Source organism: Salinivibrio sp. MA440 (assembly GCF_001996265.1).
GTDB lineage: Bacteria > Pseudomonadota > Gammaproteobacteria > Enterobacterales > Vibrionaceae > Salinivibrio > Salinivibrio costicola.
The window spans coordinates 1-42,655 of sequence record NZ_MUFI01000031.1; the positions used below are offsets into that span (position 1 = coordinate 1).

Genomic DNA, 42,655 nt, shown 5'->3' on the forward strand with positions numbered 1-42,655 from the left:
CATTAATCAGTCGAGACTCTGTAAAAAACCTAACCTAATGGTTTATCGCGTTTTTTTATGTAAAGCCACGCCCCTATGACGGTCGTGGCTTTTTTGATTTCCTATGGATAAGAGCTTTTACTTTAAATTATCAGTTACATACTTATTGAACCAATATCACATTTTGTATGCGTAGAGAGGGCGACATCTGTGTCCAATTATTATATCCTGGACGACGTTTGAACAAGGCAAACCATCGCGAAAGCATGGGACGCAAAGCCTCCGGCCTAATGATTCTGGCGTCACTGTCAGGGATTCAATGGTAGCGGGGCTGCCAGCGCTGTTGTTTTTATTGCTGAATCAAGTGTCAGCAAACGAACGGATCAAATCGAATATTTGATGCTTCGTTGACAATCTTGTCTGTTTGCCTTGTTAGACTGCGACTTTATTTTTAGGCATTCACATTCATCGAGATTGTTATTAAATGGATAAACCTGCTTTAAAAGACGCGATGCGTTTATTTGCCGAGTTTGGCAATATCAAATCCCGATCCATGTTCGGCGGATTTGGACTTTTTTGTGAAGACACCATGTTCGCCCTAGTGGTCAATAACACCCTCCACCTTCGTGCCGGTATAGAAAACGAGGCCTTACTCAAACAGCAAGGCTTAACGCCATATGTGTACAAAAAACGTGGATTCCCGGTCGTCACCAAATATTTTGCTATTCCTAGCGCTTGGTGGGACGATCCAGAGCGATTATTGGCCGAAGCGAAAACTGCTCTCGACGTTGCTATCCAGGATCGTTCTATGAAATCGGCAGCGACACCGTCAAGGCTCAAAGATCTCCCGAATCTACGATTGGCCACCGAACGAATGCTTAAAAAGGCAGGCATAGACTCGCCAGAAACATTGCAAAAGCACGGTGCCGTCGGCGCTTATAAAGCACTGAGATCTGCTCATGAAACACAATTGAGTCTCGAGCTTTTGTGGTCGTTAGAAGGGGCGATTACCGGTAAACACTGGTCGGTAGTGCCACCCCAACGCCGTCAAGAATTATTACAACACTTAGAAAAATAACCTCTCACAGTCACCTCTGTATGACTTACTAATTTTCCTGTGAGCAATGTTTGCGTTCAACACCGCCTTCTGGCGGTGTCGCTTTATTCTATTAACTCGTTGACATGTCTCTATGCCCTTCCTTTTGCGTCATCATCTTATCGAGTGCGCTTTTCTTTCCGTCGACTCTAGTTCGTGGAGATTAATCGGCGTTTTTTTGATTTAATTGGCGATTTTTCGTTTAACTGAAAGTTTTTAGCGATCGATACGGTCTTGTCAGAGGTAAGATCGACAGCACAGTTCGCTGATGCAACCGATAAATCAGCCAGTTAGTTGCCAACCGTCCACAAAAGTACTCTAAAGTAATAGCTGGCCCTCTTTAATTTAGCGACGAGACCTAATATGTCAGTAAAAAAACTTCTTGTTGGCCTAATGATTGCCGCCATCGTCGCGCTCTGGTTTAGTTTCGACCTTGGCCAATGGCTCACGCTCGACAATGCGAAAGCGCAACAGGCGATACTCAACGATTACATCGTTCAGCATTTTACCCAAGCCAGCCTATTTTTCTTGCTTGGCTATATTGTGATGACTGCCCTATCACTCCCCGGTGCCGCGGTAGCGAGCTTATTGGGCGCCGCATTGTTTGGATTTTGGTGGGGGCTGATTCTGGTCTCTTTCGCCAGCTCTATTGGTGCCACCCTCGCCTTCTTGGTCAGTCGTTTTTTACTCCAAGACTGGGTACAAAATCGCTTCGGTCAAAAATTAGATGCCATTAACCGTGGCATTGAAAAAGATGGCCGCTTTTATCTGCTCACGCTACGCCTCATTCCCATTTTTCCCTTTTTCTTAATTAATCTAGTGATGGGGTTAACGCCCTTAAAAACGCGCACCTTCTACTGGGTCAGCCAGCTAGGCATGCTACCGGGGACAGCTGTGTACGTGAATGCAGGGACTCAACTCGCCCAAATCGACTCACTTGGTGATGTGGTGTCGCCTTCGGTGCTTGGATCGCTCGCATTACTCGGCCTGTTCCCGCTGCTAGCAAAATGGATCATGGCGTGGGTCACGCGTCGTAAACGCTATCAAGGTTGGCGCAAGCCCCATCAGTTTGATCGCAATATGGTGGTAATTGGTGCCGGTGCAGGCGGACTGGTATCGAGTTATATCGCGGCAGTGGTGAAAGCAAAAGTCACGCTAGTTGAAAAAGGTTCGATGGGAGGTGATTGTCTAAACACCGGGTGTGTTCCCTCTAAAGCGCTGATACGCGCGGCGAAAACCATGCGAGAAATCGGCAAGGCCAAGGCGTTTGGCATTCATACCCAAGCGCCAGTCGTTGATTTTCCAGCGGTGATGGCGCGGGTAAAACAGGTGATTACCCACATTGAGCCCCATGATTCGGTCGAGCGTTACACCAAGCTCGGCGTGGAGTGCGTGCAAGGCGAAGCACACATCGTCTCGCCATGGGAAGTCGAGGTGAATGGCGAACGCCTCACTACCCGCAACATCGTGATAGCCACAGGCGCACGCCCCATGCTCCCTCCCATTCCCGGTTTGGCTGAGGTAACACATTACACCTCGGATACGATTTGGTCACTGACTGAACTGCCACCACGGTTGTTGGTGTTAGGCGGTGGTCCCATTGGCGCAGAACTGGCACAAAGTTTTGCGTGTTTAGGCAGCCAAGTGACGCTGGCTGAAATGGCGGATCAATTATTAAGCCGTGAAGATAAAGACGCTGCGCAACTGGTTGAAAGCGCGCTAGAACGTGACGGTGTCACGGTTTTAACACAGCACAAGGTCAAAGCATTTGAACAGCGTGGCAATGAGCAAATCGCCTTACTCGACGGCCCTGACGGTGAGAAAACCGTCACATTTGATGCGGTGCTGGTCGCGTTAGGACGCAGCGCCAACACCAAAGGCTTTGGTCTCGAAAAGCTCGATATTCCAGTGACCGAGCGTGGCACCATTCAGGTCAATGACTATTTACAAACTAATTACCCCAATATCTATGCAGTGGGTGATGTGGCAGGTCCCTTTCAGTTGACCCATGCCAGTGCCCATCAAGCGTGGTATGCCGCGGTCAATGCGTTATTTGGCCAATTTAAGCGTTTTAAAGCGGATTACTCGGTGATGCCAGCGGCAACATACACGTCCCCAGAAGTTGCACGTGTTGGGCTTAATGAAAAAGAAGCCAAAGCCAACCAACAAGACGTCGAAGTGACCTATTACGGCATTGATGATCTGGATCGCGCCATCGCTGATGGCAATGATCATGGCTTTATTAAAGTGCTGACACCAAAGGGAAAAGACACCATACTGGGGGTGACGATAGTGGGAGAACATGCCGGCGATTTATTGGCCGAGTTCACCTTAGCGATGCGCCATGGCTTGGGGCTGAACAAAATACTCGGCACCGTGCACCCTTATCCCACCATGAGTGAAGCGGTTAAATATACGGCGGGTATGTGGAAACAGGCGCATGCACCGGAGAAACTCCTACAGTGGGTCGAAAAATATCAACGCTGGATGCGTCACTAATCAATAAGGAAGCGCAATGAAACAATGGATAGCGGCCCTAACGCTCGCAATCACTAGTGGCTATGCCTTGGCCACTCCCGCTGAACAGGATTGGGCACAAGTCGAACAAGACGCGAACGGGCAGACCGTATATTTCAATGCCTGGGGCGGCAATCAGCAAATCAATGCTTATCTTCGTTGGGCTGGGCGTGAACTCAAACGTGAATACGGTGTGACCCTCAAACACGTTAAAGTGGCTGATATTGCAGAAACAGTGAATCGTTTATTGGCTGAAAAAACGGCGGGAAAAGATACCGGCGGCAGTGTCGATATGGTCTGGATTAATGGCGAGAACTTTAAATCGATGAAGGAAAACGGGCTACTTGAAGGCCCCTTTGTCGAGGCGCTGCCTAACTGGCAAATCGTTGATAAAACCTTGCCCGTGACAGAGGACTTTACTGAACCCACCAAAGGCTTGGAAGCACCATGGGGGGTCGGGCAACTGGTGTTTATTCACGATAAAAAAACACTCGCCAATCCTCCAAGCTCTTTTGCTGAATTGTTACAGCTCGCAAAAGCTAATCCGGGTCGGATCAGTTATCCGAAACCGCCCGAATTTCATGGCACCAGCTTTTTAAAAGCGGCATTGCTTGAGCTGACAAACAATCAACAGGCGTTGTATCAGCCCGTCGACGATGCAGACTTTGAGACCATAACTGCACCGCTATGGGACTACCTTGATGCACTGCACCCAGTCGCTTGGCGTAATGGGGAGCAATTTCCCTCAGGCAGCGCACACACCATGCAGCTTGTCGATGACGGTGCGCTGTTAATCGGGATCGCTTTTAATCCCAATGCGGCAAAATCCGCCATCGCCTCAGGGACGTTAGCGCCAACGGCACGCGCCTTTGCTTTTGAGCAGGGGGCTTTATCTAATATCCATTTTCTGGCGATCCCCTACAATGCCAATGCAAAAGCCGGCGCCAAGATAGCGATCAACTTTTTGATGGGTGAGAAGGCGCAATTGCGCAAAGCTCAGACTGATATTTGGGGCGATCCACCGGTGGTTAAACTGCCTGACACCGCTAAAACGCGCCGTTTTCAGTCCCAGCCAGAGCCGCATCCCAGTTGGCAAACCGCTCTCGAAAGCGCTTGGCTTAAACGTTACGGACAATAAAAGAGACCGTCATGGCACGTTTGTTGTTTGCCATCACGCTGGCGGTGTGCTGCCTGCCCTTACTTCCTGGGCTGGGAGGCCTGTTAACCAGTGCATTTGCGTTTTTACCTGCTTTGGGGCTGGCTGAAGCCAGTCTCTCGGGTTGGCGTGAACTCATTGCCTGGCCAGGCTTATCTCACTCACTCTGGCTCACACTGCTCTCTGGGCTAGCAAGTAGCTTATTGGCAGTGATGTTGAGCTTCGCTATTTTGCAAGCCACGTGGCAGACGCCCTTTTGGCAACGCATCGCGCGTAGCTTACCCGGTTTACTGGCCCTGCCCCATGTTGCATTTGCTATTGGACTGGTATTGTTTTTGTCCCCTTCAGGGTGGCTATTTCGCCTGTCTAGCCCATTGACCGGAGACATGCCACCGACTTGGTCACTAATACAGGATCCGTATGTGCTGGGCTTAACCCTAGCCCTCACCCTGAAAGAAACGCCGTTTTTGCTTTTAATGAGCCTTTCTGTGCTAAGCCAAATTGATGTGCATCGCTTAACGATGGTCTCTGCCAGCCTCGGCTATGATCGCACCAGTACCTGGATCAAAGTGATTTTTCCACTTTGGTTCGCCAAAATGCGTTTTCCTATTTTTGCCGTGGTGGCCTATAGCCTCTCGGTCGTCGACGTAGCGATGATTTTAGGTCCTAACACGCCACCAACCTTTGCTGTGTTAGTTTGGCAGTGGTTTAACGACCCTGATCTTTCATTACTCCCCCGAGCGTCGGCAGGGGCTTTGGTCCTGTTTTTACTGTGTGCCTTGGTACTCATTGGTTATCGATTTTTCGAATGGTTGATTTGTGAGCGCTTTAATCGTTGGCAATTCACAGGAACACGTCGTGCTTGGTTACCAGGGAGACACCTCTGGTGGCCCGTCGTGATTGTTCCCTTGTTGGTAATCCCGGCTTTGTTCATTTGGTCGTTCGCCTTACGCTGGTCATTTCCCGATTGGCTCCCCAGCCGTTATGGGCTGCGCTTTTGGAATCAAGAGCTTGCTTACGTTGGGGCGTTAATTGGGAATAGTGTTTTACTGGCGTTGATCAGTGCGACAGTCGCCGTCATATTTGCCATGGGCTGCCTTGAGCGCGCGGTTTCTCCTCGTCAGGGAGCACTGCCTAAAGCCGTGATTGCCATTCCTCTTTTGGTACCTCAACTGTCTATTTTGTTTGGGATCCAAGTGGCTGTGTATAGTTTACCGGGACAATGGCATGTACCCGCGACTATTTGGGCGCATATCTTTTTTGCTTTTCCTTATGTTTATTTAGCATTAGATGGCCCGTGGCAACAGTTTGATCAACGGCTTATCCAAACGGCTCGCAGTTTAGGCGTCAGTGCGATGGCTGCGTGGCTGCGTATCAAACTTCCCTTGCTGTTACCGGCGATTATTCTCGCCTGGGCAGTGGGCGCTAGTGTGAGCTTAGCCCAATATCTTCCTACGCAATTATTGGGGGCGGGTCGGATCAATACCCTAACAACCGAGGCAGTGAGCTTATCCAGTGGGTTGGATCGACGAATTAGCGGCCTATACGGCCTGATGCAAGCGCTGATCCCTTTACTGGTTTTCGTCCTGGCAACGTTTCTCAGTCGTGTCATGCAACGGCGACTGACACCTCATCAATCGGTTGCAACGCAACCAGGAGCAAATAATCATGACGCTGTGTGTCAATCAACTCAGCATAAACGCGCCTGATCAGTGTTTATTACACGATGTCTCTTTCAGCGTATCGCCTGGCGAGATCCTCACCGTGATGGGGCCGAGTGGCTGCGGAAAATCCAGTCTATTGAGCGTATTGGCGGGACACATCCAACCGCCAATGCATTACAGCGGCCAACTGACCTTAAATGGTGAGCCTTTTGATCAATTACCGCCGGAGCAGCGCCGTATCGGGATTTTATTTCAAGATGATTTACTCTTCCCGCATCTCAACGTCTGGCAGAACTTGGCCTTTGCACTGCCCTCATCGATGAATAAAAAAGACAAATACAACCATACCCTGGCAGCACTCGACGCAATCCACCTCGCTGCACTGGCTAACTATGCACCGTCGCAACTATCGGGAGGACAACGTGCGCGTATCAGTGTACTACGCGCGTTACTCGCTAAGCCCGATGCGATTTTGTTGGATGAACCGTTCAGTAAGCTTGATAAGCCGCTACGCCGTGATTTTCGCGCCTTTGTGTTTGGACAAATTGAACAAAGGCAAATCCCGGCGGTGATTGTGACCCACGATAGCGAAGATATTGCGCATCCTGATCATCGCCTAGACTGGCCAAGCCCAGAAACGCCCTTCACACCACAGGAGTACCCAGCAAATGCTTGATCGTTATGCGATTGCCGTGATCCGCTGGCCATTGAAACAAGCGGCGGTCCAACTCAGTCGGTGGGGAGCCAAACCTGACACGGTGACCTTGAGCGGGTTTTTTATTGGCTTACTGGCGCTGCCCGCTCTGGCGCTTCAAGCCTATGGGCTTGCGCTTAGCTTTATTGTGATTAATCGGCTTTTCGATGGCCTTGACGGTGCGATCGCGCGCGAGCAGGGCCTCAGTGATGCGGGAGGCTTTTTGGACATCACACTTGATTTTATTTTCTACGCATCCATTCCGTTGGGCTTTGCGCTCGCGGACCCAGCCAATAATGCGATAGCGGCAAGCTTTTTACTTTTTTGTTTTATGGGCACCGGGGCCAGCTTTTTAGCCTTTGCGACAATGGCAAGCAAGCATCAAATCGACAACCCCGTGTACGCAAACAAATCCTTGTATTACATCGGGGGGATCACCGAAGGCACAGAGACCATTGCCAGCTTTGTCTTGATGTGTCTTTTCCCGTCTTACATGGCGTGGATTGCTTGGGTATTTGGCATCGCGTGCTTGGTCACCGCTTCCAGTCGCGTCTGGGCTGGATACCATACGCTACGTGACATTGAAGGACGCTAGCAACGCTATCTCATGCGCGCTCACGTTATAGCCACTGCTGCTGTAATTGCTCTTTATCACCCAAATAATCGAGCAGCCAGCTTATCGGTGGCGATTCTTTATCTGAACGCCAAGCAATACAACATGGGCTGCTTAAAAGCGGATCCGCAAGCGTTAGCTCCACCAGCTCACCTCGAGCGATAGCCTCTTCGGCCATGTGAGAAGGCATCACACCAATGCCCAGACCGGCCTTAAAACATTGCATAGCACTGTGCCAATTCGGCACCGTTAGACGACGCTGGTTGTCCAATAGCCAAGTGGTACGGCGCGGCAAACGGCGCGAGGTATCCTCTAAACAAATGGCGGGATACGCTGCGAGCTGATCGTTGTCTAGCGGTTGTTCGCACTGCATGAGTGGGTGCGATGGACTGACAACAAACCGCCAACGCAAGGTGCCCATTTCTCGATAACGAAACGCACCACTGACGGGGACGGCGGCGGTCGCACCAATCGCGATATCTGCTCGATCATCGGCAAGTGCATCCCATACGCCATTGAACACTTCCATGGTCAGTAACAGTTCCACATCAGGAAACGCATCATAGAAGTCGCGCACGAGTGTGTTGACACTGTCTTCACGCACCACATTGTCGAGTGCAAGTGAGACACTTTGCGCCCATCCATTCGCAACCCGTTGTGTTTGTTGACGAATATTAGCCATCGCTTTCAGCATTTCGCGTGATTGCTCAACAAAGTATTCCCCAGCAGGCGTCAGCTTTACTTGGCGATGAAGACGTTCGAACAGTACCACCGCCAATTTGTCCTCTATTTGCCGCACTGTATAGCTCACCGCACTGGGTACTTTATGGAGCTCTGCGGCCGCGCCTGAAAAGCTGCCTCGGCGCGCGACCACCTCAATCACCTGAAAATCTTGGTAAGAAAACATTCACATCAAATTTTTTGAAAGGTATGTTCAAATCATACCGTTTCACAGCATGGATTGTTAGTCATAAACTGCTCGTTACATTAATCTTTGTATCAAGAGATAAAAAATGAACAAACAAGTGCCATTTATCACGCTATTTTGGCTTGCAGGGCTCAGTATGCTGGGTTTCTTAGCCACCGACATGTATTTGCCCGCTTTTGAGGCCATGCAAATCGATTTTGCGACATCGTCGGCGAATATCGGTTTAACCTTGAGTATCTTTTTGCTTGGTATGGCCTGTGGTCAACTCGTTTATGGCCCCCTTTCCGACCGCATTGGCCGTAAACCTGCACTGTTAATTGGCTTAAGTCTCTATAGCGTTGCGACCGTGGTATGTCTGTTTGCAGATAATATTTATCTGTTACTCGGTGCGCGCCTTGTTCAAGCGTTGGGCGCATGCAGCGCGATTGTGATTTGGCAAGCGGTGGTGATTGATCGCTACGAAGGCAAGTTGGGGCAAAAAATGTTCGCGACCATTATGCCGCTCGTTGCGCTATCGCCGGCATTAGCGCCTCTACTGGGCGCCTATTTACTTCAACATTTTGATTGGCGCAGTATTTTTGTGGTTTTATTTGCCCTAGGGATCGTTTTTATTGCACTGACTCTACGAGAGAAAGAAAGCTTAACTAAGCCAGCACAAGATACTAAAATTATTGATAAACTGAAGACTGATTATCAGCAAGTTTTTAAATCAAAAAAGTTCATCGGAAATATGCTTATCTTTGCTGGTTGCTCGGCCGCTTTCTTTGCCTATTTGACTGGATCGCCGTTTATCATGTCAGCGATGGGCTACACAGAATCCGATATTGGCCTGAGCTATATTCCACAAACAATCGCGTTTGTTGTCGGCGGGTATGCCTGTCGTTATGCACTGAATAAACTCAAAGATCACAGCATCCTTCCTTGGTTACTGAAACTGTTTGTCGCCAGTGTGGTGGTGATCTTTTTAATTAGCTGGCGCACTGATGTCACTAATATTTGGGCAATCTTGGGGCCATTCTGCTTTTTGGCAGCGGCCAATGGTGCCATTTATCCACTCGTGGTAAACCGAGCCTTAGAAGATTTTAAATCATGTAGCGCGACAGCGGCGGGCCTGCTCAACTTCTTACAGATGATTATCTGCTTTGTCGCGAGCGCCTTGGTCTCTGCGTTTGCCGCCTCAGGATTGTTCGCGGTCACGACCGTGATGCTATCAACCTGCGCGGTGGTGATTATCGGCTTTGGTTTAGTCTGGCATGCCAACCGTCAAGCGCAGACGCTAGCAACGGCATAAATGACTCGCTCGCTTCTCACAACGTAAAAAGGCGCCATAAAGCGCCTTTTTCTTTTTGAGTTTCGCTCACACAGATGCTGCAATCAACTGAGCCAGTGTTCGTTCAAACGTTTGCATCACAATGTATGTTTAGTCCAATACTAAGAGTATGTTTAGTCCAACACTAAGCTGCCATTGTCATCAAACTGCCAAGCCTCTCCATAGGCAACTTCCCACAAATAGTTGTCAGGGTCAGCAAAGTAACCACTATAGCCGCCCCAAAAAACATCTTGAGCAGGTTTGACAATTCGACCGCCGCATTCTTTAGACAGCGCAAGCACCTCATCGACCTCTTCTTTTGAACGCGTGTTATGCGCAAGCGTGATCCCACTGAAACCAGCGTCACTAACAGGCATACCGGGCTTTATGTCATCGGCTAAAGCGTCGATTGCATATAACGCTAAACGCGTTCCCGCTGTACTAAAAAACACTATCCCTTCTTCGGGGTGATTATGGGTTGGAAACCCTAGTTGGCGATAAAATTCATACGAACGTGATAAATCGGCAACCCCCAATGTAATGATGCTAATCCTTGCTTCCATACTTCCTCCGTGGTGTTGATTCTAGCTTACATCTTTGGGTGACTACGCGGTGTTAAGTTGCACATGGTTTGCTATACTTTTCAATGTGATTCCTGCCGCTGATAAGCGTGATTGGATCGCCATTAACGCCACATTGTATTCATGACTGTTTTTAAAATCTGCGATCCTTTGCCGATCCGTAAACATCAAACGGATCATCACACTTTGCGGAAAACGTTGATAATTCACCTCATGCGTTAGCCATTCAAAACCATCGACGTGTTTCATGGTCAGCTCACACACCTCAGTCAGTGCTTCGCGGATAGCATTGTCGTATTTTTTATCGGTTTTTCGCATGATTATCTCTTTTTGGTCTTCAGAAGATTGTTTGTCGCCATCAGATTACCCAGTTTAATCACTCGAAACTGGCTGCTTAGGATCAGTGCGGGAGTGATCAACAAAAATCAGTTCTTCCGTGGCAAAGCCTCGCTGTTTGGCTTCAGAGATAAAACGTTCTTTGACAGACTCAGGTACGGTCGGCGTGCGAGAGAGCAGCCAAAGATAGTCATGATCAGGGCCTGAAATAAAGGCATACTGGTAGTCATCACCTAACTCAAACACTACATAAGAACCATAGAAAGGCCCAAAGAACGAAACCTTCAGATACGCCGTCTTATCATTTTCAACGAAGTACGCCTTACCCTCTGCTTCTTGCCATTTGCCCTCTTCGCGACTAAAGCCTCGGTTGATTACTTTGACGCCACCGTCTTCACGCAACGAGTAAGTTGCCGTCACATCGGATAAGCCGCGCTCAAACGAGTGATCAAGTCTTGCCACTTCGTGCCATGTTCCCAAATAACGGTTGAGGTCAAAATTGGTTACCGGCGTCACATCTTTAGGCATACCAAGGCAGCCGGTTAATATCGTCGATAACAGAAACACGAATCCTAATCTTAATCTCATCACTCACTCCTTGCCGGATGGCACGAATCTAGTGCACCGCCAAACTGGCCATGGCGGTGGCCCTATCTTTAAATTGCATTTTTCTCACACAGCATTGACCCAGCTGCGCATAATGCGCTTGGATATGTGTCACGAGCTGAACAAGCGGCATGGTCTGCCCGCTTGGCTGCCAGTGCTGACCACCGTCTTGACTCAACCAGCAAACGCCTTGGCTATCCACCAGCCGATCATCTTCTGTGATCACGTTTTCGCGCAGCGCCTTAAGCGACGCAGGATCGGAGGCAAACGAGAGTTCATCATCCCCTTGCCAAATCAGTAGCGCAGGATAGTTGATATACGTGATCATGACTTGGGCTTAAATATATCAAGTTTGAGTGCCACTGACTTCCCTAACCAACCCACATGATCGGTATGATCAATGTAATCATCGCCCGTCACGCCATGCAAAAAGACGGTTAAATCGCCCCGATGCGCTTCAAGCCATGTCATCACCTCATCGAACGCGGCGTTGTCAAAGGCGATCTGAAAACTCCACTTTAGGTGTGGACCGACGCATTTGCGATGAAAACGGCCAAGGTCGATAGGCAGTGACGATACAGCGACCGCTTGATAGATAACATCCGCCTGCGCTTCGGTGTCGGCTTCGTAGTAGACATGGGCGTGGTAAGCCTGGTGAACATTGGCAAAAGAGTGATTAGAAGACATAAGCATCATTTGATTGAATACAATGGAATTGAGAATAGTTTACGTGAAACCAAGAGAAAGAAATAGTGACGAACGGTGTGGCTATTCAATCATGGCGCTAATCAACGCTGCCTAACTAAACGATAATAAGAAAAAGCGGCCGAGGCCGCTTTTGTTTGGTAACAACCTTTACGATAGCGCATGGGTTAATTCAACACACCGTTTGAGTTATCGACACTATCCAAGCTGGCGTCTCCACCAAAATCAACCGCTTGGCGAATCATTTCAGCGTGCACGGCTTGTTCTGCAAGCTCCGCCGTTTTCGGGAAGATAAAGGTGCTATGGCTCGCGTTATCACCGGCAAAGTCAACAAAGTTCTGGCCATCTTGCGCAGCGGAGGAGCTGGCATTGATGGTTGGTAGGCCAAGTTTCGCGGCTAATGGCTCAGAGCCAGCGAAATTATCAACAATGCCCGGTATCGTATAGGCGACGTCGTTCGGTACCGTGTCATCCCCATTGACTTGTTGCATATAAATCGGCGTAGTGCTTCCATCAATATAGGTTGCATTCGTATAGGGATCGACGGTATCGAGTAGCGTCTGTGCGGCATAATTAAATTGCTGTACCACACCATTCACTTCCGCTTGTGCGCTCTCTGAGCCGTTTGCCTCAAAAGTTTTGTAGCAGATAACATTATTTTCTGCGCTATTATCGAGCGTACAATTGTTACCGGCAAAGGTCTGATAAGCGGCACTGCCTTTAAAAGCAACACTGTGCTTAATCAAAGGACCAAACGAGTCCGACCCGAGAAGCAAGTTAGCAATTTGTCCCCCAGAGTTCGCCACGCTTAGCGCAGAGAAGTCATAATATGGGCCGACTCCTGTATCTGCGTTGTCACGGTTGGCCGCCGCAAACCCGGTGGTGCCAACAATGCCGCCTAGCGAGTGACCTAATAAGCGTGGTGCCGAGGTCGTGAAAGACGATATCGTCGCTAATGGCGTCCCCGCGAATCCTCCCATCAATTGGGTACGGGTCAAGCCAGCGCGCACGCCCATCACATCCAGCGCACTCTGGCGCACATTGTCACGCGCTACGGCCAGGTTATTCAGATTTAAGTACGCTGTCACATCGACATTAGCAGAGCGTTCAGCATCCAAACTGCGCTGACCATGGAGCGGTAAATCAATCGCCATCACCGCTTGGCCTGCATTGGTAAAGTTAGGCGCAAAGAAGTACGCATTTTCTTTTGCCGAGGTAATTCCGTGCTGATAAACCGTCAGTTTGGTAGTGCTATCAACCGTTGCTGGGGTAAACAGCAAGAAAGGTACCTCTTGCACTGATTTAATCTGCGGTACTGGGCTGTAGCGGGTAATAATCCGCTCAGGATCCAACTGACTACCGTCGGCTTTAGTCAATGTGACACCGGCCAGTTTAAATAGCTCTTCAGTAATTAAAGTCTTGTCATCTCCGCTTAGTACCGCTATATCGACACCAGCCTCAGCAAGCTGCGCGGCAATGGTCGCTTTTTGCTCAGGGTCTTGCAGGGCATTCAATACTTTGGCCAAGCTGGGGGTTGCCGACTCAAACGGTTGGCTATTCCAGTTGCTATCGGTTTCCAAATAGTAAGGAAGCTTTATGGTGCCTGTTGACACCTGAACATCAGCTAAGTTAACACCGTTTAAATTAAATGCGCCGATGACTTTGGCTTTGATATTTTCGTCATTTGGATCAAAGTACTGGGTAAACTGGGCATCCCCATTCAAAGCCGTTTGATAGTCCTGAGTGCCGGTAATATCGATGTTGTAGGCATCCGATAAATCAGCATTATTGGGGTTGGCGCCCGCTTTCCATACTGCAGCTAGGCTTCCAGCATCAAATCCAGCCGCCGTCGCTAGCTTGGTATAGTTTAAGCTATCACCCACCGATTGGGTGGAGAACCAGGTGGAGTAGACGATGGGGGAATTCGCCCCGGCGGCCTTCGCCAGCTTTTCAACACCTTTAATAACCGTTGCCGGTTTTTCTAACGCTGTCCCGGTAAAATCTTTATTGGTCGACTTTAACGATGCATAGCTCGTTGACGTACCGACGGGATTGCCATTGGCATCCGTCATTTCATCGGTAATCACCACAATGTATTCACTGCTCGGCGCTAAGTCGCTAGTGGGTAATATCGTCAGTGTGTCTGTCGCCGCACTGGTGATAGCATTGAAATCGCTACCGAGCGTTAGCACCTTTTCTGGAAGCGGATTTTCCCCAGTCAGCGACTCAGTTAGTTTCACCAGATAAACACCGCCAGAGACAGGACCATCGACCAACCCTGCGCCTTTAAAGTCAAACACCAGCGGCATGGTGGTCGACCAACCATCCATGGTATTCATCGCCGCACGCGGATTACTTAATGTGCTGTCACTGCCAGTGGGTAAATTTAAGGTGCCGTCGTTAGGGTTCATTAATAAAAAGGTTGGCACCGGGACAGATTGATTTTTCCCCTGTAAGGTAAAATCGATTTTGGTGTCACGCTCAAGTAGGGCTTGGACCTCAGCATTAAAGTCAGGATTGGTCGAGCTGGTCTTATCATCCCCACAGCCTGCCAATAAAAGCGCAGCAGCCACTATCGATAACGAAAAAGAATGCTTTAACATGAATGGGCTCCCATTTTAAAAGGTATAGTTGAGTTGCACTGCGCTTAAATACGCATCGCCTTTCGATGAAATTTCAATATCCTGACCCAAGCCATTGGTCTCTTTAAAGTTTCCATCACGGCTTCTAATCCAGGTAATCGCCGCATCAATGGTTAAATCGGCATTGTATTGGTAGGTAAAGCCGGTTGAATACCAATAACGGTCCGAGTCGGGAATACTCAAGGTCGCTTTGCCCGCTTTTTCATCAAAGGCGACCCCTGCGCGACCTGTCCACGCATCATTAAACTGATAAGTACCGCCGAGTGAAAGGCGTACGTTATCTTTGTATTGCTCATCTTTATAAAAACATTGATTCGGTGTACCGTCGTTACACTGACTGGACGTTGCTTTTAGCTCTTTAAATGAACGCCAGCCCGTGCGTTTCCAGCTGTAATGCATGGCAAAGTCATCGGTTAACTGATGAAACCCTGATACTTCATAAATTTCCGGTAAGTCGAGCTCTAAATCACCATCGACTTTCGGTGGTGTAGAAATCCCTGTGTCATAGCTATTGAGATCGCCGTCTTCAAATTCGAGTGCCACCTCAGAGCGGTAGCCAAATCCAATGCGATGATCATCATTAAAGTGATAGGTGGTGCCCACATTAAAGCCATAGCCAACTGCATCGCCTTTTAACGACAGTAAGTTATCTCGCTTATCTCCACCCAGCGCACCAGCTAATGCGCCTTTATACCGGGTGAGTTCTGCTTTGGCGTATACCAAACTTAACCCTGCGCCGACACTCCATTTGTCGTTCACTTGATAAGCCAAAGCGGGGTTCAAATTAGTGGTAAGAAGATCTGTATGGCCGGCAATATCGCCTACCTGCATGTCATCCGGATAATCTGTTGCCACGCCATAGGTGGTATATAAGCCAACACCCCATGACCATTTATCGGTTTGCGGCGATACATAATAAAACGCAGGCACCGCTTTAACTGGTGCAACGTCTTTGGCTTCTTCGTTATTGGTTTTATCTTTGATTCGAATATGGGGATCAACAATATGAATCGCACCGGAAACTTGGCGCTTTTCTAATAACATCATATTGGCCGGGTTTCGGGCGAGAGTGGATGCGTTATCAGCAATGGCGGCTTCGCCAGAATAAGCACGTCCAAGGCCAGTTGCTGAATGTTCAGCGACCTGAAACCCTGCCCCATGAGCTTGAGTCGCGGCGATGATGCCAACCGCAATCGTTGAGAGCTGCTTCTTGTTCACTAGTCGGACCTCCGAGGTCTCTTGTTTAGTATGAGATTTGAATGTTATTTGTATGTAAACAACTTGTCAAATGATTGAATTACCTCGAACAATGACAAGGCTGGGGATTATAGGGCGTGGATCACAAAGTAAAAGTGGTTATTAATTGGTAAGACCAGCATGCTTAAATTGCACATTATCGACGCATATATCGCCTAAAACCCCATCAAGTTTCGGTATTTTCAAGGCGTAAATAAGCGTAGACTCGATGGCAGAAGGATAAAGTTCGATAACACAATGACCAAGGAGTCATCATGATTCAGCAAGGACAACCTCTACCCAGCGCTACACTCAGCGAACTCACTGCTGAAGGAATGCAAACCCACGACATCCCTGCCCTTTTCGCCAACAAGAAGGTTGTGCTGTTCGCGGTGCCGGGGGCCTTTACCCCAACCTGTTCAGAGTCGCACTTACCGGGTTTTGTGGTGAAAGCGGATGAGATTAAAGCAAAAGGCGTCGATATGATTGCCTGCGTATCGGTTAACGATGCCTTTGTGATGCAGGCTTGGGGCGAGGCACAAAATGCCAATCAGATTCATATGCTGGCCGACGGTGATGCGAGCTTTACCAAGGCGCTAGGACTAGAAATGGATTCAGGTAAGTTTGGCGGTGTTCGCTCACAGCGCTATGCCATGATCATTGAAAATGGCACCGTCACCCAGCTTAATGTTGAGCCGCCGAAAAGCTTTGACGTTTCCAGTGCTGAGGCCGTACTCAAGCAGCTATAGGTTTGCCAGATGTTAGGCGATAACTCGCCCAACTGACGGCCTGAACGTGATTTAATAAGCGGTGACGGGATGACGCCACCGCTTTTTATTACACTGACTTTTCACTCACGTTACGACGCAGTACATATTTTTGCACTTTCCCTGTCGACGTTTTTGGGAGTGTTGTAAAGATCACTTTTTTAGGCGCTTTAAAGTGAGCCATTTGATCACGACAGAAAGCAATAATGTCTGCTTCGGTCACGGCTGATGCTTCGGTCATTTTGACAAACGCACAGGGAACCTCACCCCATTTTTCATCGGGCATCGCTATCACCGCGACTTCGTCAATCTCGGGGTGACGATACAAGACATCTTCAATTTCAATGCTGGAAATATTCTCTCCACCACTAATAATGATATCTTTCAGTCTATCTTTGATTTCGATGTAATTATCGGCATGCCACACTGCTAAATCGCCCGTTCTAAACCAGCCGTTACTCATGGCATCTTCCGTCGCGCTGGGGTTCTTTAAGTAGCCTTTCATTACGATGTTACCGCGGACAAAAATCTCACCGAGTGTGCCACCATCTTTTGCAACCGGTTTAAACGTCACCGGATCGGCGACCATCAGATCCCCTTGCATCGGCGCGCGTACGCCTTGGCGCGCTTTCATCCGCGCTTTTTCTTGTTGGGAGAGGTGATCCCAATGATGCTGCCAATCACACACCACGCAAGGACCGTAGGTTTCGGTGAGCCCATAAACATGGGTCACAGCAATGCCCATCGCTTCCATGCCCTCAATCACAGAGGCAGGTGGCGCGGCACCTGCGGTCATGACCTTGATGGTATGCTTAATGCCAGATTTTAACGCCGGATCAGCACTGTTGATCATATTAAGGACAATGGGCGCACCGCAGAAATGAGTGACTTTATGGGTTTTTATCGCATCAAAGATAGGCTCGGCCCGCACATGCCGTAGGCTGACACTCACCCCCGCCGTTGCGGCCACCGTCCATGGGAAACACCAACCATTACAGTGGAACATGGGTAGCGTCCAAAGATACACGGGATGGGAATCTATGTTCCATGACAACACATTACTTACCGCATTCAGATGGGCGCCACGGTGATGATACACCACCCCTTTGGGATTGCCCGTGGTGCCCGAGGTATAATTAAGAGAAATGGCTTGCCATTCATCGTCTGGCAATGCGTACTGATAATCACCATCCCCTTTTGCTAAAAACGTCTCGTAGGTAGTTTCACTGATGCATTCGCCATGCGGATACAAGGGATCATCAATCGCAATCACTAACGGACGGTGTTTAATCATCTTTAACGCCCGCTTAGCCACTTCCGTCATTTCCTTGTCGACGATAAACACTTTGCTTTCCGCGTGTTCAAGGATAAAAGCGACGGTTTCCGCTTCTAACCGGGTATTAATGGTATTGAGTACGGCACCTGTCATCGGCACACTAAAATGCAACTCAAAGACTTCAGGCAGGTTGGGAGCCATCACCGATACCGTATCACCCAGCCCAATGCCGGCTTGAGTCAATGCCGACGCAAATTGACGACAACGCTGATCGACTTGCTGCCAACTCCAACATAAATGGCCATGAACGCTGGCCGGATAATCTGGATAGACGCTGGCGGCCCGCTCAAGGAAAGAAAGCGGGCTCAGTGTTTGATAATTGGCTGGGCTTTTGTCCAAGCCAAGATCGTAGATATTATTAGATGACATAACGCACTCCTTGCTGACTGTGTCTAGATAACTAGATCACGTTAGCATGTCATCGAGCATGCGCTATTCAACTTAAGTCGATATGGCGGCGACAACACAAAAAGGCCCAGCCAATCCTCGTAGGCTACTCTTATCAAAATTCTTATTTCTTTGCGTTCACCGCACTCACACCTTGCCAATCTTCTAACTCTTGTTCGGGGTGCTCGGTTCTAAATTGCTGATACAGCGCAATGCCCAGCGGATCTTCTAGCACATCGACCGTCACGCCTTTCTCTTGCAGCATCGTCTCGTTACCGCTCGCACTGGTCACATCGCCGACCACCACTCGCGCGAAACCACGCATAAAGATTAATGTGGCGCAAACATCGCAAGGGCTTAAACTGGTGAATAAGGTCGTTTGGCTAAAATCGATTCGCCCAGCGTCACGCATTGCAGCTGTTTCGCCGTGATTATAAGGATGGTTTTCTTGCACCAGCGTGTTGTATCCCTTACCCACAATTTGGCGCGTGTGATTATCAATAATCACCGCGCCAATGGGACAGCCGCCTTCTTGTGCACTTTTTTCTGCAAGGCGTACCGCGATCCTCATAAAATCAGTATCTGTTAACTTAGTGCAAAAATGAGCGTCCATCAGTACAGGTAGACTAAGCGTCGGCATATGGGCAATCGCACGCAATGTCGCTTCATCCACGTTGCTATTTGCGTTGAGTAGCATCCGCTTTCTCCTCATTCGTTTAGGTTTATGACTCTAGCCTGAACAGCTCCACAAAATCATCAATTTACTCCCAACCAATGAACCAAACAGTGATATGGTTTGTATTAGTCAATTCGACGTACCGTTGTAAGGTAAGCCTACCTTTTTGCGTTTGCGTTTTATGCGCTGACCACGGTCGGTGATGGATTTTTTTCAGGGACTTTTTATGACAAAGCGTTTAATTCTGATGTTAGTCGCGTGTGTGCTCGTATTTGGTGGGATTTTTGCCTACAAAATGGTGGGTGATCATTTTATGAATCAATTTTTTGACAATATGCCTGCCCCGACGGCGACTGTCACAGCCACCACAGTGTCGACGCACCCATGGCGTGAACAACAAACTACCATTGGTAGTTTTGCCGCGATTAATGAAACTCAGTTGACCACCGAAGCAAACGGCATTGTCGATGATATTTTCTTTGATAATGCGACCCCAGTAAAAAAAGGGCAACGGCTGCTGACACTCGATGCCAGTGTTGATCAAGCAGAGTTGCGCCGACTCGAATCTGTGGCTGAACTAGCACAATTAGAGATGCGCCGTTACCAACGCCTTTACAGAGATAAAAACGTATCAGATTCGGAACTCAAACGCAAAGAAAGTGAGGCTAAACAAGCAGATGCAGCAGTTGATAGCCAACAAGCGCGCATTGCACAGAAGTCGCTAACCGCCCCTTTCGATGGCATTATTGGCATCCGTAAAGTCAGTCTTGGTCAATTAATTGCTCCAGGTTCAGTGGTCGCAACCCTGACCTCAGTGAATCCAATTCATCTTAATTTTACCCTGCCCGAGCAACAGCTTAGTACCCTACAAGATGGCCAAACAGTCTCAGCGACTATCACGGCGCGACCTGAACAAACGTTTACTGGCACAGTCACCGCTATTTCTCCTGTCGTTACCCAATCGAGCCGTAGTGTCGACATTCAGGCCACCTTTGACAATCCAGACGCCATTTTACGCTCGGGCATGTTTGCACGCGTGAGTCTTGATCAAGGTGAAGAAACGCAAAATGTCTTACTGGCGCCACAAACCGCGATTCAATTTAACCCCTATGGCAACGCCGTTTTCGTGATCCAAGAACAAGATGATGCACTGACGGTGCAACAGCGTTTTGTTCAAACCGGCGCACGCCGCGGTGACATGATTGTGATAGAGGATGGCCTGGAAAGCGGCGATCGCATCGTGACTTCGGGACTGCTCAAGCTGCGCAACGGCAGTAACGTGAAGATCAGTGATAATCCGCGTGTTCAGCCCAGCGAAGATCTTGATCCCAACGTTGTGAATCAATAGGAGCTATTCGATGCGATTTACCGACGTATTTATCAAGAAACCCGTATTAGCGTCCGTCGTTAGCCTGTTCATTATCTTGCTAGGTTTACGCGCCATCACCGACATGAATGTGCGCCAGTTCCCGGAAATTAAGAATGCGGTTATCAGCGTGTCGACCACCTATATCGGTGCAGATGCCGATTTGATTCAAGGATTTATTACCACACCGCTGGAGCGTGAAATTGCCGCATCAGAAGGGATTGATTACTTGGTTTCGACGTCGACGGCAGGCGTCAGCACTATCGAGGCCTATTTGCGTCTTGATTACGACCCTAATGAAGCACTCACGCAAATTGCCGCACAGGTCAACAAGGTACGGTCTGAGCTGCCTGAAGATGCGCGTGAACCCGTGGTCACCTTGCAAGTCGGTGAAACCGTGGCGGCGATGTATCTCGCCTTTTACTCTGAGGTACTCAGTGATAACCAAATTACCGACTACTTGGTGCGTGTGGTTGAGCCGCAACTTTCTACGATTCCCGGCGTACAACGCGCCAATGTACTCGGTGCTAGCAGCTTTGCGATGCGGGTTTGGCTCGATTCGGTCAAGCTCGCTGCATACGATCTTACCGGCACGGATGTCGTTGCTGCATTGCGCAATAATAATGTTCTGGCAACGCTTGGACGCACCAAAGGCCAAGATGTCGCGATAGATTTAAACGCTGCCACAGACATTCATGACGTCAGACAATTTGAAGATCTGGTGATCAGCAGCGATGGCCAATCGGTAGTACGTTTAGAGGATGTCGCGACGGTTGAATTAGGTGCAGAAAGTTATCAAACGTCCGTTAACTTTAACGGATTAGATGCCACCTTTATCGGCATTGAAGTGTCCCCGGATGCCAATGCTCTTGATGTTATTGAATCAGTCAATGAGGTTTGGGACGCGGATATTATCCCCCAACTACCACAAGGCTTATCAGCCTATATCGCTTATGACTCCACCGAGTATATTGATAATGCCATTGATGAGGTGGTGATATCGATTATTCTCGCCCTAGCGATTGTGGTCTTCGTTATTTATGGCTTTTTAGGATCATTGCGCTCGGTGATTATTCCGGCGGTCGCCATTCCGGTGTCATTAATCGGCACCTTCTTCTTGATGTTTCTATTAGGCTTTTCCATCAACCTGCTCACCTTGTTGGCAATGGTTCTCGCGATTGGCGTGGTGGTCGATGATGCGATTATCATGCTGGAGAATGTCCACCGCCATATTGAAGAAGGAAAGAGTCGAACAGAGGCCGCTATTGAGGGGGCGCGTGAGCTAGCTTGGCCGATTATTACCATGTCGACGACGCTCGTCGCGGTATTCTTGCCCATTGGCTTTGTCGGGGGGTTAACCGGTGTCTTGTTTGTCGAATTTGCGTTTACCCTCGCCGCCTCGGTGATTTTGTCGGGAGTGGTCGCACTAACACTTTCACCGATGATGTGTGCCTATGTACTCAAACCTTATCAAGCCGATAAAGCGGCGAAAGAGAATTCTCTTGAACATTGGTTAGATAAACAATTTGATCGTTTATACCGTCGCTATAAACGTACCCTACATAGTTTGCTAAATACTAACGGCGTTGTGCTTACTTTTGGCGCAATTGTGTTGGTATCCTGCTACTTTTTGTTTATCACCAGCCCCTCTGAATTAGAACCGGCAGAGGATCAAGGGTTCGTCTTCTCTATTTTGGAGGCCGATAGCCAAACCACACTGGACGCGCTATCTGCTAGCACAGACGAGTTAAACCGGCTCATTGATGATGTGCCAGAAATTGATAATGTCTTTATTATTAATGGCTCAGGCGGCACCAATAATGCCATCGCTGGTATTGTGCTTGCCCCTTGGGATGAGCGTRAGCGCAGTACCCAAGCCATCTTAGAAAACGAGATTCAGCCCTTTATGGAGAGCCAGCCAGGCTTAAGTAGCTTTGCATTGGTGCCACCTTCATTACCGTCTCCAGGCGGAGGGACTCCGGTCGAGTTTATTATTGGCTCAACCCAGCCTTATGAAGCCATCAATGAAGTCGCCAATAATATTGTTGGTAAAGCGATGCAAAGTGGGCGATTTATCTTTGTGGATACCGATCTAAGTATCGACCGTCCAAAGCAAACGGTCAACATCGACCGTGAAAAGGCCGCCTTGATGGGTGTGAGCATGCAACAGCTCGCGGCCGACATGGGCTCACTGTTATCCGGCGCTGACGCTGGACGGTTTTCACTGGATAACCGCTCATACCGTGTAATCCCACAAGTCGCGCGTAGTGAGCGTCTTACGCCAGATCAACTGCGTCAGTTTTATACCCGCAACCAAGAAGGTGAACTGATCCAACTTTCGACCTTAGTGACCTTAGAAGAAAGCGTTCAGCCACAAGCGCTGCGAGGCTTTCAACAACTCAATGCGGTTAAAATCTCGGGCGTCCCACGTCCAGGTGTCCCCTTAGGCGAAGCGCTAGGTGTATTACAAGAGATCGCCGCAACCGAATTACCGGCTGGGTTCAGTGTCGATTATGCAGGGCAATCGCGGCAATTTATGAGCGAAGGCCAACAACTGGTCGTCACCTTCTTCTTTGCCCTGGTGGTGATTTTCTTAATCTTGGCGGCGCAGTTTGAGTCGTTTAAAAACGCGATCATTATTTTGGTCACGGTCCCCATGAGTGTGTGTGGGGCGTTGATATTTATCAGCCTTGGTTTTACCACGCTGAATATCTATACCCAGGTCGGTTTGCTCACTTTGGTGGGGCTAATTGCAAAACATGGTATCTTAATCGTCGAGTTCGCCAATCAGTTACAGCAAGATGGGCGCACGAAACGCGAGGCGATTGAAGAAGCGACAGCGATCCGTTTACGCCCTATCTTGATGACAACGGCTGCGACGGTTCTCGCCATGATCCCGCTCTTGATTGCCTCAGGAGCCGGTGCAGGCGCGCGTTTTGCCATGGGGTTAGTGATTGCCAGTGGGATGACACTGGGCACCTTGTTCACCCTGTTCGTGGTACCCGCGATGTACTTGTTCTTAGCCAAAGCGATTACGCCGACGCCAACTGAACATATGGTGTCAACGGAAACAAACCACGACGCCTAACCTTCCCACATCAGGCCACAGCGCAAAACACTGTGGCCTGATGTCATTATCCAACAAACCGCGCGAGCACGAACTCCACCAGCAACCGCACCCGCAGCGGCACGTGCTCCCGATCGCGATACAACAAAAACAGCGTTCGTGCTTGGCTCCGCCATGATGGCAACACCCGTTGTAGCGCTCCTTGTTCAATCAACGGTAATGCGGAGTAGTCAGGAATGTAGCCCATCCCAAAGCCTGCCTGCACGGCATGGGTCAGCATTTGAATTTCGTCAACTTCAGCCCGAATACCCGTCGTGGCTTGATAGTCATAAGCGTCACCGGTTGTGTCGTGCTCTAGCTGCCAAACGGTCATTGGGTGACACAGCACGACAGGTTTGCCCACCAGCTCTTTTGGTGATTGAAGCTGACCATAATCACTACCTGGACTCGCGCAGACAATAAAGTGAATATCGGTTAATGGCCGTGCGATCCAATCTTCCACGACCGGATTACCGACCCGAAACACCACATCCATTCCTTCGCCTTCAATATCAACCAGTGTGTTAGAAAAACTCAGATCAAGCTGAATCTCTGGGTAGGCGCGCATAAAATCAAACAAAACAGCGCGTAAAAACTGTTTACCGGCATTAATAGGGGCGCTAACACGGATCTTACCTTTAGGATGCTGCTTTTCGCTCAAGAGTTCATCACTGACCGCGTTCAGTTCATCAAAAAGACTCGCAGCGCGTTCGAAATAGCGATGACCCGTTTGCGTGAGCGAGATACGATGGGCATCACGGTTGAGTAACCGCAAGGCCAGATCCCGCTCAAGTTGACGAATTCGCCGGCTTAAGGTCGATTGAGGCATCGACAGCTGTTGCGCTGCGGCTTTAAAGCTGCCTAACTGGGCAACAGTACAAAAGTAACGCAAATCGTCTAGCGAATAGTTAAGTTTCATTATTGGCATTTACCGTTCTGATATTGCCGGTTTATTCAAATTTTGAAACTTATACACTAGCGCACATCGTTTAATAAGTCAGGTATTGATATGAATACAACGTCGATTTGGAAAGCCATCGCCCTACTCATTTTATGTGCGTTTTTTTGGGGCAGCACCTTTCCCATCGGTAAGGATGCTTTGAATGAGGTCAGTGCACTCACGCTTGTTTTTTGGCGATTTGGGATCGCGGCCATTTGTCTGGGTCTGTATCTCAAAGCAACCCGAGCCAAGATCCCCCATCTCAGTGGCAAACAATGGCTATGGGCAACTACCGTCAGTGCTGTAGGCATTGGAGGGTTAAATCTTTGCTTGTTTACCGGGCTTGAATATACCCAAGCCACCAACGGCTCATTAATTATGGCGCTCAGCCCGTTAGTCACCTCTTTCATTGCCTGCGTAGCAATACGCGCACTTCCGCGCAAAGGGCAAGTTTTCAGTTTGGTGGTCAGTTTATCGGGGGTATTATTGGTGATCACCGACGGACAGTGGGATGTTTTACGCAACCTCAACTTTAATCAAGGCGATCAGATGATTTTCACCGGCATGTTCGCGTGGAGTGCCTATACCTTTTTCAGCCAAGGGATTGGTCGTTGGATGCCTGTCATCCCCTATACCTTTTTGGGTATGCTCAGTGGCGCCACGGTCATCGGCGTGATGTGTGCGATGACACCTAATGTACATCCCTTTGGTGAGGTGATAACCGCCAGCCCAATCACGGTTTCAGAGTTACTTTATATCGGTGTGCTAGGCACCGTCGCGGGCTATTTGCTCTGGCTTAACGGTGTACGCCACCTTGGCTCAGCCAATGCTGCCCTATTCTTTAACTTTGTACCGGTGTTTGCAGTACTCACCGCGTTCTTGATGGGACAAGCGGTCAGCCAAATCCAAGTTTTAGGGATTGCGATTGTTGTTGCCGGCTTGCTGTTGCCTCGCTTACCCCATCCTGGTCGCTGGCGACTTGCGCTGTCACGCTCAGCTTAAACGCCATTAAATAAAGCAATAGCCTTTGCCGTGGTCGGTTTGCAAGCGCTCAGGCGGCAGTCCAGCGTCAGCGAGTTTTTTCCGAACACGGCTTAAATGCATATCGAGGCTGCGATCATCAGGCGTAAACGTTTTTTTAAGCACCTGACGATAAAGGAGTGACTTACTCAACGTAGTATCTTTATGCTGCGCAAGAAGCCACAAGAGTTCGAATTGTATGGGTGTTAATTTGACCGCTTGGTCATCCACTCTGACTTGGTGTGTGTCTTGGTGCATCCAGAGATTATCAACTTGCAGCTGGCCTGATGACTCTTTGATCACCACCATCGCATGGCGGCGATGCATCGCAATCGCGGTGCGCAACATACACTCATCAATATCAATAGGGGCAGATAGCACATCTTCCGCCCCGGCATTCAGCGCGGCCACGCGATCAGCCGCCGCTTGACTTGCCATTAAAGCAATAAACGGGCACTGCTCGCTCAACCAGCGCAAGGTTGTCATTTGCGCCTCTCCCTCAGGCACCCAGCTAATCAATTGCACAGCATCCCAATCGGGCATTGGATCATCAGGGCCAATCACAGTCACATCGCAGCCGTGATCTCGCAGCCGAGCTTCGAGTAGCGCGATAAATGACTGGTCTTCTGGGCCGCGCACGACAATGGCGGGCTTAGTTTTGGAGAAAAACGCCTGGTGCATCAGTGGTCCTATCTAAACGTTCACGTCACATCAATGGCTGAGCCCTATTTATCGTCATTGTCTCTCAAAAAAGGATTCGCCAAGCTATTCATTGTCTTACAGTATCAGCCTGTAAAGCAAACGGGTTTACGTCGACTTCAGCGTTTTCGATCCCTCATGGCGTGGGAATGATGACAAACTCAGCAGCCGACCACTAAAAGCGATCGACACGATACGGATGCATATCAATATCCGTGTGCTCCTCATCTATCATTTGTCCCAACAATTTTCCGGTCACAGGGCCCAAGGTAAAACCTTGATGACCATGACCGCATGCCAACCACAACCCCTTTTGGTCTGGCGCCGGGCCGATCATGGGCTTCATATCGGGTAGGCAAGGACGCCCACCTTTCCAAGGGCATGCATCAAGACGTTGACCAAGCGGATAAAGCGAACGCGCAACCTGTTCAGCGGCATTAAGTTGGCTCTCATTAACCGGCGCATCCACTGCTGTCAGTTCCGCGCCTGTCGTCAGGCGAACACCAGCACGCATCGGCGCCAAGAGGTACCCGATTTCCGCATCCATAAGCCAATGGTTCAGTGGTGCTTTTTTATTACATGCATAGTGCATGTGGTAGCCGCGTTTAGCAAACAAAGGCACCTGAATTCCCAGTTGATCCAACCAATACGATGACCAAGGCCCCATTGCCATCACCACCTGGTCAGCGTGCAGGCTTTCTTTGGTGGTTTGAATGAGCCATCCCGAGCCTTGCCGTGTTAAGCCTGTTAACGAAGCATGTTTAATGGCTCCTCCTTTGCATTTTACATCCGCGGCGTAAGCTTCGACCAGGGCGCCGGGATCTGTGACGGTCCAAGGCTGCTTCCAATGAATCGCCCCCACAATAGACGGAGACAAACTCGGCTCTCGCTGTGCAAGCTGTTGACGGTTTAACACATCAAATTCAACACCGAATAGCGCGCTGTCAGACGCTGTTTTTGTCAGTTCTTCATCAAGCGCTTTTTGGGTACGGAACAGTTTAAGGTAACCGGCTTTGCGAATTAACGCTTCCGCCCCCGCGGACCGTATCATCTCATCATGCGTATCGAGTGATTGCATTATCAAGGCTGCGTATTCAGGGACAAGCTTTCGATAATGCTTATCACTGGAGTAATGCCAATATTGCAATAACGCGCGAGCCGCTCGAATCACACTGCTAGGACGATAGCGAATATCCACCGCACGGTTCGGCAACACCCGCAGCAAAGTGGTGAGATCACGCGGAAAGGCATAGGGCCGAACGGCTTCACGTTGAATAATGCCTGCATTGCCAAACGATGTTTCTTGCCCTGGAGGCACGCGATCGATCAAGGTAACGGCATACCCTCGTTTAAGTAAATGCCAAGCCACGGACACACCGACCATTCCGGCCCCTAACACCACGACCTGCTTCGTCATACTTCACTCCCTGAATGATGTTATTTTTTGTTTTGTTGTTAAAACTGTTGAATTTTCACCCTTAAGTTACAAGCTTTGCGCCAGTAGCGATAGTGGTCAAGGGGGCTTATGGTTACTATTTTCTCTGAAGTGTGTAATAGTAGTTTGACTATAATCAGGCACAAAAGGACGTTGTAGGCTGACGACCAACCCAGGTGAAGGTAGTTAACACATGCCTATCCATGGGCTGGCAAGCGCCACTGATACAGCGCAGGAAAGAACATCATTGATATGTCGAGCTTACTAAAAAACCTTGATCATGCTGTGGTGCAGCTTGATCAGGCAAGTTCAATTGATAAACCAAGCTGCCAGTTTCACGTGATTGATATCTGTGAGCAAGTCCTGACGCAAGAGGACGGCATTAGCGCTCTATATACGCGTATCCATACGCTCAATGCAGCCGGTCTCTTTGAAGGTACAGACTGGGATCACCCAGAATACCTATTACCCAATTTAGTGCCGGCAACACTCGCACATGCGGACAAAGCCACCGTTCTACTAGATTGCCTCAGCCAATTAAGAATGCTAGCTATTGTTGAGGGTAAGAGCCCCCCTTCGACTTTCTCAGCCCAAGAGGCTCATCAGTTTCTTGCCAAAGTACTCAGTCTTAATTTGTCACTCATCATGGGGATCACCGACGAAACTAATCGTATCCGCCTTGGTGAGATGGCACCCGCTATCAGTTCACTATACCGGTTTCTTCTCACGCATTTAGGCTACGAAACCATTCTTAGTGAGTTAGTTGATGAAGTCTGGCGCGTTCTCGCCCAACGCCCTATTCAGGTCAATCCGATAAAAGCGATGATCACCCAGATATCCATTCTCGTGTCTCAAGAGCAAGTCAACCTTGGTGAAGCAAAACTCGGGATTGACCGTCTGGTAAGCGCCCTATATGGCCCGACTCAAGGTTGCTATGACGATCCGGGGCTCGATGCCTATTGCCAACGACTAAACGCCATGGATAACAACTCCCTCCAACAGGAGGCGATGGGCTTTGCACGCGCGATGCACGATGTCGGCTTGGCGTCTGACTATCACGCCACCTTCTTACGCTGGCTACTCGACAACCAAGGCAGTGACATACTCCCCACCGCGCTAGGGCTCAGTAATACAGGGGTAGATTGTCTCGTGACCTATCGTCAATTGGTCCACACATTGATTCAAGAAGCTGTCTATCCGCAGACCGCACAAGCAGTCTATGGGCTGGCGATGCTGCTTGAGCGTGGGGTATTGTTTGACGCGCCCGTCGCACCGAGTCTATGGCGGCAAATTTATTTAAATTTACATCCGGATGTTGCCGCCAGCCTAACCCTCGCGTTTGGCGATCAACTGCCGGCGCGGGTACATCTTCTTGCAGGCGTGATGTCAGTGCTTGGTCAACCGCTTGGTGTGGCACAAGGAAACAATCCAACTTGCCAATCTGCTCGAGCCATCTCAATGTGGGCCTATAATGATCCCGATTATCTACTCAATTGCATCGTTCAAGTCGCCTGTAATACAAGCTTACGCATGCACTTTGAAGGTAAAACATTGGACTCACACACGTTGCTACAAGGCCTAAGCACAGCATTGCCGTTTGACACCGATCCCGTGTCCGTGGTCCTCGTCCCTCATCTCGACAAGCTTTATATTGAAATGGGCCGTTGCTGCGTCAGTCGAGAGCAAGATCCCCACAAATGGATAAACCCCGAATTTCACGGCTGGTATGTCGGGCGCGAATTTATGATTGCGGTTGACGTTAAAACAGGCCTACTCAAAGATTTCGATTGCTTTATCGAGCGTTTTTATCGTAGCTATCATCCTTTATACAATGGCAACATTCCTGTCATTCATCCTCAACCCGTTGGAATTGCAGTGACAAGCAGTCAGGGGCGATTTATTGGATGGCACGCTGTTACTTTGATTCGTGTCGCATTCGACCAAGACAACGTGATGCGGGTCTATTTTTATAACCCGAATAACGACAGTGGCCAAGATTGGGGGAATGAAGTGGTTGTTTCCACCCAAGGAAAAGGCGAACAATACGGCGAAGCGTCGCTACCTTTTGAGCAGTTTCTCTCTCGGCTTTATCTTTATCATGACGACACCATTCAAGTCGGGATAAAAAGCTCACTGCCAGATGAAGCCATTGCCGATGTAAAACGAATGGCTTTAACAAGCTGGGCGGCAGATCGTATTGGCTGATGAAAGCCAAAGAGCATTATATTTGCGATTTGTTTAGGCTAATTCCCGAACAAATCGAGGCGATTTCCCTTTAATCAGCGCATCGTGACCCCCATGTATTCATATGTTTATCCGATAAGTGAGGCTCCATTGATGAATGCGTCCCCTTCACCGTTAAAAACACCCCCTCATACCACCAATGCAGAGGGAGAAACGCGCTGCGTCGGTGTTGAACTTGAATTGAGTGGTATGGAGCTAGACACCATTGCACAGCTCGTTGCAAAACATTTATCCCTGACGGTTGAGCATGGCGGCCGTTACGACCGAAAACTAACCGGTGACAATGCGGGTGATTGGATCATAGAGCTTGATTACGCCAAGCTAAAACGCCTTGGACGGAACGATCGAAGTGAGAAGACTCTCGCCAATCAAATTGACCAATCCGCGGAAGAAGTTTTAGCTTGGGCAGCTAAAATGGTCGTACCGGTCGAAATAGTCAGCCCACCGCTTCCGCTTGATCGACTTCAAGACGTCGATAGACTGATTGAGTTTCTGCGACAACAAGGTGCAGAAGGCACAGAGGACAGCCCTGTCTATGCATTTGGGATGCAGCTTAATCCCGAACTGCCCGACTTATCCGCTCACACTATTAACGCGCATCTGAAAGCATTTTTATGCTTGTATGATTGGCTAATTAAACGTGCCGATATTGATTTATCCCGTCGTCTCACAAGCTATGTCGATCCGTTTCCAAAAGCGTATATCACGCGTGTTCTCGCGCACGATTATTGGCCCGATCGCGACACCTTAATTGCCGATTACCTTGCTGATAATCCGACGCGTAATCGTGCGCTAGATATGCTGCCACTCTTCACTCACCTCGATGAGAAACAAGTGAATCAGGCGCTCAATGATGGCCTGACAAAAGCGCGCCCCACGTTTCACTATCGTTTACCGGATAGCAAAGTAAGTCGTCCACAATGGGGGATCCATGAGGCATGGAATGATTGGGTAGAAGTAGAGAAACTTGCCGCAGATTCAAAACGACTGACAGCTTGCTGTGATGCTTATCTTGCTCACTTAAACGATCCATTATCACGCATTACCAATAACTGGGCGGAGAAAGTGAATACGCTATGGGTAGACCCGTTATCGCAATAACCGGCCCCGACAAAGGTGCCTTCTTACCGCGTTTTTTCGTTGCCACCGCGGTGCGTCTTTATGGCGGGCAGCCCCTACAGTTGCGGCCAGGTTCAATATTTAAGCCTGATGATTATCACGGTGTGGTGATCACAGGCGGCCACGATGTTGAACCTGTGCTGTATGCTGCTGAGCCCGAAGTGAAACCAAACTACGATCCCGAACGTGATGAACTAGAGAGCGCAGTAATCAAAAGCGCGTTAGCCAGTCAAAAGCCGCTGTTGGGCATTTGCCGTGGTGCGCAACTTCTCAACATTTGCTTAGGCGGCACCTTGCACCAAAGCTTACGCGAACAGCGCAAGAAAACCTCTCATCGCTGGACAATATTCCCGATGAAAACCTTGTGTATATTGCGTGATGTTAACGGCCATATACAGCAACGGTTGGGGCAAGGTAGGCGCAAAATAAACAGCCTACACAACCAAGCGATTAACGAGTTAGGCGAGGATTTAACGGTAAGCGCACGTGATTTAGATGGTATTGTACAAGCCATTGAGTCGCCCAACCGCCCTTATACACTGGGGGTACAGTGGCATCCAGAATTTTTGCTTTATCTTGGCTGTCAGCGTGCGCTGTTTAAGGGCTTGGTCGAGCATGCAACGCGCTTCCAGCAGCGACAAGCGGCCTCTCAGTAAAACATGGTTGTTATCTGGTGAAAAACAAAAACGCCGAGGCACATTCGCTCGGCGTTATCGGGGAGTTGTTAACGCTTTGACCGCGCATTCAGTCGCTTCTCTATTTGGCGTTTTTCCCACTTATCACCAAAGAGATCGACAACGCCCAGAGCACTGACACCGTGGCTGACCACTGCAATCCCCCATCCCATTGCAGCCCACCAAGCCCAATAATAGCCGGGGCTAGTTTGCCAGTTGACAATAAACAGAATCGCCATCACGACCACATAGCGAGTCAGGTGAGAATAGAACCCACCCAGGGCGCGCACGCGATTGGTGATTGCTTTTTCTTCTGGACTCATTGAAGTATCTGCCTGCATGTCTGTCTCCTTTTGCAAATCAGTAATGTCGATATCAAACACAGCAGCCAACGATTTCAGCGACTCCAATCCGGGTTTGTGGCCGCGCTCGATACGTTGAATCGTTCGAACACTGAGCCCACTGAATTGTGCTAATTGGTCTTGAGACCACCCTTTTTGAACTCTGAGTGCTTTCACGTTCATCCTTGCTCCTTTGTGCTCTTCCCTATCAACACTATGCAAAATAGGGGCGACATTACCACGACAGCGCCCCGACACCTTAACGACAGTTATTTAAAATCAATCATTTACCATGAACCCGCCTGATAACCAATCCGTGTATTTTATCCTTAGCAAAAGGTATCAATATACAAGCCTTCGACCTTATCTCGCGCCCACTGCGTTTTACGCAAAAATTTCAGCGATGATTTCATCGAAGGATCGTTGTTGAAGCAGTTCACGTTGATGTGTTGGTAGAGGCCTGACCAACCATAGTGTTCTACCAAACGGGTCAATATGGTTTGTAGGGTCAACCCGTGCAGCGGGTTATTGGGTTGTGTATCCATAAGGGTTCTCAGCAACTCGAGCACGCGCTCGTCAATAAATGCGTTACTTTACGTGACGACGTAAAAAAAGGCGAGATTAACTGACTCACTCAGTCTTATTGCATTCCGCCACTTTGGCGTATACCACAGTACTAGAAATCGTGCCGCTAGGTAGGATACGGTCGTTGGTAAGCATCGCTTCTTGATGATACCCACAACGCTCGGCTACCGCGCGGCTACGGGTGTTTTCGTAGGCGGTTTTGATTTCGACACGCTTGGCATTAAGGTCATTAAACGCATACCGCTCTAGCGTCCTCACCGCTTCGCTCATATAGCCAAGGCCTTCTTTAGAGCTCCGCAGCCAATAGCCTATTTCAAAGTAAGGAATCGCGATATTACGGATCATTAAGCTGATCACACCCACCAGTTGCCCCGTCGACTTTTCAAAAATCGAGTAGCGTAGCTCATTAATAAACATGTCGAAGTCATCAATCGCTTGTTGGGTGTTTTCAATCGAGCTCGATTCGGTCAGCGCGTGCGGCAGCCAATCCATAAAAGGAGCAAGGGTGTGCTGGCTTTCCAACACGGCTTCTAAAATTAAAGGCTGATGGGCCATATTAGGCGCCACCAGCAACAGACGGTCACTGTCCAGTTGGTCCACGCGCGGGGAATCATCCATTAATGTCCACCCAGTACCGCGCCAATGATTCATTGAACACTTCGCCATTAATGATGTTTTCCAACGTGCCGCCATTGGCTTCAATTACTTTGCGCGATGCCATATTGTCTTCATTCGCGGTAATTAGGGCGCGAGTGATCCCTAGCTCGCTCGCCTTGGGCAGCGCTAAGGCTAACATTTGCTTGCCATATCCACGTCCACGATATGACGGCGCAATATCGTAACCAATGTGTCCGGCTTCTTGAGATAGAAATGGCGTATTGATGTGATGGCGGATCCGAATCGCGCCAATGATTTGTTGCTCAGCATCAAGCAGCCAAAAATGACTACACGGCACATAACCTTTACGAAGGTTTTTACCCAATGACTCATCCGTTAACCGAGTCACGTAAGTGGCGAAATCATCTTTTCCCGGCCGATAGTAATCGGCATTCTCGGGATCAAACTGAGCAAAATCATCATAAAAGCGCGTAAAGGCTGCTTGGTGATTGAGTGTGGGGACGACTAATTCCATGTGCTTGTTCCTATTCCTATCATAGAACTAGGCTATCTCATTGATATTGAGAAATAAACATCCTTGTCTCTCTTGTTGTTTTAGTTCAGCGCCTTGACCATAGTGGTGGCGCCTGAAAAGCCAACCAGCCATTTTAGGTGCGGAAAGCGCTCTTCTTTAGTGGCGACAAATCCTTTGGCTTGATAAAGCTTGCGGGCTCTGGGGTTGCTATCAATGACATCTAATCGAACGCTTTCAAAGCCATGCGATTGGGCATAATCGATAATGGCATCCAGTAATTGGGAACCAATCCCCTGACCTCGTATCGCGCTATCAACAGCAATGCCATCCATCACCAATTCATTGTGTGCCGCTTTACGCTCAAACARCGCCAATATCGCGCAGGCCCAAATGCCTTTGATGGTCCCCAAACTATCGATCAACTGTTTCGCGCCCATGCCCTGTGTCAATGCGCCGGCTTGGGTTTGAAACCCAGCTAACCCCACCACCTTGCCGTTTTGCATAGCGGCAAACGAAAAGTCTGGGACAAAACACTGAGACAACACCGCCACGCGCGCTGCCTGATTAGGGATTGCCCGTGCGAACTTCATTCCAAACGCCTGCTCATACAACTCAGCGACGTGTTGTGCTTGCTCAAGCGGCCATCCTTGCTGGATCGCTATCTCCATTTCTTCCCTCGCAGTTAAAACCGGTACCGGAGGCTGGCTAGGCCATAGTGAAGCCAAGAAAAGTTATAGACTTCATCGTTGTCCGCCCCGCCTTCTAGGGTGCGATACCCCAGAGCGCCATACCAGCCATCGCCAAGGTGATACTCCAACATCAGCGCCGCATCAACCGCTCGTCCCATGGGTGACCACGCGCCTTCCACATCCAAGATCAACGCCGCGCGATCGGATAGACGATATTGACCATAGCCATGCAGCAAGGGCACCACGCCAACGTTGGACTTCGTTGCTTTTGTTTCACCTTGCGCGAGGGTGATTTCAGCATCTCTCACCAAGGCGGCGGCACCGATGCCCCACTGCCAAGGGCCTTGATCGTAAAACGTCCAGCGGTATGTCGCACGATAGGTATTGAATTGATAATCCGCATCAATGGCTTGCTCGGCGGCAAAGCGCTGATCCTGAAACTGGATGCTTTTTGACAGCGTGCCACGACCATCGACAGAGAGAGGCGCAAAGGTTAGGCGTACCGCGTGCTGGGGATGGAACTGATACGTGCCATACAAACGCAAGTAAGGCGTTGCGGTTCGGCCGGTTAAATCGGTCATATCAAAGCGAGTTCCGGTATCTCCGGGGATGCTGACATCATTTTTGCTAAACGTCACCCCGCCGGTTTCAACGCGAAGATCCAACCCTTGCGCATAGGCCCCCGTTGATAGTAAACCGATAAACAACACACTCATGATTCGAGCTGTCTGTTGGCACATCGTGTGCAAGTCTAAGCCTGCCCTAAGCCATTGTCGCATATGACCAAACGTTGTGGTTCTGCCCTTTCTCATTGCGCTTTGCCCTTATTATCGGCGTCAATCGCAGCAAACATAATATGCTGAGGCCCTGCCGCGCCGCCCCAGTACAGCTCGCCTGTATCAGTAAAGCCGCCTTTTTGGTAACAGGCTTTAGCGGCCGGGTTTTGACAGTTCACAGTGAGATACACCCAATTGAAATCACGATAAGCAACGGGCAAATACTTAAGCAAAGCTTTAACCGCACCGGTGCCTAGACCTTGCCCTTGATAACGCGCATCCACTACAAACATGCGCAGGCCCAATGTCTTTGGCGGGCAAAAGTCATACTGAGACGCATAGTCGGTATCGAGTTTAAAAAAGCCTACCGTATTGCCCGCTCGTTTGATCACATGGCGGTGAATAGTCTCACTGGTCTCGGCAAGAAATTCGTCTGCGGAGCCCGCAAATTTCACTTGTTGGTCAGGTAACGATACCTGGCGAACACCCTCTATATCTGCATTCGTTAGTGGAGCGACGCTTATCTTGGTGAGCTTACTCGCAGTGACTTCTGGCATGCTAATTTTCATCATCCTTGTTATCGATATAGGGCTTGTACATAAGTGTTAGCAGTCAATGCTGAGCACTTCTAGTCAGGGAGCACCGAACAACGCGCTGCTCCCTTAAAGAGCGGACATAAAAAAGGGAGCCCTGCTTAACAGTGCTCCCTTATCATAGCTTGCCAGTTAGCTTAAATCACTGACAGTTCAACCTTAATATTACCGCGGGTCGCATTAGAATACGGGCATACTTGGTGCGCTTGCTCAACCAATGAATGCGCGGTGTCTTTATCCAGATCGCCAACAGATACTGCCAACTTCACGGCAATGCCAAAACCGCCATCAATGGGGCCAATCGACACTTCTGAGTTAATGTGGGTGTCTTCGGGCAAGGTCACGCCTGCTTTACCGGCCACCAAACGCAGCGCACCAATAAAACACGCCGCATAGCCGGCAGCAAAAAGCTGCTCAGGGTTAGTGCCTTCGCCATCGTTTCCGCCCAAACCTTTAGGCGTGGAAAGCGCCACATCTAAACGTCCGTCATCGGATTTTGCAGACCCTTCGCGGCCTCCGGTAGCGGTGGCTTTTGCTGTATAGGCAACACTTTGTAGCTCTTTCATTTCACTCTCCTGTGTTTCAGTCCGCGTGCGGCTCACTGCTTCGCACTCAGCAGGGGCGATGAAGCCGCTTGCCTCTGGTTTATTTATTTTGCATGCAAAACAATAGATCGTATAACCCAGCATTGCAAATACTTTGCGCACAAAATAAAATACTCACTAGACACACGGACAATGACAAGCCATGACCTATCCCCAATTGAAGCTCAATAGCCAAATCTGTCACCGCTTATACAAGGCCTCCAACGGTATTTCGCGCGCCTACCGAACCTGGCTGACCGAGCTTGATCTCACCTACCCGCAATATGTAGTGATGATGGCGCTGTGGGAAACTGACCGACTCGCGATCGCAAATCTGGTTGAGAAAACCGGCATTGATGGTGGCGCGATGACGCAGATTTTGAAAAAGATGAGCGATAAAGGCTTGCTCACCATAGTGAAAGACGAAGACGATAAGCGAAAGCGGTGGGTAACATTGACGGGCAAAGGCATTGAGCTGCAGCACCAAGCAGCGGAAATTCCTGAAAAGATTCGTTGTAAGTTTCCTAGCATTGATGATCAGCAAGCCCAGCAACTTATTGCGCTGCTGGATAAGATCAATCATGACTTAGGGGAAAGCGACGCATAAACGTCGGCTGAGCAGCACTCAAGGCTAACGTATCGATAAGAAAGCCAAACTATTACTTGGTCGTTGCCCCCTTTACTGACACAATCGGTGCTGTTACCTCGATATGAACGGACAACAATGAAACTTTTAGCTCGCAACCTTGCACGCACCACCACCGAACAAGAACTCCGTCAGCTGTTTTCTGAACACGGCGACGTCACCGACTGCAATCTGGTGCTGGATCAAGAGACTGGCGAATCCAAAGGCTTTGCTTTTGTGACTATGCCTGACGATGCCCAGGCCAACGCTGCAATTGCCGCACTGAACTTGGCCAGCGTTGCAAAGAGCAAAATCCGCGTGAAAATCGCGAACTAAGCAAAAAAAGCCCTTTGCACTTACATTCATTGGCTGTGAGGCGGGAACGATAGCCAGCACGATCACCCGTGTTGGCTTTTGTTTATGGTTGCCAAGCGTTAATAACGTAAAGCGTCATTAAACCATAGCTGATTGACAGCCTACGTCCGACTCGTCACTATCAAGTTTTCGGCATGTAGTGACGCTCGAGCAATCAAAATGGCAAAACCGAATAAAAAAGGCCCCACCAAAACCATCGATATTTTCTGTAAACGCTGTAACGCACAGCTGTTTAAATACCGAAAAGGTGGTAAAGGCGCTTTGGTGAAGTGCTTTAAAGAAAGGATTGTTGAGGATGCCACCACCACGCCGTGTCACTGCCCTCAGTGCCAACAGCCCTTTGCGCGTGACACCCTAATGCGAGGCACACCAGTCTACAAATTTATTGGCGGTAAGGTATGGTTCAAATGAAGATAACCCCTTTAGGCAATACGTTAGGGGCGCAAGTCGATAATATCGATTTATCCCAGCTGTCAGACACTGAGTTTGCGGTGCTGTACCAAGCACACCAATCGAAATATCACGTTCGCTTTCGCTGGCAAAAGCATTCGGTGGCGATCTGGGATAATCGCGCCACCCAACACTACGCAGTAACCGATTATGGCGACGCGCCCAGACGATTGCATCGCGTCACGGTTCAGGGTGGCAGTGCTCAGTAACACCTAACGGTGCTCAGGTACGGGTATATTCATACAGATTGTTGCTATGCCCATAAAGCATGATTTGGCGTTGTAGCTGAAACCCTAGCTTTTCGAGCAAGCGGTTTGAGGGTTGGTTGTCCGGTAAGGTCACTGCTTGAACGGTGTTCAGTCCGCTTGCTAATAAGGTTGCCTCAAGCACCGCCTCGGCGGCTTCTGTAGCGTATCCTTGCCCGGTATAACGCGATAAAAACGCGTAGCCTAAATCTGGATATGCCAACTCATCGCGCTTGAGCACACCGCACATGCCGATGGGCTCACCATCTTCCCGCCGTTCCACCAGATTTAAACCAAAGCCATGTGCTTGATAACTTGCGAGCGGCCCGTGACGGAGATACTCGATCGCATCTTGCTCAGTACGCACCTTTTTATCTGCGATATAGCGTATAAACGACGCCTCATTAAGCAGCTCCACAATAAACGGCGCATCGTCGAGTGTAAACTGTCGCACATTGAGCCTTTTTGATCGGCATATCAGTGTCATAAACCATTTACCTACTGAAACATCCTATCGCGCCATAATCGCATATTGGCATGAATAAGTATCTACGCTGGCAACCAATACTGATAAAAATCAGTCTTCGCATGTTTAGGGTTGGCGCGAACAAATTCCCAGCCGTGCTGGCGATAAAAGGTTAACGCACGATGGTTATCACGGCTTACAGAAAGCATTGCTCGACGGCACCCCGCGTTTGTTAAGGTGGTTTCGATATAACGCTGCAGCAAAGGAGCTAACCCTCGGCCACGAAAAGCAGGAGCAAGGTAGATTAGATGCACATAACCAGTCTCAGGCTCTGATGAAGTGCTGCGAAATTCAAGCTGCCCAGCCCATTCTTCATCGACAAAAACATGCCGATAAAACCATTTAGGCTGTCGCATACGTTCACTAACTCGTTCAAAATAGCCAGTTAGAAAGTCTTCAAATCCCTCATCGGAACCAAAGCTACACACAAAAGCGTCCCGACGTGCAGCCACGCAATAAGCAAAATCGGTTTCAAGATTGATGGGACGGAAAGTCAGGTGCATGGGTGTATCCCAAAAATTGATATTTACGTGATGATGCTCCAATATCATAAGGCTTTCTGCGACTATTGTAAGTATTTACTTTTAAATACCGAGATAATGACTCACAGGGAAGATGTATGCCAGTATCAAGCTTTAAAGGTGATTTTTGCAATAATAGATAGCTTTGAGCCTAGCGCTCAGACCTTTGATGGAATCAAGGAAATGAATAGGATAATCGATACTGCCAATGTACTTGAAGCAGTCTTATCTGGTGTTCCACTATTTCAACTATTTGCATCAAGAAGTGCAAATGGTTCAGTTATTATTGAGGGTTCAGCATCAGTAGTATCCACAGGTATTAATATTAGTATATATGACTGGAAAGGTTTCGCTGATGCATTTAAAAGTGTAGGAATTATTCGGCGCCGTAGACTGCAGGACCACGCTGATATGACAGCACTAAATGCAACAGGAAAAGATTACGAATTTTGGAGATGTGTTTCTAATGTACTGTAGAAAAGTCACCTTACTTTTACTGATAAGCCTTCCTATTGTAGGCCATGCCCTTACATGGGAAGAATTTTTCAAGTCCGAAATGGATAGCACTTATTCTGCACTAGAAGAAAAAGCAAGTAATTGCCGTAAAAATCGTCAACCATTAGAGCCGATCAAGGAAAGCTGGTTTGTTAATCTCAGTCGAAGCGAAAAAGTAGCAGCAACTGGTTATATTAAACATCTAGCAGAAATTGATTGCTGGGGAAAAGAGCTATCTTCCTACAAATCTGCTTTATTAGCGTATACTTCTGAATCTAAAGATACCCAGTATTTAGACGAGTGGATCGAGCTATCGAATGTATATCGGAGTAGTGACTTTAAACGTGATTTTCATGCATTGGATGTAAAACCGCTTGTAAATTGGTACAAACGACAACCAAAAGTCATGCCTTTTGATATGATTGAATTTCTTGAGCAATACCCTGAATTTCAGAATAGCAATGAATAGCCGTAGAGATAATACCTCGGGCAATAATACGATCAAAACCAAAGAATAATAAGCAGGTTCGGTAGCTAAATAAAACCCGACAATCGTATTGCGACTCTTGTTATCCCCGCTACTAATCAATCAGCTAAAGAGTGGTTTGTTTAGAGCGGGAGTCCAATTAACCCACTATACACCTATCTCCAACGCCCTGCCTCTATCACTTTTTTCAGTTCATCATAGAGCCTATCTAAATCTTCGTATCTTGACAAATCAGCCGTTAACCCATGGTTACCAAAGATTTTTATAGATTTTACCTTTTCCTTTGAACGCTTAACCTTGATCGTTTTAACGCTTTCCCACTCCATGATCTCTTGTGTGTCAGGCTCATAAGAAATTAATCCCTTGTCTGAAACTTCAATGGCATGATTTTCAGCGTAGTTTTTAAAATCGCATCTTCCTTTATAGTTTAATAGCGCAGGAACAGAGCAAAACAGGCAAACATAAAGGAGATGCTCAAGACTAATTACATCACCCATAAACCATGAACCAAAAAATATCAAAGAAGGCCAAAACATAAAAACACTAAGCGGCCCTATATACAAATTTCTTATTCTTTTATCTGCTATTTTAAACTTCATTAGCACTACTCTATCTAAATGTATAACGAATGACAGGGTTACCCTCTTGAATATCTTCCACACTGAGGTGCGACTTTTAATACCGGAGGTAGCTATATTTACTCATTCTTTTTTAGCGTTAATCTCGCTAAGCACTACTTTTAGACTCACGCGATGAATGACTAAAAAAATCGCCATAAATTTCTGTTTGCGTAAGATGGTGGCAATCTTAAATTTAATGATCAGAGACGGCGTGATATGAAATAAAAAAACCTCGCCAAAATTTAGTAATTGATGACATACTCGTTTGTTATACCGCTGTATTTAGTATTGTATGACGTCTTGCAAGCCAGTTAATACGAGAATCATGTAAACACTGAACTTCGTCTAAGCACACTTCTTTAATTGCCCTAATACGGTTCTCAATTTGTTGCTTATTCATTGTTGCTTCCGATTCTTTATCAACCACAAGCTTTTTCATATAAGCCTCATAAGAACTGCGATGCCACATTTCACTAGGGTATAGATAGTTATTAAAAGCATCTAATCTCAATTGGTAATCCTGTTCTAATTGCTTATCCAATTCACTTTCATGCGATGCTGCATGGAAATAAACTCGTAGAGCTACAAAAGCAAGTCTAATCTTTTCCATTTCTAGATCTGTCAAGTAACCTGACATGTCAATTGTTAAAGTATCAAACCTCCTAATTATGAACAACCGAGATTGTCGTGTATAAATACTCGTAAGATCTTCTGACAATAAAATATTCTGAGCGTGAAATATACACTCATCAAGGTACTCAATGACTATATCTTTTTTCTCTTTAAATGCAGCTTTCCTCAATTTCAGAAAACTTAATAAACATTTCATGGGAATATCTCATATTTGATGTAAACAATTGATAGCTTAGACAAAAGCTAGCATATATTGTTCACTAAAATATTATAGAAACTCCACTCTCACGTGATGAGCGGTATAACGAATGACATGGATTCCCCCTCTTGAGGATTTGCCACACTTAGGTGCGGCTTTTAATACCGGAAGCAAACATGTCTACTCAATTCTTTTGTGGTGTTTATTTCGCCAATCATCACTTCTTAAGTAACAATGTATCCGCTTGTTTCTTGGCTGCGTTCGCGCTGAAAAAAGTGCCAGACGCAGCGCCTACCTATGCGAATTTAAACTATTTACTTAATAAAGAAACGGGCTTGTTCAGCACCCAAATAAAGTGTCGACTGCGCGACACTTATTCTTACTTGTTATACCGTTGATTCACGCTGCTGCTCTTTGAATTTATCTATTGAAGTTCGGATCGTTTTTTTTGACTCAAACTCTGGAGTACAAGAGTAGATCGCCCACTTATGGATAAGACTAGGCTTCCCTTTGAAGGCAACAAATGAGCGTATTTTTGCGTACCGTTGAAGTCGTTTAGAGTCAGTATAGATATGGGTTATAACAAACGCTCTCTCGTAAGCCAAAAGATAATAAAATACATACACATATGGTAGTAAAGATACAGACAGCAACATAGGAACCAAGAAATCCCGGAATGTATCAACACTGACAAACTTACCTGGCTCATTATATATATTTAAGATGGAGTCGATGAAAATAAAAGCTCCCATTATGGCTAAAATATAGTCAGATATTTTTTGTGCTTGCTTATACTCTGGTTTACCTCTAGCAAAAGCACTACAACACGCAAATAGTGTACCTGTCGTTACTAGAAATAATTCAGTTATAAAACCGTAGGAATGAAATGCTACTAGGAACTCGATTAGTACAATCAGCTTAACCTGAGAATTTAACGATGCTTTCAAG

The 42,655-nt window shown here is 48.3% G+C and carries 44 protein-coding genes, 2 pseudogenes and 1 riboswitch; of the genes and pseudogenes, 20 read left to right on the plus strand and 26 right to left on the minus strand.

Annotation, left to right across the window (positions count from 1 at the left end; translation table 11 throughout):
* Positions 1 to 216: 216 nt before the first annotated feature.
* Positions 217 to 318: riboswitch (cyclic di-GMP riboswitch) on the plus strand.
* Positions 319 to 463: 145 nt separating this feature from the next.
* The 6 genes from BZG80_RS10525 to BZG80_RS10550 all read left to right on the plus strand — a co-directional run bounded on the left by BZG80_RS10525 (position 464) and on the right by BZG80_RS10550 (position 7,701).
* Complete coding sequence (locus BZG80_RS10525) at positions 464 to 1,057, plus strand: TfoX/Sxy family DNA transformation protein (RefSeq protein ID WP_077679300.1); 594 nt, start codon at positions 464 to 466, stop codon at positions 1,055 to 1,057.
* A gap of 381 nt (positions 1,058 to 1,438) precedes the next feature.
* Positions 1,439 to 3,574: a dihydrolipoyl dehydrogenase gene (lpdA, locus tag BZG80_RS10530; RefSeq protein ID WP_077679301.1), complete on the plus strand. Its 2,136-nt coding sequence runs from the start codon at positions 1,439 to 1,441 to the stop codon at positions 3,572 to 3,574.
* 16 nt (positions 3,575 to 3,590) lie between these two features.
* Positions 3,591 to 4,730 carry an ABC transporter substrate-binding protein gene (locus BZG80_RS10535; RefSeq protein WP_077461135.1) on the plus strand — a complete coding sequence of 380 codons (1,140 nt, stop codon included), beginning with the start codon at positions 3,591 to 3,593 and terminating at the stop codon, positions 4,728 to 4,730.
* 11 nt (positions 4,731 to 4,741) lie between these two features.
* Positions 4,742 to 6,457 (plus strand): ABC transporter permease, encoded by a 1,716-nt coding sequence (locus BZG80_RS10540; RefSeq protein ID WP_077646724.1) that lies wholly within the window; start codon positions 4,742 to 4,744, stop codon positions 6,455 to 6,457.
* Positions 6,417 to 7,088, plus strand: a complete 672-nt coding sequence (locus tag BZG80_RS10545; RefSeq protein WP_077679302.1) for an ATP-binding cassette domain-containing protein — start codon at positions 6,417 to 6,419, stop codon at positions 7,086 to 7,088. The genes BZG80_RS10540 and BZG80_RS10545 overlap by 41 nt, the downstream gene beginning before the upstream one ends.
* The gene (locus tag BZG80_RS10550) at positions 7,081 to 7,701 is read left to right on the plus strand and encodes a CDP-alcohol phosphatidyltransferase family protein (protein ID WP_077669928.1); all 621 of its coding nucleotides are present in this window, start codon (positions 7,081 to 7,083) and stop codon (positions 7,699 to 7,701) included. Before BZG80_RS10545 ends, BZG80_RS10550 begins: the two co-directional genes overlap by 8 nt.
* Positions 7,702 to 7,726: 25 nt before the next feature.
* On the opposite strand, the gene punR is transcribed toward BZG80_RS10550, so the two are convergent.
* Positions 7,727 to 8,626: a DNA-binding transcriptional activator PunR gene (gene punR, locus BZG80_RS10555; RefSeq protein WP_077461131.1), complete on the minus strand. Its 900-nt coding sequence runs from the start codon at positions 8,624 to 8,626 to the stop codon at positions 7,727 to 7,729.
* Between the two features lie 106 nt (positions 8,627 to 8,732).
* Here punR and punC point away from each other — a divergent pair, with 106 nt between their 5' ends.
* A complete protein-coding gene (gene punC / locus BZG80_RS10560; protein ID WP_077679303.1) occupies positions 8,733 to 9,938 on the plus strand; it encodes a purine nucleoside transporter PunC in 1,206 nt (401 codons plus the stop codon).
* A gap of 152 nt (positions 9,939 to 10,090) precedes the next feature.
* On the opposite strand, the gene BZG80_RS10565 is transcribed toward punC, so the two are convergent.
* From BZG80_RS10565 to BZG80_RS10595, 7 genes are all read right to left on the minus strand, one after another.
* Complete coding sequence (locus BZG80_RS10565; RefSeq protein WP_077576045.1) at positions 10,091 to 10,519, minus strand: VOC family protein; 429 nt, start codon at positions 10,517 to 10,519, stop codon at positions 10,091 to 10,093.
* Positions 10,520 to 10,561: 42 nt separating this feature from the next.
* Positions 10,562 to 10,855: a hypothetical protein gene (locus BZG80_RS10570; RefSeq protein ID WP_021023716.1), complete on the minus strand. Its 294-nt coding sequence runs from the start codon at positions 10,853 to 10,855 to the stop codon at positions 10,562 to 10,564.
* Positions 10,856 to 10,909: 54 nt separating this feature from the next.
* On the minus strand, positions 10,910 to 11,461 hold the full coding sequence (locus BZG80_RS10575; protein ID WP_077679304.1) for a lipocalin family protein: 552 nt from the start codon (positions 11,459 to 11,461) through the stop codon (positions 10,910 to 10,912).
* A gap of 28 nt (positions 11,462 to 11,489) precedes the next feature.
* Positions 11,490 to 11,807, minus strand: a complete 318-nt coding sequence (locus BZG80_RS10580; protein WP_077679305.1) for a DUF4144 family protein — start codon at positions 11,805 to 11,807, stop codon at positions 11,490 to 11,492.
* On the minus strand, positions 11,804 to 12,166 hold the full coding sequence (locus BZG80_RS10585; RefSeq protein ID WP_077679306.1) for a DOPA 4,5-dioxygenase family protein: 363 nt from the start codon (positions 12,164 to 12,166) through the stop codon (positions 11,804 to 11,806). Before BZG80_RS10585 ends, BZG80_RS10580 begins: the two co-directional genes overlap by 4 nt.
* Before the next feature lie 185 nt (positions 12,167 to 12,351).
* Positions 12,352 to 14,787 carry a VolA/Pla-1 family phospholipase gene (locus BZG80_RS10590; protein ID WP_077679307.1) on the minus strand — a complete coding sequence of 812 codons (2,436 nt, stop codon included), beginning with the start codon at positions 14,785 to 14,787 and terminating at the stop codon, positions 12,352 to 12,354.
* Positions 14,788 to 14,802: 15 nt separating this feature from the next.
* Positions 14,803 to 16,044 carry an outer membrane protein transport protein gene (locus BZG80_RS10595; protein ID WP_077679308.1) on the minus strand — a complete coding sequence of 414 codons (1,242 nt, stop codon included), beginning with the start codon at positions 16,042 to 16,044 and terminating at the stop codon, positions 14,803 to 14,805.
* Positions 16,045 to 16,337: 293 nt separating this feature from the next.
* Here BZG80_RS10595 and BZG80_RS10600 point away from each other — a divergent pair, with 293 nt between their 5' ends.
* The gene (locus tag BZG80_RS10600; RefSeq protein WP_077646713.1) at positions 16,338 to 16,811 is read left to right on the plus strand and encodes a peroxiredoxin; all 474 of its coding nucleotides are present in this window, start codon (positions 16,338 to 16,340) and stop codon (positions 16,809 to 16,811) included.
* 88 nt (positions 16,812 to 16,899) lie between these two features.
* On the opposite strand, the gene BZG80_RS10605 is transcribed toward BZG80_RS10600, so the two are convergent.
* Together BZG80_RS10605 and BZG80_RS10610 are read right to left on the minus strand one after the other, a co-directional pair.
* Positions 16,900 to 18,534 carry an acyl-CoA synthetase gene (locus tag BZG80_RS10605; RefSeq protein WP_077679309.1) on the minus strand — a complete coding sequence of 545 codons (1,635 nt, stop codon included), beginning with the start codon at positions 18,532 to 18,534 and terminating at the stop codon, positions 16,900 to 16,902.
* A gap of 142 nt (positions 18,535 to 18,676) precedes the next feature.
* Positions 18,677 to 19,249, minus strand: a complete 573-nt coding sequence (locus BZG80_RS10610; protein ID WP_108744118.1) for a nucleoside deaminase — start codon at positions 19,247 to 19,249, stop codon at positions 18,677 to 18,679.
* 205 nt (positions 19,250 to 19,454) lie between these two features.
* Here BZG80_RS10610 and BZG80_RS10615 point away from each other — a divergent pair, with 205 nt between their 5' ends.
* Both BZG80_RS10615 and BZG80_RS10620 read left to right on the plus strand, forming a co-directional pair.
* Positions 19,455 to 20,576 (plus strand): efflux RND transporter periplasmic adaptor subunit, encoded by a 1,122-nt coding sequence (locus BZG80_RS10615; protein WP_077679311.1) that lies wholly within the window; start codon positions 19,455 to 19,457, stop codon positions 20,574 to 20,576.
* Between the two features lie 10 nt (positions 20,577 to 20,586).
* Entirely contained in the window at positions 20,587 to 23,682 is a 3,096-nt protein-coding gene (locus tag BZG80_RS10620; protein ID WP_077679312.1) for an efflux RND transporter permease subunit, read from the plus strand.
* A gap of 46 nt (positions 23,683 to 23,728) precedes the next feature.
* Here the strand turns inward: BZG80_RS10620 and BZG80_RS10625 are convergent, their stop codons facing one another.
* Entirely contained in the window at positions 23,729 to 24,619 is an 891-nt protein-coding gene (locus BZG80_RS10625; protein WP_077576054.1) for a LysR family transcriptional regulator, read from the minus strand.
* A 90-nt stretch (positions 24,620 to 24,709) separates the two neighbouring features.
* On the opposite strand from BZG80_RS10625, the gene BZG80_RS10630 reads away from it, so the two are divergent.
* Positions 24,710 to 25,642 (plus strand): DMT family transporter, encoded by a 933-nt coding sequence (locus BZG80_RS10630; RefSeq protein WP_077461119.1) that lies wholly within the window; start codon positions 24,710 to 24,712, stop codon positions 25,640 to 25,642.
* A gap of 6 nt (positions 25,643 to 25,648) precedes the next feature.
* On the opposite strand, the gene BZG80_RS10635 is transcribed toward BZG80_RS10630, so the two are convergent.
* Positions 25,649 to 26,341, minus strand: a complete 693-nt coding sequence (locus BZG80_RS10635; protein ID WP_021023700.1) for a winged helix-turn-helix transcriptional regulator — start codon at positions 26,339 to 26,341, stop codon at positions 25,649 to 25,651.
* Positions 26,342 to 26,534: 193 nt separating this feature from the next.
* On the minus strand, positions 26,535 to 27,776 hold the full coding sequence (locus BZG80_RS10640; protein ID WP_077646706.1) for an NAD(P)/FAD-dependent oxidoreductase: 1,242 nt from the start codon (positions 27,774 to 27,776) through the stop codon (positions 26,535 to 26,537).
* A gap of 270 nt (positions 27,777 to 28,046) precedes the next feature.
* Between BZG80_RS10640 and BZG80_RS10645 the strand changes: the two genes are divergently transcribed.
* The 3 genes from BZG80_RS10645 (at position 28,047) to BZG80_RS10655 (ending at position 31,813) form a co-directional block, all read left to right on the plus strand.
* Positions 28,047 to 29,999: a hypothetical protein gene (locus BZG80_RS10645; RefSeq protein ID WP_077679313.1), complete on the plus strand. Its 1,953-nt coding sequence runs from the start codon at positions 28,047 to 28,049 to the stop codon at positions 29,997 to 29,999.
* A gap of 132 nt (positions 30,000 to 30,131) precedes the next feature.
* Positions 30,132 to 31,139, plus strand: a complete 1,008-nt coding sequence (locus tag BZG80_RS10650) for an amidoligase family protein (protein WP_077679314.1) — start codon at positions 30,132 to 30,134, stop codon at positions 31,137 to 31,139.
* Entirely contained in the window at positions 31,115 to 31,813 is a 699-nt protein-coding gene (locus BZG80_RS10655; protein WP_077679315.1) for a gamma-glutamyl-gamma-aminobutyrate hydrolase family protein, read from the plus strand. Before BZG80_RS10650 ends, BZG80_RS10655 begins: the two co-directional genes overlap by 25 nt.
* A gap of 68 nt (positions 31,814 to 31,881) precedes the next feature.
* On the opposite strand, the gene BZG80_RS10660 is transcribed toward BZG80_RS10655, so the two are convergent.
* From BZG80_RS10660 to BZG80_RS10695, 8 genes are all read right to left on the minus strand, one after another.
* Complete coding sequence (locus BZG80_RS10660; protein WP_077679316.1) at positions 31,882 to 32,355, minus strand: 2TM domain-containing protein; 474 nt, start codon at positions 32,353 to 32,355, stop codon at positions 31,882 to 31,884.
* A 146-nt stretch (positions 32,356 to 32,501) separates the two neighbouring features.
* On the minus strand, positions 32,502 to 32,717 hold the full coding sequence (locus BZG80_RS10665; protein WP_077679317.1) for a VF530 family protein: 216 nt from the start codon (positions 32,715 to 32,717) through the stop codon (positions 32,502 to 32,504).
* 85 nt (positions 32,718 to 32,802) lie between these two features.
* Entirely contained in the window at positions 32,803 to 33,375 is a 573-nt protein-coding gene (locus BZG80_RS10670; protein ID WP_241827345.1) for a GNAT family N-acetyltransferase, read from the minus strand.
* Complete coding sequence (locus BZG80_RS10675) at positions 33,368 to 33,889, minus strand: GNAT family N-acetyltransferase (RefSeq protein ID WP_077676756.1); 522 nt, start codon at positions 33,887 to 33,889, stop codon at positions 33,368 to 33,370. Before BZG80_RS10675 ends, BZG80_RS10670 begins: the two co-directional genes overlap by 8 nt.
* An 80-nt stretch (positions 33,890 to 33,969) precedes the next feature.
* Complete coding sequence (locus tag BZG80_RS10680) at positions 33,970 to 34,557, minus strand: GNAT family N-acetyltransferase (RefSeq protein ID WP_077679318.1); 588 nt, start codon at positions 34,555 to 34,557, stop codon at positions 33,970 to 33,972.
* A 14-nt stretch (positions 34,558 to 34,571) separates the two neighbouring features.
* Complete coding sequence (locus BZG80_RS10685; RefSeq protein ID WP_131827555.1) at positions 34,572 to 35,294, minus strand: hypothetical protein; 723 nt, start codon at positions 35,292 to 35,294, stop codon at positions 34,572 to 34,574.
* Positions 35,295 to 35,386: 92 nt separating this feature from the next.
* Positions 35,387 to 35,926, minus strand: a complete 540-nt coding sequence (locus BZG80_RS10690) for a GNAT family N-acetyltransferase (protein ID WP_241833896.1) — start codon at positions 35,924 to 35,926, stop codon at positions 35,387 to 35,389.
* Between the two features lie 158 nt (positions 35,927 to 36,084).
* On the minus strand, positions 36,085 to 36,513 hold the full coding sequence (locus tag BZG80_RS10695; protein WP_021023689.1) for an organic hydroperoxide resistance protein: 429 nt from the start codon (positions 36,511 to 36,513) through the stop codon (positions 36,085 to 36,087).
* 181 nt (positions 36,514 to 36,694) lie between these two features.
* Between BZG80_RS10695 and BZG80_RS10700 the strand changes: the two genes are divergently transcribed.
* From BZG80_RS10700 to BZG80_RS16235, 4 genes and pseudogenes are all read left to right on the plus strand, one after another.
* Positions 36,695 to 37,138, plus strand: a complete 444-nt coding sequence (locus BZG80_RS10700; protein WP_077669911.1) for a MarR family winged helix-turn-helix transcriptional regulator — start codon at positions 36,695 to 36,697, stop codon at positions 37,136 to 37,138.
* A 117-nt stretch (positions 37,139 to 37,255) separates the two neighbouring features.
* Positions 37,256 to 37,492, plus strand: coding sequence for an RNA recognition motif domain-containing protein (locus tag BZG80_RS10705; protein WP_021023687.1), 237 nt, complete (start codon positions 37,256 to 37,258; stop codon positions 37,490 to 37,492).
* Between the two features lie 198 nt (positions 37,493 to 37,690).
* Positions 37,691 to 37,942, plus strand: coding sequence for a hypothetical protein (locus BZG80_RS10710; protein WP_077679320.1), 252 nt, complete (start codon positions 37,691 to 37,693; stop codon positions 37,940 to 37,942).
* Positions 37,943 to 38,046: 104 nt separating this feature from the next.
* Positions 38,047 to 38,190, plus strand: a pseudogene (locus BZG80_RS16235) (TauD/TfdA dioxygenase family protein); the annotation flags it as partial.
* A gap of 13 nt (positions 38,191 to 38,203) precedes the next feature.
* Here BZG80_RS16235 and BZG80_RS10720 read toward each other — a convergent pair.
* Together BZG80_RS10720 and BZG80_RS10725 are read right to left on the minus strand one after the other, a co-directional pair.
* Positions 38,204 to 38,713 carry a GNAT family N-acetyltransferase gene (locus BZG80_RS10720; RefSeq protein ID WP_077679322.1) on the minus strand — a complete coding sequence of 170 codons (510 nt, stop codon included), beginning with the start codon at positions 38,711 to 38,713 and terminating at the stop codon, positions 38,204 to 38,206.
* A 62-nt stretch (positions 38,714 to 38,775) separates the two neighbouring features.
* On the minus strand, positions 38,776 to 39,255 hold the full coding sequence (locus BZG80_RS10725) for a GNAT family N-acetyltransferase (RefSeq protein ID WP_077679323.1): 480 nt from the start codon (positions 39,253 to 39,255) through the stop codon (positions 38,776 to 38,778).
* On the opposite strand from BZG80_RS10725, the gene BZG80_RS10730 reads away from it, so the two are divergent.
* Entirely contained in the window at positions 39,250 to 39,750 is a 501-nt protein-coding gene (locus tag BZG80_RS10730) for a hypothetical protein (protein ID WP_077679324.1), read from the plus strand. The genes BZG80_RS10725 and BZG80_RS10730 overlap by 6 nt on opposite strands.
* Positions 39,698 to 40,237, plus strand: a complete 540-nt coding sequence (locus BZG80_RS10735; RefSeq protein ID WP_131827556.1) for a hypothetical protein — start codon at positions 39,698 to 39,700, stop codon at positions 40,235 to 40,237. The genes BZG80_RS10730 and BZG80_RS10735 overlap by 53 nt, the downstream gene beginning before the upstream one ends.
* A 173-nt stretch (positions 40,238 to 40,410) precedes the next feature.
* On the opposite strand, the gene BZG80_RS10740 is transcribed toward BZG80_RS10735, so the two are convergent.
* From BZG80_RS10740 to BZG80_RS16025, 3 genes and pseudogenes are all read right to left on the minus strand, one after another.
* Positions 40,411 to 40,854, minus strand: coding sequence for a hypothetical protein (locus BZG80_RS10740; protein WP_077679326.1), 444 nt, complete (start codon positions 40,852 to 40,854; stop codon positions 40,411 to 40,413).
* A 289-nt stretch (positions 40,855 to 41,143) separates the two neighbouring features.
* Positions 41,144 to 41,704 carry a hypothetical protein gene (locus BZG80_RS10745; RefSeq protein WP_077679327.1) on the minus strand — a complete coding sequence of 187 codons (561 nt, stop codon included), beginning with the start codon at positions 41,702 to 41,704 and terminating at the stop codon, positions 41,144 to 41,146.
* Between the two features lie 389 nt (positions 41,705 to 42,093).
* Positions 42,094 to 42,655, minus strand: a pseudogene (locus tag BZG80_RS16025) (hypothetical protein); the annotation flags it as partial.

Coding starts and splice junctions, on each gene's coding strand:
- BZG80_RS10590 (WP_077679307.1), bottom strand. CDS start 14,787: ATGTTAAAGCATTCTTTTTCGTTATCGATAGTGGCTGCTGCGCTTTTA.
- punC (WP_077679303.1), top strand. CDS start 8,733: ATGAACAAACAAGTGCCATTTATCACGCTATTTTGGCTTGCAGGGCTC.
- BZG80_RS10605 (WP_077679309.1), bottom strand. CDS start 18,534: ATGTCATCTAATAATATCTACGATCTTGGCTTGGACAAAAGCCCAGCC.
- BZG80_RS10690 (WP_241833896.1), bottom strand. CDS start 35,926: ATGATGAAAATTAGCATGCCAGAAGTCACTGCGAGTAAGCTCACCAAG.
- BZG80_RS10655 (WP_077679315.1), top strand. CDS start 31,115: ATGGGTAGACCCGTTATCGCAATAACCGGCCCCGACAAAGGTGCCTTC.
- BZG80_RS10670 (WP_241827345.1), bottom strand. CDS start 33,375: ATGGATGATTCCCCGCGCGTGGACCAACTGGACAGTGACCGTCTGTTG.
- BZG80_RS10660 (WP_077679316.1), bottom strand. CDS start 32,355: ATGAACGTGAAAGCACTCAGAGTTCAAAAAGGGTGGTCTCAAGACCAA.
- BZG80_RS10640 (WP_077646706.1), bottom strand. CDS start 27,776: ATGACGAAGCAGGTCGTGGTGTTAGGGGCCGGAATGGTCGGTGTGTCC.
- BZG80_RS10650 (WP_077679314.1), top strand. CDS start 30,132: ATGAATGCGTCCCCTTCACCGTTAAAAACACCCCCTCATACCACCAAT.
- BZG80_RS10705 (WP_021023687.1), top strand. CDS start 37,256: ATGAAACTTTTAGCTCGCAACCTTGCACGCACCACCACCGAACAAGAA.
- BZG80_RS10635 (WP_021023700.1), bottom strand. CDS start 26,341: ATGCACCAGGCGTTTTTCTCCAAAACTAAGCCCGCCATTGTCGTGCGC.
- BZG80_RS10630 (WP_077461119.1), top strand. CDS start 24,710: ATGAATACAACGTCGATTTGGAAAGCCATCGCCCTACTCATTTTATGT.
- BZG80_RS10725 (WP_077679323.1), bottom strand. CDS start 39,255: ATGCACCTGACTTTCCGTCCCATCAATCTTGAAACCGATTTTGCTTAT.
- lpdA (WP_077679301.1), top strand. CDS start 1,439: ATGTCAGTAAAAAAACTTCTTGTTGGCCTAATGATTGCCGCCATCGTC.
- BZG80_RS10575 (WP_077679304.1), bottom strand. CDS start 11,461: ATGAGATTAAGATTAGGATTCGTGTTTCTGTTATCGACGATATTAACC.
- BZG80_RS10585 (WP_077679306.1), bottom strand. CDS start 12,166: ATGTCTTCTAATCACTCTTTTGCCAATGTTCACCAGGCTTACCACGCC.
- BZG80_RS10720 (WP_077679322.1), bottom strand. CDS start 38,713: ATGACACTGATATGCCGATCAAAAAGGCTCAATGTGCGACAGTTTACA.
- BZG80_RS10740 (WP_077679326.1), bottom strand. CDS start 40,854: ATGAAGTTTAAAATAGCAGATAAAAGAATAAGAAATTTGTATATAGGG.
- BZG80_RS10540 (WP_077646724.1), top strand. CDS start 4,742: ATGGCACGTTTGTTGTTTGCCATCACGCTGGCGGTGTGCTGCCTGCCC.
- BZG80_RS10610 (WP_108744118.1), bottom strand. CDS start 19,249: ATGCTACTCAACGCAAATAGCAACGTGGATGAAGCGACATTGCGTGCG.
- BZG80_RS10625 (WP_077576054.1), bottom strand. CDS start 24,619: ATGAAACTTAACTATTCGCTAGACGATTTGCGTTACTTTTGTACTGTT.
- BZG80_RS10525 (WP_077679300.1), top strand. CDS start 464: ATGGATAAACCTGCTTTAAAAGACGCGATGCGTTTATTTGCCGAGTTT.
- BZG80_RS10675 (WP_077676756.1), bottom strand. CDS start 33,889: ATGGAATTAGTCGTCCCCACACTCAATCACCAAGCAGCCTTTACGCGC.
- BZG80_RS10695 (WP_021023689.1), bottom strand. CDS start 36,513: ATGAAAGAGCTACAAAGTGTTGCCTATACAGCAAAAGCCACCGCTACC.
- BZG80_RS10710 (WP_077679320.1), top strand. CDS start 37,691: ATGGCAAAACCGAATAAAAAAGGCCCCACCAAAACCATCGATATTTTC.
- BZG80_RS10535 (WP_077461135.1), top strand. CDS start 3,591: ATGAAACAATGGATAGCGGCCCTAACGCTCGCAATCACTAGTGGCTAT.
- BZG80_RS10745 (WP_077679327.1), bottom strand. CDS start 41,704: ATGAAATGTTTATTAAGTTTTCTGAAATTGAGGAAAGCTGCATTTAAA.
- BZG80_RS10700 (WP_077669911.1), top strand. CDS start 36,695: ATGACCTATCCCCAATTGAAGCTCAATAGCCAAATCTGTCACCGCTTA.
- BZG80_RS10545 (WP_077679302.1), top strand. CDS start 6,417: ATGACGCTGTGTGTCAATCAACTCAGCATAAACGCGCCTGATCAGTGT.
- BZG80_RS10685 (WP_131827555.1), bottom strand. CDS start 35,294: ATGAGTGTGTTGTTTATCGGTTTACTATCAACGGGGGCCTATGCGCAA.
- BZG80_RS10550 (WP_077669928.1), top strand. CDS start 7,081: ATGCTTGATCGTTATGCGATTGCCGTGATCCGCTGGCCATTGAAACAA.
- BZG80_RS10600 (WP_077646713.1), top strand. CDS start 16,338: ATGATTCAGCAAGGACAACCTCTACCCAGCGCTACACTCAGCGAACTC.
- BZG80_RS10665 (WP_077679317.1), bottom strand. CDS start 32,717: ATGGATACACAACCCAATAACCCGCTGCACGGGTTGACCCTACAAACC.
- BZG80_RS10615 (WP_077679311.1), top strand. CDS start 19,455: ATGACAAAGCGTTTAATTCTGATGTTAGTCGCGTGTGTGCTCGTATTT.
- BZG80_RS10735 (WP_131827556.1), top strand. CDS start 39,698: ATGCAACAGGAAAAGATTACGAATTTTGGAGATGTGTTTCTAATGTAC.
- BZG80_RS10645 (WP_077679313.1), top strand. CDS start 28,047: ATGTCGAGCTTACTAAAAAACCTTGATCATGCTGTGGTGCAGCTTGAT.
- BZG80_RS10580 (WP_077679305.1), bottom strand. CDS start 11,807: ATGATCACGTATATCAACTATCCTGCGCTACTGATTTGGCAAGGGGAT.
- punR (WP_077461131.1), bottom strand. CDS start 8,626: ATGTTTTCTTACCAAGATTTTCAGGTGATTGAGGTGGTCGCGCGCCGA.
- BZG80_RS10570 (WP_021023716.1), bottom strand. CDS start 10,855: ATGCGAAAAACCGATAAAAAATACGACAATGCTATCCGCGAAGCACTG.
- BZG80_RS10565 (WP_077576045.1), bottom strand. CDS start 10,519: ATGGAAGCAAGGATTAGCATCATTACATTGGGGGTTGCCGATTTATCA.